This window comes from Paenibacillus sp. NEAU-GSW1 (genome assembly GCF_009737085.1).
Classification (GTDB): domain Bacteria; phylum Bacillota; class Bacilli; order Paenibacillales; family Paenibacillaceae; genus Pristimantibacillus.
The window spans coordinates 172,023-215,050 of the sequence record NZ_WOVL01000006.1; the positions used below are offsets into that span (position 1 = coordinate 172,023).

Annotated in this window: 45 protein-coding genes, 2 pseudogenes and 2 riboswitches (1 of these 49 only partly in view); of the genes and pseudogenes, 7 read left to right on the forward strand and 40 right to left on the reverse strand. The window is 48.7% G+C overall.

Annotation, left to right across the window (positions count from 1 at the left end):
- From GOM71_RS06220 to GOM71_RS06235, 4 genes are all read right to left on the reverse strand, one after another.
- Window positions 1–573 carry the 5' portion of a nucleoside recognition domain-containing protein gene (locus GOM71_RS06220; RefSeq protein ID WP_253944724.1) on the reverse strand. The gene continues 111 nt to the left of window position 1, outside the view, so 573 of the gene's 684 nt are visible here — the first part of the coding sequence; its start codon is at window positions 571–573; its stop codon lies beyond the left edge, outside the window.
- Window positions 574–592: 19 nt separating this feature from the next.
- The gene (locus GOM71_RS06225) at window positions 593–1,774 is read right to left on the reverse strand and encodes a D-alanyl-D-alanine carboxypeptidase family protein (RefSeq protein ID WP_156278886.1); all 1,182 of its coding nucleotides are present in this window, start codon (window positions 1,772–1,774) and stop codon (window positions 593–595) included.
- Between the two features lie 137 nt (window positions 1,775–1,911).
- On the reverse strand, window positions 1,912–2,361 hold the full coding sequence (gene ytfJ / locus GOM71_RS06230) for a GerW family sporulation protein (protein WP_156278887.1): 450 nt from the start codon (window positions 2,359–2,361) through the stop codon (window positions 1,912–1,914).
- Window positions 2,362–2,696: 335 nt separating this feature from the next.
- Entirely contained in the window at window positions 2,697–3,017 is a 321-nt protein-coding gene (locus GOM71_RS06235; RefSeq protein ID WP_156278888.1) for a hypothetical protein, read from the reverse strand.
- A 125-nt stretch (window positions 3,018–3,142) separates the two neighbouring features.
- On the opposite strand from GOM71_RS06235, the gene GOM71_RS06240 reads away from it, so the two are divergent.
- Window positions 3,143–3,373, forward strand: coding sequence for a helix-turn-helix domain-containing protein (locus GOM71_RS06240; protein WP_156278889.1), 231 nt, complete (start codon window positions 3,143–3,145; stop codon window positions 3,371–3,373).
- Window positions 3,374–3,492: 119 nt separating this feature from the next.
- Window positions 3,493–3,741: a hypothetical protein gene (locus GOM71_RS06245; RefSeq protein WP_156278890.1), complete on the forward strand. Its 249-nt coding sequence runs from the start codon at window positions 3,493–3,495 to the stop codon at window positions 3,739–3,741.
- Window positions 3,742–3,812: 71 nt separating this feature from the next.
- On the opposite strand, the gene GOM71_RS06250 is transcribed toward GOM71_RS06245, so the two are convergent.
- The 25 genes and pseudogenes from GOM71_RS06250 to ald all read right to left on the reverse strand — a co-directional run bounded on the left by GOM71_RS06250 (window position 3,813) and on the right by ald (window position 26,976).
- Window positions 3,813–5,240 (reverse strand): type I restriction enzyme HsdR N-terminal domain-containing protein, encoded by a 1,428-nt coding sequence (locus tag GOM71_RS06250; protein ID WP_156278891.1) that lies wholly within the window; start codon window positions 5,238–5,240, stop codon window positions 3,813–3,815.
- Between the two features lie 220 nt (window positions 5,241–5,460).
- A pseudogene (locus tag GOM71_RS06255) lies at window positions 5,461–5,577 on the reverse strand (sporulation protein YtfJ); the annotation flags it as partial.
- A 377-nt stretch (window positions 5,578–5,954) separates the two neighbouring features.
- Complete coding sequence (locus GOM71_RS06260) at window positions 5,955–6,644, reverse strand: DUF2953 domain-containing protein (RefSeq protein ID WP_156278892.1); 690 nt, start codon at window positions 6,642–6,644, stop codon at window positions 5,955–5,957.
- A 346-nt stretch (window positions 6,645–6,990) separates the two neighbouring features.
- On the reverse strand, window positions 6,991–7,647 hold the full coding sequence (scpB, locus tag GOM71_RS06265; protein WP_367649487.1) for an SMC-Scp complex subunit ScpB: 657 nt from the start codon (window positions 7,645–7,647) through the stop codon (window positions 6,991–6,993).
- The gene (locus tag GOM71_RS06270) at window positions 7,616–8,401 is read right to left on the reverse strand and encodes a segregation and condensation protein A (RefSeq protein WP_367649488.1); all 786 of its coding nucleotides are present in this window, start codon (window positions 8,399–8,401) and stop codon (window positions 7,616–7,618) included. Before GOM71_RS06270 ends, scpB begins: the two co-directional genes overlap by 32 nt.
- Window positions 8,402–8,442: 41 nt before the next feature.
- Entirely contained in the window at window positions 8,443–8,913 is a 471-nt protein-coding gene (gene ribH / locus GOM71_RS06275; protein ID WP_156278893.1) for a 6,7-dimethyl-8-ribityllumazine synthase, read from the reverse strand.
- Window positions 8,914–8,964: 51 nt separating this feature from the next.
- A complete protein-coding gene (locus GOM71_RS06280; RefSeq protein WP_156278894.1) occupies window positions 8,965–10,206 on the reverse strand; it encodes a bifunctional 3,4-dihydroxy-2-butanone-4-phosphate synthase/GTP cyclohydrolase II in 1,242 nt (413 codons plus the stop codon).
- Window positions 10,207–10,240: 34 nt separating this feature from the next.
- Window positions 10,241–10,924: a riboflavin synthase gene (gene ribE / locus GOM71_RS06285; protein WP_156278895.1), complete on the reverse strand. Its 684-nt coding sequence runs from the start codon at window positions 10,922–10,924 to the stop codon at window positions 10,241–10,243.
- 44 nt (window positions 10,925–10,968) lie between these two features.
- On the reverse strand, window positions 10,969–12,069 hold the full coding sequence (gene ribD / locus GOM71_RS06290) for a bifunctional diaminohydroxyphosphoribosylaminopyrimidine deaminase/5-amino-6-(5-phosphoribosylamino)uracil reductase RibD (protein ID WP_156278896.1): 1,101 nt from the start codon (window positions 12,067–12,069) through the stop codon (window positions 10,969–10,971).
- A gap of 264 nt (window positions 12,070–12,333) precedes the next feature.
- Window positions 12,334–12,542, reverse strand: a riboswitch (FMN riboswitch).
- A gap of 143 nt (window positions 12,543–12,685) precedes the next feature.
- A complete protein-coding gene (locus tag GOM71_RS06295; protein ID WP_156278897.1) occupies window positions 12,686–13,117 on the reverse strand; it encodes a peptidylprolyl isomerase in 432 nt (143 codons plus the stop codon).
- Between the two features lie 170 nt (window positions 13,118–13,287).
- A complete protein-coding gene (gene lysA / locus GOM71_RS06300; protein ID WP_156278898.1) occupies window positions 13,288–14,619 on the reverse strand; it encodes a diaminopimelate decarboxylase in 1,332 nt (443 codons plus the stop codon).
- Between the two features lie 131 nt (window positions 14,620–14,750).
- Complete coding sequence (locus GOM71_RS06305) at window positions 14,751–16,412, reverse strand: spore germination protein (protein ID WP_253944725.1); 1,662 nt, start codon at window positions 16,410–16,412, stop codon at window positions 14,751–14,753.
- 52 nt (window positions 16,413–16,464) lie between these two features.
- Complete coding sequence (locus GOM71_RS06310) at window positions 16,465–16,893, reverse strand: stage V sporulation protein AB (protein WP_156278981.1); 429 nt, start codon at window positions 16,891–16,893, stop codon at window positions 16,465–16,467.
- The gene (locus tag GOM71_RS06315; protein ID WP_156278899.1) at window positions 16,886–17,536 is read right to left on the reverse strand and encodes a stage V sporulation protein AA; all 651 of its coding nucleotides are present in this window, start codon (window positions 17,534–17,536) and stop codon (window positions 16,886–16,888) included. Before GOM71_RS06315 ends, GOM71_RS06310 begins: the two co-directional genes overlap by 8 nt.
- Window positions 17,537–17,642: 106 nt before the next feature.
- Window positions 17,643–18,398 (reverse strand): RNA polymerase sporulation sigma factor SigF, encoded by a 756-nt coding sequence (gene sigF / locus GOM71_RS06320; RefSeq protein ID WP_156278900.1) that lies wholly within the window; start codon window positions 18,396–18,398, stop codon window positions 17,643–17,645.
- A gap of 19 nt (window positions 18,399–18,417) precedes the next feature.
- On the reverse strand, window positions 18,418–18,846 hold the full coding sequence (gene spoIIAB, locus GOM71_RS06325) for an anti-sigma F factor (RefSeq protein WP_156278983.1): 429 nt from the start codon (window positions 18,844–18,846) through the stop codon (window positions 18,418–18,420).
- 14 nt (window positions 18,847–18,860) lie between these two features.
- Window positions 18,861–19,214, reverse strand: a complete 354-nt coding sequence (spoIIAA, locus tag GOM71_RS06330) for an anti-sigma F factor antagonist (protein ID WP_156278901.1) — start codon at window positions 19,212–19,214, stop codon at window positions 18,861–18,863.
- A 151-nt stretch (window positions 19,215–19,365) separates the two neighbouring features.
- Entirely contained in the window at window positions 19,366–20,550 is a 1,185-nt protein-coding gene (locus tag GOM71_RS06335; protein WP_156278902.1) for a D-alanyl-D-alanine carboxypeptidase family protein, read from the reverse strand.
- Between the two features lie 189 nt (window positions 20,551–20,739).
- Window positions 20,740–22,080, reverse strand: a complete 1,341-nt coding sequence (locus GOM71_RS06340; protein ID WP_156278903.1) for a pyrimidine-nucleoside phosphorylase — start codon at window positions 22,078–22,080, stop codon at window positions 20,740–20,742.
- 28 nt (window positions 22,081–22,108) lie between these two features.
- Window positions 22,109–22,279, reverse strand: a complete 171-nt coding sequence (locus GOM71_RS06345; RefSeq protein ID WP_156278904.1) for an aspartyl-phosphate phosphatase Spo0E family protein — start codon at window positions 22,277–22,279, stop codon at window positions 22,109–22,111.
- A 106-nt stretch (window positions 22,280–22,385) separates the two neighbouring features.
- Window positions 22,386–23,210 (reverse strand): purine-nucleoside phosphorylase, encoded by an 825-nt coding sequence (locus tag GOM71_RS06350; protein ID WP_156278905.1) that lies wholly within the window; start codon window positions 23,208–23,210, stop codon window positions 22,386–22,388.
- Between the two features lie 44 nt (window positions 23,211–23,254).
- Window positions 23,255–24,451 (reverse strand): phosphopentomutase, encoded by a 1,197-nt coding sequence (locus tag GOM71_RS06355; protein WP_156278906.1) that lies wholly within the window; start codon window positions 24,449–24,451, stop codon window positions 23,255–23,257.
- 59 nt (window positions 24,452–24,510) lie between these two features.
- A complete protein-coding gene (gene xerD, locus GOM71_RS06360) occupies window positions 24,511–25,404 on the reverse strand; it encodes a site-specific tyrosine recombinase XerD (protein WP_156278907.1) in 894 nt (297 codons plus the stop codon).
- Window positions 25,405–25,496: 92 nt separating this feature from the next.
- A complete protein-coding gene (locus GOM71_RS06365; RefSeq protein WP_156278909.1) occupies window positions 25,497–25,730 on the reverse strand; it encodes a DUF4227 family protein in 234 nt (77 codons plus the stop codon).
- 103 nt (window positions 25,731–25,833) lie between these two features.
- A complete protein-coding gene (gene ald / locus GOM71_RS06370) occupies window positions 25,834–26,976 on the reverse strand; it encodes an alanine dehydrogenase (protein ID WP_156278911.1) in 1,143 nt (380 codons plus the stop codon).
- A 208-nt stretch (window positions 26,977–27,184) separates the two neighbouring features.
- On the opposite strand from ald, the gene GOM71_RS06375 reads away from it, so the two are divergent.
- The gene (locus GOM71_RS06375; protein ID WP_156278913.1) at window positions 27,185–28,342 is read left to right on the forward strand and encodes a S8 family peptidase; all 1,158 of its coding nucleotides are present in this window, start codon (window positions 27,185–27,187) and stop codon (window positions 28,340–28,342) included.
- 76 nt (window positions 28,343–28,418) lie between these two features.
- Here GOM71_RS06375 and fur read toward each other — a convergent pair whose 3' ends face one another.
- From fur to GOM71_RS06390, 3 genes are all read right to left on the reverse strand, one after another.
- Entirely contained in the window at window positions 28,419–28,880 is a 462-nt protein-coding gene (gene fur, locus GOM71_RS06380; RefSeq protein ID WP_156278915.1) for a ferric iron uptake transcriptional regulator, read from the reverse strand.
- 112 nt (window positions 28,881–28,992) lie between these two features.
- Entirely contained in the window at window positions 28,993–29,640 is a 648-nt protein-coding gene (gene spoIIM / locus GOM71_RS06385; RefSeq protein ID WP_156278917.1) for a stage II sporulation protein M, read from the reverse strand.
- A gap of 117 nt (window positions 29,641–29,757) precedes the next feature.
- The gene (locus GOM71_RS06390) at window positions 29,758–30,324 is read right to left on the reverse strand and encodes an NUDIX hydrolase (RefSeq protein WP_173275290.1); all 567 of its coding nucleotides are present in this window, start codon (window positions 30,322–30,324) and stop codon (window positions 29,758–29,760) included.
- 93 nt (window positions 30,325–30,417) lie between these two features.
- Between GOM71_RS06390 and mciZ the strand changes: the two genes are divergently transcribed.
- Entirely contained in the window at window positions 30,418–30,552 is a 135-nt protein-coding gene (gene mciZ / locus GOM71_RS06395; RefSeq protein ID WP_156278919.1) for a Z-ring formation inhibitor MciZ, read from the forward strand.
- Between the two features lie 66 nt (window positions 30,553–30,618).
- Here mciZ and GOM71_RS06400 read toward each other — a convergent pair whose 3' ends face one another.
- A complete protein-coding gene (locus GOM71_RS06400; RefSeq protein ID WP_367649489.1) occupies window positions 30,619–31,755 on the reverse strand; it encodes a M20/M25/M40 family metallo-hydrolase in 1,137 nt (378 codons plus the stop codon).
- A 171-nt stretch (window positions 31,756–31,926) separates the two neighbouring features.
- Here GOM71_RS06400 and GOM71_RS25115 point away from each other — a divergent pair, with 171 nt between their 5' ends.
- Entirely contained in the window at window positions 31,927–32,025 is a 99-nt protein-coding gene (locus tag GOM71_RS25115; protein ID WP_483311025.1) for a stressosome-associated protein Prli42, read from the forward strand.
- Here the strand turns inward: GOM71_RS25115 and lipB are convergent.
- From lipB to lpdA, 5 genes are all read right to left on the reverse strand, one after another.
- Entirely contained in the window at window positions 32,014–32,706 is a 693-nt protein-coding gene (lipB, locus tag GOM71_RS06405) for a lipoyl(octanoyl) transferase LipB (protein ID WP_156278921.1), read from the reverse strand. The genes GOM71_RS25115 and lipB overlap by 12 nt on opposite strands.
- A 30-nt stretch (window positions 32,707–32,736) precedes the next feature.
- Window positions 32,737–34,020, reverse strand: coding sequence for a dihydrolipoamide acetyltransferase family protein (locus GOM71_RS06410; protein WP_156278923.1), 1,284 nt, complete (start codon window positions 34,018–34,020; stop codon window positions 32,737–32,739).
- Between the two features lie 178 nt (window positions 34,021–34,198).
- Window positions 34,199–35,182, reverse strand: coding sequence for an alpha-ketoacid dehydrogenase subunit beta (locus GOM71_RS06415; protein ID WP_156278925.1), 984 nt, complete (start codon window positions 35,180–35,182; stop codon window positions 34,199–34,201).
- Window positions 35,182–36,210 (reverse strand): thiamine pyrophosphate-dependent dehydrogenase E1 component subunit alpha, encoded by a 1,029-nt coding sequence (locus GOM71_RS06420; RefSeq protein ID WP_156278927.1) that lies wholly within the window; start codon window positions 36,208–36,210, stop codon window positions 35,182–35,184. Before GOM71_RS06420 ends, GOM71_RS06415 begins: the two co-directional genes overlap by 1 nt.
- 121 nt (window positions 36,211–36,331) lie before the next feature.
- A complete protein-coding gene (gene lpdA, locus GOM71_RS06425) occupies window positions 36,332–37,753 on the reverse strand; it encodes a dihydrolipoyl dehydrogenase (protein WP_156278929.1) in 1,422 nt (473 codons plus the stop codon).
- 159 nt (window positions 37,754–37,912) lie between these two features.
- Here lpdA and GOM71_RS06430 point away from each other — a divergent pair, with 159 nt between their 5' ends.
- The gene (locus tag GOM71_RS06430) at window positions 37,913–38,206 is read left to right on the forward strand and encodes a DUF2627 domain-containing protein (RefSeq protein ID WP_156278931.1); all 294 of its coding nucleotides are present in this window, start codon (window positions 37,913–37,915) and stop codon (window positions 38,204–38,206) included.
- A 107-nt stretch (window positions 38,207–38,313) separates the two neighbouring features.
- Here GOM71_RS06430 and GOM71_RS24335 read toward each other — a convergent pair.
- A pseudogene (locus GOM71_RS24335) lies at window positions 38,314–38,457 on the reverse strand (transposase); the annotation flags it as partial.
- A 239-nt stretch (window positions 38,458–38,696) separates the two neighbouring features.
- Window positions 38,697–40,523, reverse strand: coding sequence for an APC family permease (locus GOM71_RS06435; protein ID WP_156278933.1), 1,827 nt, complete (start codon window positions 40,521–40,523; stop codon window positions 38,697–38,699).
- Between the two features lie 120 nt (window positions 40,524–40,643).
- Window positions 40,644–40,811, reverse strand: a riboswitch (cyclic di-AMP (ydaO/yuaA leader).
- Window positions 40,812–41,943: 1,132 nt separating this feature from the next.
- Between GOM71_RS06435 and GOM71_RS06440 the strand changes: the two genes are divergently transcribed.
- A partial coding sequence (locus GOM71_RS06440) for an IS256 family transposase (protein WP_156278935.1) occupies window positions 41,944–43,028 on the forward strand: 1,085 nt, incomplete at its 3' end.

Sequence of the window (43,028 nt, forward strand, 5' to 3'; positions counted from 1 at the left end):
TTCGCGGCTTCGATACCATCGGTCGGCGATGATCGCTGCGCCTGTTGCAACAAAAGTAGCGGCAAGCGTCGTCCCGACAATTTCCGTCGGATTGGCTGAGCCGTAATTCATTCGTATTGCAATCAACGTTGTCGGAACCAAAGTGATGCTGGACGTATTGAGCGCAAGCAATGTGCACATCGCAGGCGTTGCCTTTTCCGGATTCGGATTTAGCTTTTGCAGCTCCTGCATGGCCTTTATGCCCATCGGCGTAGCTGCATTGCCTAGACCAAACAGGTTGGCGCTTAAATTGCTCATGATGTATCCAAGAGCGGGATGATTTTTCGGAACGTCCGGAAAAAGAAGACGAACGACAGGGCTGAGCAGCTTAGCCAGCTTTTTCAACAGCCCTGCGTCGTCGGCAATTCTCATCATGCCAAGCCAAAACACCATAATGCTAATAAGCCCGAAGCTGACCGTCACGCCAGACTTCGCCCCCTCGAATGCCGCTTGCGTCACAGCGTCAATGCGGCCGTTCGCTGCCGCGGCAATAATGCTGATAACGATAAAAAACAACCAGATCCAGTTAACCATCTCCAGCCGCCTCCCCCGATTAGCCGAATAATGCGTTTAAGACAGAATGCAAATTGTAGAAGAAAGAATTTTTACCCGAGCTTTCACTCTGCGCCTTCTTATAGTCAGCAAGCGCCGATTTGGACAGCGGCTGTTTTTCCGGAAGCTTAAGCCGATTGCTGCCCGTTTCGTAAATCGGGATCGATGCTACTTTTTGCTCGTTCAAATACCATTCCAATGCGCCTCGTTCCCCTAATGCAAAGCGCGTCGTTTCATTGTTTTCCACAACCAGTCTCGATTGCAGCGTTTCATCTGTAGCGAGCGGATACTTGAACGTCTGTCCAACCTGATACGGATAGCCCGCAATCTCCTGGCCTTTGCTCGCAATTTCCATCAGCGGATAATGGTTAAAGCCCCAATCCAGCATATTTCGATGATCGGCCCAATCGTCGCTGTCATTAATCGTTACCGCCGCCAATTGTTGTCCGTTTCGCGTCGCGGAGCTTACAAGGCATCGAAGAGCCAGCTTCGTATAGCCTGTTTTGACGCCATCGGCTCCCTCGTACATAGACAGCATTTTGTTTTTGTTTTTCCAAGAATACTGCCACTTGTCATGTGGATTTGGCGCATTTTTCACTTTCGTGCTCACAATCTCGGCAAATACCGGATTTTTAAGCGCATAAGCGGTCAGTTTGGCCAAATCGTTTGCGGAAGAGTAATGTCCGTCCTCATCAAGCCCGTGCGGATTTTTAAATTGGCTGTTTTTAAGCCCGATCATTTCTGCTTTCTCGTTCATTAACAGAACAAAGCCTTCCTCCGATCCCCCGACATGTTCGGCAATGGCCGTTGCCGCATCGTTGCCCGAGCGAAGCATAAGCCCGTACAACATATTTAAAAGCGTCATTTCTTCGCCCAGCTCCAAATAAATGGACGAGCCTTCCCTGTGCGCCGCCCTTTTGCTCGTTTTGACGACATCGGACAATGTGCCATGCTCAATTGCAACAATTGCCGTCATAATTTTCGTCAAGCTGGCAATGCGCATTCTTGTGTCTCCGTCCTCGCTGTAAAGCAGCCTTCCAGAGGTAACATCTATAAGAGCAGACGCCTTCGCATTCGTATGAAGCGGCTTCGGGTCGGCCATTGCCGTTTGCTGCAAGCTTGTCCCGGCAAATATAACAATGAACGGCAATACCAGCAGCCGGTATAGCCTTGTTCGCAACATGAACTGCAGCTCCTTTCGTTGATTGGCTCTCTTTTGTTGAATCTACTTCTACAGCATATGCATTTCGATGGCAAAACAGACATTGTCAATCTGTTGGAAATGAAAAACTGCCCTTGCGGGCAGTCAGTCCCTCATTATTAGATAAGGGTATCGCTTCCATCCGATATATAATCATGGGAGCTGGAAGGAGATTTGATCATCGATTGAACTTTATCAAACACTTGCGGTGCAGAATCGATAATACGTTCCAGCAAGTGAGTCTGATTGTCAAGCGGTACCACTTTCACGCCGTGTGTGCCAACGACGAGAAAAGCGATTGGCGTAATCGATACGCCGCCGCCGCTGCCGCCGCCAAATGGAAGCGAAACCGAGGAATGGTGAGCATCTGATGACGATGAACTGTCTGAGCCGTCCATTCGAATATCGCTGCCGCCTGCAACAAAACCGAATCCGACTTTGGAAATCGGCATAATAATGCTGCCGTCCGGCGTTTGGACCGGATCCCCAACTATGGTATTCACGTCCACCATCTCTTTGATGTTCTCCATTGCGGTTTGCATTAAACCCTGGATTGGGTGTTCAGCCATTGTTTTTCCTCCTCAGTTCGATATAGATAAGGACTTACCTATGCTTGTTGTATTGTGCGCACTTTGAGGCAGGAGTATGTATTGACTATCGTATCTTTTTCGCATTCACCGCCATTTGTTAAAATTGTATTATTTATGCTGGTTCGTTTACAAACTACACACGGTATGATTTCCGTTGAGTTATGATAACGACTTCTAATACCTTTGTTGTAACATCAACCATCTTCCTGAAGCGGGTGGGGAATACAATTATTGTCGACTATAATATCTGCTATGAAAGCTATAGACCTTCTCCCTATGGACTTCTGTTCCACATAACCATCTTTTCCATCCCCTCAAATTGTCAGGGCGATAACATTCCAACCATGTTCCATACTGCATTTCCTTATACCTGTTTGTCGTTCGGTATCTAATAAATATGTGTCACCCTTTGCCATATAAATCACAAATTGATTTCCTACTTCATCCGATAATTCTTTCGCTTTAGTGCGTTTATTAATTTTCATTTGCATGACATGAAGAATAAAATTTCTTGCGGCATCTGGTGTAGGACTTCCTTCAATAATTAATTGCCCTCCATCGGAACCCTTTAGAATGGTGATGTCTTTTTCAGGATCATAACTCACCAACGTGAACTTTACTTGTTCCGAATTCATCATTCATCCCCCCGAATACTATTGTCTACATAATGATAGCATTTTTCGGTTATCTGTGTAGACTATAGTCCGTGGATGGGGAGACGAAATATCATCAGTATTGGTCAAAAAGGGAGCGATTTCTTTTGACCATAGAAACTGCATTTGGTGAACTCCTCAAAGAACTAAGAACTGGCAATAATCTAACGCAAGAAGAGCTTGCATTTCGAGCTGAACTTGATCGAACATATATTTCAATGTTGGAACGTGGGAAAAGACAACCAACTCTTAGCACTATCTTCGCATTGTCACTTCCACTCGATATTTCGCCAAGTCGCTTAGTGAAACTTTTAGAAGATAGATTAAACTCAAAATGATTTATTGTTAATTCAAACCAATGGCTGTATAATCATAGTGCGACTATAGTCTACAGAATTATGTCGTAATAATTTTAATATCTACAACATCTAGGTAAAGACACCTTAGGGGGAATCACATGATTTACGTAATAGCCATAGTTGTTTTTTTTATTGTAGGAATTATTACAATGAGTTCCTCCATGTTTGGATTCATACTTGTTTTTGGAGGTCTTGCACTTTCTGTTTACATTGGAATTAAATCAGATGTATCCTCAGAAACAGCCGAATCATACGCACCTATAGTGGTAGGAGCAATAATTGGATTCATATTTGGAATGTTATCAAGAATAATGGATAAGTTAGAAAACGCTAAGGAGCGGAGGTAACCTCACGCTCCTTTTTTCAAGGGAACTAATTTCCATGGTCTTAGCACCCGCTTATCGAGCTCTTTTGCAAATTAGACACCTGTCCCCAAAATTTTTTCAAATGGATGACTTGATAAAAACTCTTCATTGGAATTATTAACTTTTATGCGAATATCGTCTTGGGAAATGAGTTTTGATATACCTATTAAATCCATCCCAGTGAGAAAGCTTATTTTTTCTATAGACATTCCATTTTCAAACAATATTTTTATCAAGTTCATTCTAACGAACTGCGGTGATAAGTCTCTCCAATCCTCATTAATTTTCATAAATCTATTGAATACGTCATTGATTGCACTCTCCGTAATTGGGTTATACTTTTTTCTGTAATAAGTATAGAATAAATGTTGCCCTTTTATATTTTTCGATTTATTTTCTTTCTCCAAAAGAATTAATTGCTTCCTCAATAGTTCAGGAATAGGAATACGTCTATGCTCAACAAAAATGTTTTGTCTCTTCTCGTCAAACATTCCCCACTCTAACTTCCGTAACAACGAACGCTCTAACCCCATGTAAATGCAAAAGAGGAAAATTACTGTGTCACGTAATGGAGTTTCGCCACTTTGTAGAAAGGTAATCGCATACTTAATATTCTCAGCACTAAAAATTCCAGTATTTCTTTGGACAGCTTCCGTATTCAAAGTTTTTACCATTTTCGCACGTTCTTCAATGAATAAATGTGAACGAATCTTATTATTTGCCTTCAGTTCGTTCAACATTGATCTTATGTGAGAATACTTATTATTAAACGTATCCTGCGATTTTATTTTTTTGTTTAAATTGTTCTTATTTTTCTGATCAGTTCTTAAATAATCTTCAAAATCATCAACTCTAATTTCATCAAGAGGACGATATCTTTTTTCTTTCATGCCATAAAACATAAAAAAGTTCACGAGCGTACTTTTATAAACACTCCAACTAGGATTGTTATTCCCAGGATATTTGAGAGCTTTAAACTGGGCTATATCTCTAAAATAATTCGTAATTCCCTTATCGAACAAGAATTCTTTAGAAATGAACTTTAAATATCCAACATCCTTATTTGAGAACAAGTTGATATTGAATACCACTTTATTTACTACTGTATGTTCATTATTAGGATGAGAGGTAATGTTATGATTAATAAGCAACAATTCTTTTCCGTTACACAATATTCCCCACTCAATACCTCTCTTATATAGATATGAGATGATTTGATCGATATGTTTCGGAAGTAACTTTTGATCTCCACGTTTTGTCTCGACATATAGTATTTGATTCTTTTCAGCAATACTTATCGAGAAATCCACACGTTGCCTTTCAAATACAGGTGGTTCGAAATCAAAATCAAAGATACTATATCCGAGATTTTTAAATAGCTCTACTATAAGCTTGTTTTTAACATTCTCTTCTTTTAGATCATCGAGCTTTTGAAAATCCTTTCGGTACTGCACTATATCGAGTTTGCTTTCCCAATCCAATTAATTCAACCAACCTCTCTAAATTAATTTAATACCATCATACAACACAAACATTATGATAATCAACAATTTTAATTTAGATGGTACAACTGAATGAAAATATATTTTTACAGTGTTTTTTAGACTGGATAAAATAAAAAGATGGTGTCCACATAAGAGACTCCATCTGTTTGATTCATATTGGGTTTAGCACCGCTTAGTTGGTGGTGGGTAGCTTACGAACTACACACCCGTCCGGCGTTTGTACAGGATCGCCGACGATCGTGTTGACGTCGACCATTTCTTTAATATTTTCCATTGCGGTTTGCATTAGACCTTGAATCGGATGGTCTGCCATACATATTCCTCCTCTGTGCGATATAAATAAGGACTTGCCTACGCTTTCTGTATTGTGCGCACCGTACAAAGGAAGTATGTATGACATCAAGCACCGTATTTAAATTTCTATTGAGCATCAAATCTTCGGAGCTTGAACGCGGAAAATGTCAGCTATTTTTAACTGCACTCTTTTCATTAGCTTGTACACTACTATTAATAATCAAAATGGTGGAAGAGAAAGTTTAGTTAAGCTGATAGGACGTAGTTTACAGCTGCAGAATTGCTTGCGTTTAAGTGACTATATGGTATAGCGGAAAAAACTTCCGTTATTTTGCTCTATATCACAAAATGAGCAATAATAACGGAAGTAAGTTCCGTCACCCCATGCCATGCCGCTTAAGCTTTCGACAGCATATTTTGCCACGCTTTTACTCCGCCGTTTGCTTTTTTAGCTCGCCTGAGCAAATGAAAGCCTGCGACCAGTATGTGGCCGAGCCTTATTTTTGCTGTGCACGACCATTCTGTCGTAAAGGACGGCTTCTGATAGTCAGGCTGCACTTGGATATGAGGCTCTGTTTTCAGCTGCAATATTTGTGACATCACGCCAAGCAACGTCGTTTTGGCCGACCACACTAAGCCGGTTGCCATTGCAGTCCACATTGCGTCGCCTGTGCCGACTGCCGTTGACCAATTCCATTCCCGCAATTGCACCTTGCCTAGCGTTTGTTTTAGCCAGCTTGGTAAATGCTGTGTTAAATGAACGATTTGTTTCACAGTGTCGATCGTCTTTGTCACTCGCTCCCAACCGATCTCGTCATTATTATTGCTCTTGCTGCTGAATCCGGCGCCCGCTCCCGTCATTTCCTCTTTCATTCGCAGCATTCTGCCATAAAACTTAACGGTCGGGATATGGACCTGATAGCTGACTAAGCCAAAAAGCGCTTTAAGATCGAGCTCGATATCATCATCTTTGCCCTTCTTGCGTATATGCGCATGGATGACGACCGGCGATGCGAGTACGATTACAACACAAAGGAAAAGTACTGCGGCTGCAACCGCAATCCATCCGTATGTATAGCCACTCAATGCAGAAATCCTCCTTATGGTATTGTTGTATTTGGTTCGTTTGCTTGTGAAGGTTAGATTCCCGACCCGAAAGAAGCCAGTTCGCTAAATAACGAAGTCAATTTCGCTATTTTCACATAAAGCTAACGAGTTCATAATCGCAGCGAATCAAATTTCGTTAAAAGAGAACGCCGATTCTCCAATAGCGAAATATGATTCGTTAATCCCCATGTTCAAGCCTTTTGATAGCCTAAACGGCCTTCTTAGCGAAGATTGATTCGTTATTTAACGAAACAGCTTCGCAAACACAAGGATATAAAATCGATCCGCCACATTCCCTGTTAGTGTAACAACAAACAAGCCCGCTTTATTCAGCGGGCTTGTCGTTATTTTCATATTCATCTTCTTGTTCGGTATGAGACACTGGAATGAACTCGTCAATCGTTGTTTGCCTCTCGCCCAACCGTTCGAAAAGCATTTGCGTTTGTTCTTCCAGCGCCTCGTCCAAATCGACTTGCTTAGGCTCAGGAAGCGCCTTAATGCTTGATAATCCAAAATAATCTAAAAATGATTTCGTCGTTCCGTAAAGGATCGGCCTGCCGATCGCCTCAGCGCGGCCTACCTCTTCAATTAAGTCTTTAGACACGAGAGATTGAATCGCGCGGTCGCTTTTCACGCCGCGAATTTCTTCAATATCGATCCGTGTAATCGGCTGCCTGTAAGCCACGATCGACAGTGTCTCAAGCGCCGCTTGTGACAGCTGCGATCGGGTTGGCGTATAGGCCATCCGTTCGAAATAGGCAGCATGCTCCGGATGCGTCGTAAGCCTGTAAGCTCCCGCCACCTCGGCTACCTGAATGCCCCTTTCCTCACGGGCAAGATCGCGATGAAGCTCATATACCAAATCGGCAGCGAGCTCTTGGTCAAGCTGCATAATATCGGCGAGTTGGCGTTTGTTCAATCCTTCGTCGCCGGCCATAAACAGCAAGCCTTCAATAATCGACTTCAATTTCGGATATTCCACTTTCCGCAGCTTCTCCTCTCCAATGGATAACGATGTCGTCAAACAGCTGATGCTGGAAGCAGCGAATATGTTTCATCTTCATCAGCTCCAGAATGGCAAGAAACGTAACGACGACTTCGTGCTTGTCCATGTTTTCGCGTATGAGCTTGGAAAAGCGCACCGTTTCGAACTGGCGAAGCACTTCGACGATGTCTCGAATTCGGTCTTTTACCGAAATCTCATCCCGTTGCACCGTTGCCACTATATTTCGACGAGCAGCCTTGCGAATCGCTCGCTGGAAAGCTGCAATAATATCCGAAACATGAAGCCCCTCAAGCGGGTTCACGTATTCTTCTTTCAAATACGGCGTCATATCGTCAGGCTCGCGGGAATATACGAGGCTTCGTTCCATCTCTTTTTCCCGAAGTTGTTCGGCAATTTGCTTGAATTTACGGTATTCGATCAGCTTTTGAATGAGCTCGTCCCGCGGATCCAAACCTTCATCGTCTTGCCAATCGTCGAAACCGTCATCTTCAAATACGGGTGGCTTCGGCAGTAACTGTTTGCTCTTGATCGACAGCAAAGTGGCGGCCATCACGAGAAACTCGCTCGTCAGCTCCAGTTCCAGCTCCTTCATCGCATGTAAGTAATCCATGTATTGATCTGTAATCTCGCTGATTGAAACTTCATGGATATCAATTTCAGCCTTGTCGATGAGATGCAACAGCAAATCGAGCGGCCCTTCGAATGATTCAAGCTTGTAAAGCACCGTCACTACTTAATTCACCTCTGACACAAGATAAAGTCAATGATGATTTAATTATGCAGCATTTTCGTTAAATTTGCCATCTCAATTGCGGAAGCAGCCGCTTCATAGCCTTTATTTCCTGCTTTTGTGCCTGCACGCTCAATCGCTTGCTCGATAGAATCGACCGTCAATACGCCAAAAATAGTCGGAACGCCCGTTTTCAGCGCGATTGCCGCTACGCCTTTAGCCGCCTCGTTGCACACGAAGTCAAAATGCGGAGTTGAACCGCGGATAACGGCGCCGAGCGTAATAACTGCGTCATATTTACCGCTCTCCGCCATTTTTTGCGCGATCACCGGAATTTCAAATGCGCCAGGAACCCATGCAATTTCCACATCGCTGTCTTGCGCGCCATGACGCTTGAATGCGTCAAGCGCTCCCGAAAGCAGCTTGCTGGAAATGAACTCGTTGAAACGGCCTACGACAACCCCGAATTTTAAACCTTCCGATACTAAATGTCCTTCATAAACATGTGGCATAATGATTTCCTCCTAAAATGTTTGTTTTGTAGTTAACAGCAAAGCTCGATGTTATATCGAATAATCTTCCAGCTCCAGCATATGGCCAAGCTTCGATTTCTTCGTGCGCAAGTAGCCTTTATTGCTTTCATTCGCTTGCATTTGAATCGGCACCCGTTCGATGACCTCGATGCCATAGCCTTCTAATCCTTTGATCTTGCGCGGATTATTTGTTAACAGACGCATCTTGCGAACGCCAAGATCTTTCAATATTTGCGCGCCGATTCCGTAATCACGCAAATCAGGAGCAAAACCGAGCTTCAAATTGGCGTCGACCGTGTCCAGTCCCTGCTCTTGAAGCGCATATGCTTTCAGCTTATTGATTAGGCCAATACCTCTGCCCTCTTGGCGCATATAAAGCAGAATACCTGAGCCCTCTTCTTCAATTTGACGAAGCGCAGCGTCTAGCTGCGGTCCGCAATCGCAGCGATGCGAGTGAAACACGTCGCCGGTCAAGCATTCGGAATGAACGCGAACCAGCACTGGCTTGCTGGAATCAATTTCTCCCTTTACGTAAGCGACATGCTCCTTGCCGTCCACTTGATTGGTAAAAGCAATTGTGCGGAATACACCGAAATCAGTCGGCATATTTACTTCAACGACCCGTTCTACAAGCTTTTCTTTCTCATTGCGGTAGTGGATCAAATCACGGATCGTAATCAGCTTGAGATTATGCTTCTTTTTGAAAGCGACAAGCTGAGGCAATCTCGCCATTGTACCGTCTTCGTTTATGATCTCACAAATTGCCGCCGCCGGCTCCGAATGGCAAAGCTTAGCGAGATCAATGCCGGCCTCTGTGTGGCCAGCACGCCGCAATACGCCGCCGTCCCGCGCAATCAAAGGAAAAATATGACCCGGCTTGCGGAAATCGCTCGCCTTCGTATTCGGATTGATAAACGATTTGACCGTCTCCGACCTTTCGTACGCGGAAATGCCGGTCGTCGTCGAAATATGATCAACGGAAACAGTGAAAGCCGTTCCGTGATAATCGGTATTGTGGGCAACCATTGGCGGCAGATCAAGTTGCTCCGCCCGCTCTTGCGTAATAGGTACGCATACGAGCCCTCTCGCTTCGGTAATCATGAAGTTGATGACTTCCGGAGTCGTTTTCTCCGCCAGCGCGATCAAATCGCCTTCGTTCTCGCGATCTTCATCGTCCACGACGATGATCGGCTTGCCTGCGATCAAATCTTGCAATGCGGCGTCAATTGAATCAAACTGAGCGTTAAATTCATCTGTATCATGCTGTCCCATAAGTCTTCCCTCCTAGCCTAACCTATTCTATATATTAGAAAAAACCGTTCTCGCTTAAAAATGCAGCGCTTAGCTTGCCTTTTCCGGATGAAGCGCTCTTCGCGGGCGATAGCGGCGACTCTCCGCTTCGGAAATGAAGCAAATGTTCAACGTATTTGCCGATGACATCGCATTCGAAGTTGACCGTTTCACCCGGCTGTTTGCTAAACAGCGCGGTCTCCTTTAACGTATGCGGTATGATGGATATCGAGAATCCGCCCTTATGAACCTCCACAACGGTAAGGCTGATGCCGTCAATCGTAATCGAGCCTTTCGGAATAATGTATCTCATCATATCGTCGTCTGAAGTCCGGATCGAAAACACAACCGCGTTCGCGTCCGACTCCCTGCTTACAATGACGCCCGTTCCATCGACATGCCCCTGTACAATATGACCGCCGAATCGTCCGCCTGCCAGCATGGCCCGCTCCAGATTGACCGGTTGTCCCGGGCGAAGCAATTGAAGATTGGACTTGCGGAACGTTTCCGGCATGACGTCAGCCGTAAATGAGCTTGCGTTGAACGAAGTGACTGTCAGACAGACGCCGTTAACTGAGATACTGTCGCCTATTGCAACACCTTGCATAACGACTGAGGCGTCAATCGTAAGCACCATCGCCTCGTGCTTTTTAGACGCTCGCTGCATCTTTCCGACTTCCTCGATAAGTCCGGTAAACATAGCTCCCCTCCTTACATTAGTGTGACATCAGAATTTCGGCCCTATTACTCGTATACCGGATAGCCAGCTATGGAAATATCGTCCCCAGCCATCTCTACAGCTACCCGCTCCAAAGCGATCGCCTGCGACATTTTCTCAAAGCCGTCGAAAGTGAACGTGCCCGGCGCCTGCAATCCTCCGATAATTTTAGTTGCCATATAAATGATAATTTTATCGATCAGACCGGCTTCCAGCATTGCGCCGTTCAGCTTGCCTCCGCCTTCGAGGAGGATCGATCCGATCTCCAACTCGCCGAGCATACGCATCGCTTCGGCAAGATCGACCTGGTCGCCCTTTCCTGCGCGAATCACTTCGACCCCCGCCGCGATCAGCTTATCCGCTTTTGCATGATCGGCCTGTTCCGTCGTGACGACGATCGTTCGTACGGTCCGATCTGTAACGACTCTAGCTTGTTCCGGCAGCTTAAGCTTGCTGTCAATGATGACCCGAACCGGATGAATGGCAGGCACATCCGCTCTAGTCGTCAATTGCGGATCGTCCGCCAGCACGGTCCCTATGCCAACCATAATCGCTTCATGCTGATGCCGCAGCGTATGCACTTGTTCTCTGGCTGCAGCGCCAGTCACCCAGCGGGAATCACCGGTGCGGGAAGCGATCTTTCCATCCAGTGTACTCGCCGTCTTCAAAGTGACGAACGGGCGTTTCGTCGTGATATACTTGTTGAATTTTTCATTCATGCTGCGAGATTGTGCTTCCATCAATCCGACTTCAACTTCGATGCCGGCCTCACGGATCCGTTCAATCCCTCTGCCCGCTACTTGCGGGTTTGGATCGGTTGTCGCTACGACAACTCTTGCCGCTTTCGCCTCGATAATTCGTTCGCAGCAAGGCGGCGTTTTGCCGTAATGGCTGCAGGGCTCCAGCGTCACATAGACCGTCGCGCCTTCCGCTTCGTCACCCGCCATTTTTAACGCATGAACCTCAGCATGGCCGGTGCCTCTTTTGAGATGCGTGCCGATGCCAATAATGCGGCCTTCCTTGACGACAACACAGCCAACCACTGGATTGATGCCGGTTTGGCCAGCCGCTTTCGCGGCCATTTCGAGCGCAAGACTCATATAATATGCATCATTCAATACTTCCATAACGCAAAAACACCCCAATCGGCGCAATTGGCCAACGGGGTGATAGAAATTGAGAGCCGCTCGAATGGAGAACAGAAAGAAGAACGATCAAACAGAAACGACTTCGCCGTTATAGCCGGGCGGAGCTTCGTTTCGCGTCGAAAAATAAGCGTAGTATATAAAAAATCGTATACCGTCTTATATTTTCAAACAAACTTGCTGCACTTGTGAAAACAAGCACAAGCAAATAAGCATGAACGCTTCAATCTCTAAAGCACGTCGAGCATTCTCCTTCTCCCATCCAGACTATACTGTCGGTCCCGGATTTACACCAGGTCCACCGTTCTGCTTCGCCGCTTGCGCTTAAGCGCTCAACGACTTGAAACAGCCCGGGTCACGGACTGACGGCAGCTAGCGCATCGAGGTTGTCCTCTTAGCCAACTAACTGACCGATCACCGCCGGTTGGGAATTGCACCCTACCCCGAAGGAAACTGCTTTATTAATGTTTGTAACTATGTTTGTATTTCGTTTGATTGATGAAATGTTACCACTAAGAAAATGAAAATGCAAGTAAAAAAGGCGGATAGGATGGAAATCCTGTCCGCCTTTCTGATCCGGGACAAGCCCGGCGCAATATTATGCTTCGTAAACTTCAACTTTCTCCATCTTGTCGCGTCCTTTGAACGCGTCAACATGCTCCATCCCTTTAGCAACTTTACCGAAGACCGTGTGTTGGCCGTCCAGGTGCGGTTGCGGCTGATAGCAGATGTAGAATTGGCTGCCGCCAGTGTTACGGCCAGCGTGCGCCATAGCGAGCGTTCCGCGCTCATGCTTGTTCGGATTGATCTCGCAGTTGATTTGGTAGCCAGGACCGCCAGTGCCAGTGCCGCTAGGGCAGCCGCCTTGAGCGACGAAGCCTGGAATGACACGATGGAATACGAGACCGTTATAGAAACCTTCGTTCGCCAGCTTTTCAAAGTTGGCTACTGTGTTGGGAGCGTCCTGATCAAACAGGTCGATTACAACCTCTGCGCCGTTTTCCAACGTCAATTTCGCTTGTTTTGCCATAATTAAACATCAACCTTTCTGCATCGAATGAGAAAAACTTCTATCGAGGTAATTCGGTGAGGAATGACCGCTAATAGATGAAGTTTTTATCGCCAAATAGAAATAGTTATTTGATTGCTTTGAAACTATTTCATTCTATTGTGGTAACCATACGTTATCAGATTTCGCCCTTACTTAGCAAGTTCTGCCTTGCTGAGGCGAGCCGGAATAACGTCATTGCATACGATGTTTTCAAGCGATTCGCGTTTAACGACAAGATCGGATTGACCGTCTTTCACGAAAACGACAGCCGGACGGCGGATACGGTTGTAGTTGCTCGCCATCGCATAGTTGTACGCTCCTGTGCAAAATACTGCAAGCGTATCGCCGATATTCGCTTTAGGAAGCTCCAGATCGATGATCAGCTTGTCGCCGCTTTCGCAAGCTTTGCCCGCAACTGTAACGACTTCCTCTTTCGGGTCATTCGCACGGTTAGCCAAAATCGCTTCGTATTGCGATTGATATAGCGCCGGACGCGGATTATCCGTCATACCGCCGTCAACAGCGATATATTTGCGTACGCCTGGAATTTCTTTTGCTGTACCGATCGTGTAAAGCGTCGTACCTGCGTCGCCGACCATACTGCGGCCCGGTTCAACCCAAATTTCAGGCAGCGGGAATTCTGCTGCAGTAAAGTTTGTGATGATCGCATCCGTAATAGCGCCGACATATTGCGCGATCGGAAGCGGAGTATCCCCTTCTACATAACGGATGCCGAAGCCGCCGCCAAGGTTGATAACTTTAAATGTCAGACCAAGCTCTTTGCGAATTTCAACGGCAAACTGCGACACTTTGTCAACAGCCATACGGAAGCCGTCTACTTCGAAAATTTGCGAGCCGATATGCGAGTGAACGCCAAGAACCTCAAGGTTTTCAAGCGTCAGCGCTTCTTGAATCGCTTTTTTCGCGGAACCGTTCGCAAGGTCAAAGCCGAACTTCGAATCTTGCTGGCCTGTCGAAATGTAATCATGCGTATGCGCTTCAACGCCCGGAGTAATCCGGAACAAGATTTTAACTTTTTGGCCTTTGTCAGCAGCAAGCGCATTCAGCAGGTGCAGCTCAACAAAGTTGTCCACGACGAAACAGCCGATTTTAGCGTCAAGCGCCATGTTGATTTCTTCCGGCGTTTTGTTGTTGCCGTGGAAATGAATGCGGTCAGCAGGGAAGCCTGCTTGCAAAGCCGTGTGCAGCTCGCCGTCGGATACGACGTCAAGCGAAAGGCCTTCTTGCTCAGCGATCGCGCACATTGCCATTACGCTGAACGCTTTGCTGGCGTAAGCAACCTGGAATTTCAGCCCGGAAGCTTTGAATGCTTCTACATATTCAGACGCGCGCTGGCGAACGAGACCTTCGTCCACGACGTACAGCGGCGTGCCATATTGTTTAACTAGATCGGTCGTGTCAACTCCGCCGATTTCCAAATGCCCTTGCGCATTGATTTTGCTCGTTCCGTGCAAATACATGTATTATTTCCTCCTCGAATACCTATCCCAAATTGATAGATTAAAAATAGTTACGATACGAACGAATATCACCAGTATATCGTAATCTATTACGGAGAGAAATGGATAATTTCACAATTGATTTGCATTTTTTATTTTTGATTGTCTCGACGGGGCATTTTATCCCGCTGCTGCGCCCTTAAAAGGTTCGGTCTCGTGCGGTTTTTCAGCACCGGCTGGCGCACGATAATATTCCACATCGCCTTAAAGTCAAATGGAATCAACGGCCACATATATGGACGGTTGAACGAGCGCTGCAGGCATAGCATCAGCATGACGGCAGTCGACGCGATCATAAAGCCAGGCACCTGGAATGCGGCCACCGAAACGATCAATATAAGCCTCACGATCCGGTTTGCCAGCCCCAGCTCATAGCTCGGCGTCGCGAACATTCCAATGGCCGCAATCGCCATATAGAGGATTACCTCATTGATAAACAAGCCCGTCTGTACCGCTATATCGCCAATCATAATGGCGGCGACTAACGACATGGCGGTAGCGAGCGATGTCGGCGTATGTACCGAAGCCATGCGAAGCAGATCGACGCCAACTTCGACGAGCAGAAACTGAATAACGAGCGGCAGCATGCCTGTTTTCTCCGGGCCGAGAAATTCGAGCGCAGGCGGCTTTAGTTCCGGATGCAGGACAAACAGCAGCCAGATCGGAAGCAGGAACAGCGAAGCTCCGATACCAAGAAACCGCACCCACCGCAGATAGGTGCCAATGAAAGGCGTCTGCCTGTTTTCTTCCGCATGCTGCACAAGATCAAAGAAGGTTGTCGGCAAAATCATGACGCTTGGCGATGTATCCACAAACACAGTTACCGCCCCCTCCAACAGGTGGGCTGCGACAACGTCGGGACGTTCGGAGTAACGGACGAGCGGATACGGATTCCAGCCGCGTTGTACCGTTGCCTCCTCCAGCTGCTTGTCCGCCAACGGCAAACCGTCGAGATGGACGAGACTGATTTTATCCTTGATCGACTTCAGCAATTCTTTATCGACCAGATCATCGATGTAGGCGATGCATACGTCCGATTGCGTCCGTTCGCCTACTTGCATCAGCTCGTAACGGAGCTGCGGATCCCGCACCCTTCTGCGGACGAGCGAAATGTTGACCATCAGCGTTTCGGTGAAACCGTCGCGAGAGCCGCGGACGACACGTTCCAAAGACGGCTCTTCCGGTCCGCGCTGCGGAAAATTTTTGGCGTCGATAATTAAAGCGCTCGATTCCTTGTCGATAAAAAATGCGGTATCGCCGGCCAGCACCCGAGTCAGCATCTTATTCCAATCCGTCTCCGGACTTACTTGCGAAGCCGGCACATACAAATCAAAAAAGGATTGGAAAGCGTGGCCGGACAGCTCATCGGGCTGCAAATACGTCAGCCGTTTAATAATATCGGTCAATAAGGCGCTTTGCGCCAAACCGTTCATAAAGAACATTGCCGTCCGCCGGTCACCGAACGTCATCTCGCGAACGACGACGTCGAAGCTTGTCCCGAACCCCACTTCATTGCGAAGACGCTCAAGAACATCGTCTAGATTGCTTGGAATGCCTGTATTCGCCGTTTTGTCCGCAGCAGCCCTCTGCTCCTGCCGGTACGGTTTCAGTTGTTCATCCCCTTCATCTTCGTGAACAGAAATCGCCGCTTTCGTTCCCGACTCCTCGTTCATTTGATCTGTCGGAACGATTCCGCCCGGCGGCATATTTCGATCCGCCGTTCCTTCATGCTGTTCCTTTTGCCAATCGGACATACTCAGCCGCCCTCTTCCTTCAATCGATTTTCGATATTTCCGTTCAGCTCGATTACCACTGATAATAGAGCCAATCAAACAAGGAGCCTACTGTCTTTCCTAGCACCATTGCCATAACAAGACCCACCATATAATCGGATAAATTCATCCGCTTGGCCAGAATTGGCAGTACATTCATCACTTCCGTCAGCGCGGCGGCCAGCATGCCGATAAAGACGCCGGAAAGCAGTCCGGTAAAGAGCAGTGCAAAGGCAGACGGCAGCGCCAGCTTCCAATTGAGAAAGTCGGCAAATGTCCAGTACATCGACCCGCAAATAATAGCCGTCTCGAACCAGACAGACATTCGATAAGCGCGCGCAATCTGGGCAAGACGCGGAATTAAATCGAATACGATCAGCAGAGCCACCATCCCGCTTCCGACTGCAAGTCCCCCGGACAAGCCGATGAGCGCAGACAACAGATTGCCGGCAATGTCAGCCATCATCGCCTTCCCGCCCTCCGCTTGCCACATATTTTTTACGCATTTCATCGGCTATAACATAAGCGTTTACGTTCTCCTGATACGTATACAGCTCCACCTCAAGCGGGTTAGGCTCCTCATTGAACCGCTTGCGGAACAAATGGTTGAAAAACAAAATCATGCCGAGCCCGATGCCAAGCGAATACGGAATTTGAAACCAAAGCGGATGCTCATTGCGGTGTCCGGTAATCAACTCCACAATGCGGATATGCACCTCCCGCATGCTCACATCGGTATGAAAATTCATAATCGCCAGCCCTGCGCCAAAAAACAGCAGCAGCCATGCGAATACGAGCACAACGATACGAGGCTTGACCGGCTTTGCGGAAATCATGATAAGCACCTGCGGATCGCCGTATGCTTCTACTGTCAGCGAAGGCTCTGCGACGCGAATCGCCTTGACGATTTGAAGCAAGTCAATAACGACGCGATTGCCGTCCGACTTGGAATGCCGGTACAGCATTAACTCGGATAGCTTCTGCTCCTGTTCCTCGTCCATGGCCAGCAGCCTTGCCGCTAGACCGAGTGTCACCGGCTGTCCGGGCCGGATATAGATTCGTTTTTTCAGACGCAGATAGAGAACCGCTTGTCGGGATGCGTCCATCTGTCATCAGCCTTTCTCGGATGGATTCACTTCCCTTTTAGTATGAGAAAAGGAGGCGGCGGATAGTCATCCCTTCATAGGTAAAAAATGCAAAAGACCAAACCGCCTATTGGGCGATTTGGTCTCGAATCGACTGCAATATTTTTTTCTCTAGCCGCGAAACTTGCACTTGAGAAATGCCGAGCCGGCTGGCTACCTCGGACTGCGTTTTATCGCGGTAATAGCGGAGAAAGACGATGAGCCTCTCCCGTTCGCTAAGACCTTCGATCGCCTCCACAAGCGCAAGCTTGTCGAACCAGCGCTCTTGCGAATCGTCGGCAATCTGATCCATCAGCGTTATCGGATCGCCATCGTTTTCGAACACCGTCTCATGTATCGACGTCGGCGGCTTGTTCGCTTCTTGCGCGAAGACGACATCCTCCGGCGTAATGCCAAGACGGTCGGCAACTTCGCTGATGGTCGGAAGACGGCCTAACGTTTTGGACAATTCATCTTTCATTTTCCGTACCCTATTGGCCGTTTCCTTCAGCGACCGGCTCACTTTCAGCGTTCCGTCGTCTCGGAGAAAGCGCTGAATTTCGCCGATAATCATCGGAACGGCGTAGGTGGAGAACTTAACGTCATACGACAAATCGAATTTATCGACGGACTTCAAAAGCCCGATACAACCGATTTGGAATAAATCTTCCGGTTCATAACCGCGATTTATAAATCGCTGAACGACCGACCATACGAGCCGGATATTGCATTGAACAAGCGTATCTCTTGCTATCGTGTCGCCAGACTGGCTTAACGCAATAAGCCGCTTTACTTCCGCGTCATCCAAATACGGCTGAGCCGTTTGCTTCAAATCCACATCCATGAGGTTCAACCCCTATGCGCTAGTTGTATAGCGCTTTTTTCGATTCGATTCGCTTAAGCATCGCAATGCGGGTGCCCCCGCCGATATCGCTGGAAACGTCGAAACGATCCATAAAATTTTCCATAATCGTAAAGCCCATGCCCGAGCGTTCCAGCTCCGGCTTTGACGTATAAAGCGGCTGGCGAGCCAATTCCAAATCTTCGATGCCGCGGCCATGATCGCTAATAATGATCGATACCGCATCGCCTTCAATTGAAGCTTCAATCGTAACTTTGCCTTCCGGATTGCTGTCGTAACCGTGAATAATCGAGTTCGTTACAGCTTCCGAAACGGCTGTTTTCAGATCGTTAAGCTCATCAAGAGTCGGATCAAGCTGAGATACGAATGATGCTATTGCCACGCGGGCAAAGGCTTCGTTCTCCGAGCGTGCGCTAAAGGTAAGCGTCATTTCGTTGCGTCCGTTCACGAGACCACCTCCAAACTTGAAATCGCCGTTCGTTCATTGTCATGAATCTCCAATATTTTGAACAGGCCTGACATTTCAAACAGCCGATATACGTTCGGATTAACGTCACAGACGACCATCTTGCCGCCTTTGCTCTTCACTTGCTTGTATCTGCCGAGAATGACGCCAAGCCCTGAGCTGTCCATAAATTGCAGCTCCTTAAGACTCAATAAAATGTGAAGGCTGGCGCCGCGCGCGATCGCTTCCTCCATTTTGTAACGTACGACATCGGCAGTGTGATGGTCCAATTCCCCCCGCAAACGCACAATGAGCACATTCCGGTAATGCTCTAATTCCGCTTGCAAACTCATAATCGCAGTTCACTCCTTCAGCTACGCATTTGGATCGATACTGCATTTCTCCACATTGGAGCATGTTTCCTGCAAGGCGACAAAACTAGAAGCATACCGCTAGAAGGCGACAATTACTGCCGCTTTGCCGTATTTATGCGGTCATTGTCGACTACGTAAACAAACCGCCGAGCGAACGCTGCATCAGCTTCCACCAACCGGCTTTATCCACCGATTGCGGAGCGTCAATCGGGAATTCCTTCAACACTTGATCGCCCTGGTACACGATCAGCTTGCCGATTGGCTGTCCGATTTTGACCGGCGCTTTCAGCGTATCCAGCTGCAGTTCGTAGCGGATATCTGCCGTAGGCGTGCCTTTCTTGAGCAGTACGCTGTACGGATGTTTGGCTACAATCGGCAATTCCGCTGCCGCGCCCTTCTCAATAGCGACATTGCCGATTGAATCGCCCTCTTTAAAGATCGAATGGGTCGTATATTGCGCAAACGCATAATCGAACATTTGCGAAACCTCTGCATTGCGCGTCTTCGTATTCGGTTCCCCCATCACAACGGCGATTACGCGCAAATTGTCGCGTCTAGCCGTTGCCGATAAGCAAAACTTCGCCTCGGTCGTAAAACCGGTTTTCAAACCGTCCGCACCGGAGTAGAACCGTACAAGCTTGTTCGTATTGACGAGCCAGAACGGCTTCTCTGACGTTTTACGCAAGTAGTCTTGATACAGACCGGTGTATTTCGTAATTTCCGAATGCTTCAGCAGCTCTCTCGACATGACCGCGATGTCATGCGCCGAAGAATAGTGATCCGACGTCGGCAGCCCGTTGCAATTGGCGAAATGAGTTTCCTTCAGCCCTAGCTGCTGCGCTTTCTCATTCATCTTCGCGACAAATTGCTGCTCGGAGCCGGCTAGCTTCTCCGCCATAGCGACGGATGCGTCATTGCCCGAAGCAAGCGCGATTCCTTTAATCATATCGTCGACCGTCATTTCTTCGCCTGGCTCCAGAAAAATCTGCGAGCCGCCCATGGAAGAGGCATACTCGCTAGCCTGTACTTTATCGGTCAGCTTGAGCGTGCCGTCGTCCAGCGCTTCCATAATGAGAAGCATCGTCATAATTTTCGTGATGCTTGCCGGGGGCAGCTTGTCATTGCTGTTTTTCTCATAGATGATCGTACCGCTGTCGGCGTCCATCAAAATCGCAGAACGGGCGGATGGCGCCAGGTCTGCGGCTGCACCAGCGTTGGATCCTGCAGGAGCCTTCTCCTCCGCATATGCTGCGACAGGCACAGCAAGCGCGATTGCGATTGTAAGAATGAACAGTTTTAAACATCTTTTTCTCATGGCGGGTCCTCCCAAAGATGATGCGGTTCGTAGACCGCAATTCGGCTATATTTTCCTTTTCATTGTTTACGGTTTTTATGGAAAATATTCCATGAGAAGCAAAAAACACAATCCCTTTCCCGATTTTCAGCAAACATAAAAAAGGCGATTCCGGAGTGTTTGCTCCAGAACCGCCATTCGGCAATCATCCTATTCACTTTCTGAATTGCGGGAAACACCGTCCGCCGTTACGATTGACAGCAATAACGGCCTTACAGACGGCGTTTCGGCCGAGATCGCATACGCCGACCGAACTTTCGCGGCGACATCATTAGCAGCTTCCCCGCTCTCACGAGCATGAAGCACAGCGAGTGTTTCTCCCTCGCTTACAGGATCGCCAACCTTTTTCCGCATGACGATGCCGACAGCATAGTCGATCTCTGCTTCCTTCGTCGCTCGGCCCGCTCCAAGCAGCATGGCTGCGGTACCGAGCTGCTCCGCATGAATCGCCTGCACATAACCGGCTTGCTCCGCTTTCACTTCGATGTGCAGCGGCGCGGATGGCAAACGGCCGGTATCGTCGGCAACGGCGCCGTCTCCACCTTGTGCTGCTACGAATTGGCGGAATTTATCCAATGCCGCGCCGCTGTCGAGCTTCTCGCGAAGCAAAGCTTTCGCTTCCTCAACAGTTTCCGCTTTGCCGCCCAGCACGGTCATATGCGCACCGAGCGTCAAACATAGCTCCGTCAGATCGTCCGGCCCTTTTCCTTGCAGCGTTTCGATCGCTTCCTTTACTTCCAGCGCATTTCCGATCGCAAAGCCAAGCGGCTGATCCATGTCGCTTATAATCGCAGCCGTGTTGCGTCCAACCTGTGTGCCGATGTCTACCATCGCCTGCGCGAGCTGCTCCGATTGCTCCAGCGTTTTCATAAAAGCGCCGCTGCCGGTCTTCACATCAAGCACGATCGCGTCCGCACCGGCCGCAATTTTCTTGCTCATCACAGAGCTCGCAATCAACGGGATCGATTCTACTGTCGCCGTGACATCGCGAAGCGCATAAAGCTTCTTGTCGGCGGGCGCCAAATTGCCGCTTTGACCGATGACAGATAGCCCCAGCTCATTGACCTGGTTAATAAACCGCTCGCGTGACAGCTCGGTTTGAAACCCTTCAATGGCTTCCAGCTTATCGACGGTGCCGCCTGTATGGCCTAGACCACGTCCGGACATCTTCGCCACCGGTACGCCGGCGGCAGCTACAAGCGGCGCAATAATTAATGTCGTTTTATCGCCGACGCCTCCGGTGCTGTGCTTGTCCACTTTTATGCCTTCGATCGGCGCTAGATCGACTTGATCGCCGGAATTAGCCATCGCCAAAGTTAGCGCTGCTGTCTCGGCAGCCGTCATCCCGCGAAAAAGAACAGCCATCGCCCATGCCGACATTTGATAATCCGGTATATCGCCCTCGCAATAGCCGTCAATTATATAGGTCAACTCCGAGGCGGTCAATTCGCCGCCGTCTCTTTTTTTATGAATCAAATCGACTGCGCGCATGTTATTCACTCCTGTCCGCCCTGGCGGATCATCTGGATTTCACCAATTCCCGACGCTCTTCTTGCGCTTGAATAATGAGTTTGTCGAGTGATTGGCTTAATTGAAGCACTTCAATGTTCAAAAAATTTTGCTTTAGCATTGCAATTTCTACCATTTCTTCGCGCAATTTCTCCATTTCGATGAGCAATTGCTTTTCCATGTCACTTCACTCCATCGTTCTGTAATCATGGACATTATACGACGGTTGCCGTGATGAAACTGTCATAATCCGTCGACAAGAATGTTACAATACTGTTACAAAAACTTTAAAATTTTGGTAATAACGCCTTCACCAGATCGAGAAATTGGGACTTGACTTTTTCGGTCGTCTCCATAACTTCAGCATGCGACAACGGCTGGTCTAAAATGCCGGCTGCCATATTGCTTATGCATGAGATGCCAAGCACTTCGATCCCGGAATGCCGAGCTGCAATAACCTCGGCCACTGTCGACATTCCGACAGCATCCGCGCCAAGAACGCGAAGCATGCGAATTTCCGCAGGCGTTTCATACGTTGGACCCAACAATCCGGCGTATACGCCTTCGCGAATCGTCAGTCCTTGGCTGGCGGCAATTTCGCGTGCTGCAGCACGGAGCCTTTTACTGTAAGCTTCCGACATATCGGGAAAACGAACGCCAAGCGCATCATCATTGGGTCCAATAAGCGGATTTTTGCCGGTCAAATTAATATGATCGGAAATGAGCATCAAATCGCCAGGCTCATATCCGGTGTTTACGCCCCCTGCCGCATTCGTGACAAGCAGCGTCTTGACGCCAAGCGCCTTCATGACACGCACCGGAAATGCGGTCAATTCCGGGCCGTACCCTTCATACATATGAAAACGGCCGCGCATGAGCACAACCGATCTGCCAGAAAGGCTGCCGATCAGCAGCTCGCCTGCATGGCCTTCGACAGTCGACAAAGGAAAATGCGGAATTTCGCGATAATCAATCGTCGTCGCATTCTCCAAATGATCGCCCAGTACGCCAAGTCCAGAACCCATAATGAGCCCGATTTCAGGTTTGATCGCCGTTTGCGCAGCGATATAAGATGCCGCCTCGTTAATTTGCGCCGCAGTCATTTGGTTCATTTGTCACACTCTCCCATACTATCTTTTATTTACGAGCCGATTGCCTACGACTTAATATTCCGAACGCTGAGCAGGTCCAGAAAGCTCGTTCCGTTCGAGGGCGATTTAACGCCGAAATTGTCAGCGATCGTAGCACCGAGATCCGAATAGGTTGCGCGAGGCTGCAGCAGTCCGGGCTCGGCAAAAGCAGGACTGTACAGCAGCAGCGGCACGTATTCCCGGGTATGGTCCGTCCCCGGATGAGTCGGATCGTTGCCGTGATCAGCCGTAACGACGAGCAAGTCGCGCGGGCCTATTTTTGACTCCAGCTCCGGAACGGCCGCGTCGAACTGCTCCAGTGCCCCCGCATAGCCTTTCGGATCGCGTCGATGACCGTACAACGAATCGAAATCAACAAGATTGGTGAATAACAGCCCTTTAAACGGCTTGTCCAACGATTCAATCGTTTTGGCGATTCCATCGGCGTTGCTTTTCGTCGGTGTAGATGCGGAAATGCCTTCGCCGTCGAATATATCGTTTATTTTGCCGATGGCAATCGTATCGAAGCCTCCCTCTTTCAAGGCGTCCAAAACCGTCGGCGCTGGCGGCTTCACCGCATAGTCATGCCGATTGGGTGTTCTTGCGAATGCTCCCGGAACGCCCAGATAAGGCCTTGCAATTACGCGTCCGACGGCATATTTGTCGTCCATCGTCAGTTCGCGGGCAATTTTGCAAGCGCGATAAAGCTCTTCAAGCGGGATCACTTCTTCATGCGCGGCTATTTGAAATACGCTGTCGGCCGATGTATATACAATCCATGCACCGGTCTCGAGCTGCTCGCGCCCCAGCTCATCGAGAATTTCCGTTCCGCTTGCTGCTTTATTGCCGATTACTTTGCGGCCTGTACGTTGTTCAAACGCGGCGATCAACTCGCCCGGAAATCCGTCAGGAAACGTGCGGAACGGCGTTTGAATGCGCAGTCCCATTAACTCCCAATGACCGGTCATTGTATCCTTGCCGACCGATGTCTCCGCCATTTTGCCATAGTAAGCAGCAGGAGCACCCTCGCCCGGTTTCCATTCTCCCAGAGAGGCGATGCGATCCAGTCCCCACCGGCGCATATTAGGCAGTGAAATGTCCGGCACGCGTTCAATAATATGACCTAACGTATGCGACCCTTTGTCGCCGAATTGCTCTGCGTCGGGCAGTTCGCCAATGCCTACGCTGTCAAGCACGATAACCGCGATGCGATCGAATTTCATAGTAAGACACTCCTTACATCAGGATCTTTGAACGGAGTTCAAAGTCACTCCTTATCCAGCTAAGCACGCGGATGCGCGTTCGTATAAGCTTCCTTCATCCGCACTTTCGTTAATCGCGTATACATTTGTGTTGTCGATATATCGGCATGTCCAAGCAGCTCTTGCACCGCCCGCAAATCGGCGCCGTTATCCAGCAAGTGAGCGGCAAACGAGTGGCGCAGCGTATGCGGAGTAATATCTCCGTCAATCCCGGCCGCTTTCGCGTACTTTTTTATCATTTTCCAGAAGCCCTGTCTCGTCATTCTCGTGCCAAGCAGGTTAAGAAACAACGCTTCCCTGTCCGAACCGGATTTCAGCAGCAGCTCGTGCCGCCCCGCTTCCATGTATTGTTCCAGAGCCGCCTTTGCCATGCGGCCAAACGGAATAATTCGTTCCTTCAAGCCTCCGCCGACGCAGCGGATAAAGCCAAGCTGCATATTAACGCTGTCGACATTAAGCGAAATCAGCTCGGATACGCGTATGCCGGTTGCGTAAAGCAGCTCCAGCATCGCTTTATCCCGCATGCCGTATGCGCTATCTGGCTGCGGCGCATCGATCAATAAGCTTGCCGTCTCCACTGACAGCACGCTTGGCGCTTTTTTCTCCTGCTTTGGAGCTTCAATATGAATAGCCGGATTTTGCATGATGACGCCTTCGAGCGCCAGATAATGAAAAAAGGCGCGAATCGAAACGATATGTCTCATCAGCGTCGATGCCTTCCGTCCTGTCTCTTTCAGCTGCAGCAAATAATGAGAGAGGTGATGCCTTTGCACATCGGCCGCTGTACACACAGCCTGCTGTCTCAAATAGTCCTGCAAGCCTGTCAAATCCCGGCTATAGGATTCAAGGGTGCTGCGCGACAGCGACTTCTCGATCGTTAAATGTCGAATAAAAGCTTGTATTTGTGCTTCCATTGAAGTTCCTTTCATAGACATTCCAATCATTTCTTCGTTCTTCTTTCCTATTCCACGTTCCGGCTGCCAAATCCTGCTTGCATTAGGCAGCGTTATTCGCCGTACCAATAAAACAAGCGAAGCCGATCCGCCACACTCCCGCTGTCCGGAGCGATCGGATCGGCTTGAAACACCTTCAAGGCGCTGCCTTTCGGCTTCTGATAAGGATTAACAGGCGATATAACGCCGGCAATCCAGTTATACCCGCCCGTAGCGACGATTAACAGCAGCATAAATATAATTGCGAACAATATTCGACTTGCCCATTTGCGCAGCGACAGAATCATAGCTGCCCGGCCTCCTCTACTCACTTAAGCGATATGGGCGGATGCCCGTCCTTATCAACTTATGAGGCTGGCAAATCGAATATGCTCCAAAGACCTTTCGCGATTATGGCGCCAATTCGTCGTACGCGATTGCGCTCAGCCAACGATCGAGAGGCCGATAGCTCATCCCTGTCGCGCTGGCAACCCCTTCATAGGTCACCCAACCGTCATGCGTGTTGACGCCCTTTTGCAACGGCTCGCTGTTTCGTACCGCGTCCCAGCCGCGATTCGCCAAATCCATCGCATACGGCATCGTCGCGTTCGTTAATGCGAAGGTCGAAGTGCGCGGTACGGCTCCGGGAATGTTTGCGACCGCATAATGAACGACGCCATGCTTCACATAGGTCGGATCCATATGCGTCGTCGGCCGATCGACCGTTGCGATCGAACCGCCTTGATCGACCGCTACGTCAACGATTACCGCCCCTTTTTTCATCATCTGCACCATATGCTCGGTTACTAGATGCGGCGCTTTTGCACCCGGAATAAGGACGGCGCCAATCAATAAATCGGCATGGCTGACAGCCTCTGCAATGTGATAGGGGCTGGACATAATCGTCTTGATTCTTCCCCCGAAAATATCGTCCAAATAGCGCATCCGATCTGCGCTCTTCTCTAAAATCGTAACATTCGCGCCCATCCCGAGCGCTATTCTGGCCGCATTAGTGCCTACAATTCCGCCGCCGATAACGACAACGTCCGCAGGTGGAACGCCCGGAACCCCGCCTAGAAGCACGCCGCGCCCGCCGTTGAACGCTTCAAGAAATTGCGACCCGATCTGTACGGAAAGCCGGCCGGCAACCTCGCTCATCGGCGTCAACAGCGGCAAGCTGCCGTTAGGGAGTTGAATGGTTTCATAGGCAATCGCAGTCACTTTATGATCGACTAACGCTTTCGTTAAATCAGGCGCTGCCGCTAAATGCAAATAGGTGAAAAGCAGCAAGCCTTCGCGAAAATAACCGAACTCCGACGCAAGCGGTTCCTTAACCTTCATAATCATATCCGCCTGCTCCCAAACCTCGGACGCCCCCGCTTGTATGACCGCGCCTTCCCGCTCGTAATCCGAATCCTCGAACCCGCTTCCGTTTCCCGCCCCTGTCTCGACAATAACTTCATGGCCTGCGGCCGTAAGCATCGTTACGCCTGCCGGCGTCAAGGCAACGCGATATTCGCTCGCTTTAATTTCTTTTGGCACTCCGACTTTCATAGCCTGACAAGCCTCCCCAGCATCGTCTTATTATATGATGTATGTTCGCCAACCATAGGCTGTCACAACAGATAATAAAATATGTAACTTTGGACACGCGCCTATGCCGCCCTTCCGACTAATCCATACACTGGACTAATGCAGTTATCGAAAATGTTGCGTTTACGGAAAAGGAAGCTCCTGCAAAAACGATAAGGAGGACCACGCGATGCCCAAACTCGAAAAGCTGCTTACCATTCACTCCAGAAAAACCGCTTCTCCCTATACCGTTCGTAAGCTCATAGCCTTTAAGACGGGTCGCTCCTATAGACGCTGCTTGAAATATATGACATCGAAAGGTATGCGACCCTTCAAACGAATACCTGGGAGCCGGTTGATCGGATGCCATATGGACAGCCGTTTTTCGATTAAAAAGCTCTTATCATACAAAACGATTAAGCTAATCGAGCGCGACAAAAAGACGAAGGTTCATGCAAGCCTGCGCCCACACTCGTCCAAAAAGAAATCAAAGCCTTTTCTTGCCGCTTCGGCATCAAACGGTAATGGTAACGGCACAAGCGATCCAGCCTGGAATTTCTTCGCCATCCAAGCGCCGCAAGTATGGAAAAGAACGTTAGGAAGCGGGATCAAGCTCGCGATTATCGATACCGGCATTGCGCCCCATCCAAACCTTCGCATCGCAGGCGGCATAAACACGATTAACGGCGGCAGCTATGCCGATGATAACGGGCATGGCACCCACGTCGCCGGCATTGCTGCGGGTACGGGAAAAAAGGGCTTTCAAGGCGTTGCGCCGAAAGTGAATCTCTATGCCGTTAAAGCGCTGGACAGCTCCGGCGCGGGTTACGTATCCGATATTATTGACGGCATTGAGTGGTGTATTCGAAACAATATGGACATTATCAATATGAGCTTTGGACTGGAGAGCGGAGATTCGAGCGAAACGCTGCGCAATTCGATTAAAAAGGCGGTGGGCAAAGGCATTGTCGTTATTGCCTCGGCGGGCAACTCCGGCCCGAACAATGGCGCGCTGGATGAACCTGCGGCATTTCCGGAAACGATCTCGGTTGCCGCGACGACCAAAACGAATCGAATTGCAAACTTTAGCAGCCGAGGGGAAGGCATCGTCATATCGGCACCTGGCGACAGCATTCGTTCGACATGGATGAACGGCGCTTTTTTTACCGTCTCAGGCACCAGTATGGCCTGCCCTCATGTCGCCGGCGGAGTAGCGCTGCTGCTCGCGCTAAAGCCGAATTTAAGCCCAAGCGAGATTAAATCGCTATTGAAAAAAAACGCCATGAATTTAAGCGATATTCCGCGGACGGCACAAGGATCCGGATTGTTGCAGTTAGGCTTCCTATAGCCGAACGTCCCTCATATATTATGCCAATTAAACGCCAAAACGGCCTGCCGTCCAGTAATCTGGGCAGCAAAGCCGTTTATTTGTCATTTGCTTTTTCATTTTTCGCATTGCAGCGGTGACAGATGCCTTGAAAATCGAGGCGGTGATCAAGTACGGTAAAACCGAACTCCTGATCCAGACGCTCTTCGAGCGGCAGCAGCCAATCCTCTTTAATCTCATCCATCGCTCCGCATTGCACGCAGATCAGGTGATGATGATGGTGCTTGCTGCTGTCCGTACGCAAATCGTACCGGGCAACGCCGTCGCCGAAATTCAGCTTCTCCACCACATGCATCTCGCTAAGCAGCTCCAATGTACGATACACTGTTGCCAATCCAATCTCAGGGGCTTTATCCCGAACAAGCATGAATACATCTTCCGCGCTCAAATGATCGTCTTCATTCTCGAGCAAAACTCGTACGGTTGCTTCACGCTGCGGGGTTAATTTGTAGCCCTGCGACTGTAACTGTTGTTTGATCTTCTCAATCCGGGCTTCCATGATTTCCCCCCTGCCACATGTCTGCTCCAACTTCCGATTAGCTTTCATTATAGGGGTTAAACGACGGTAAAGTCAAACATTTTGCCGTAATATGGCGACCGTTAAACTCGATTCAAGACGTCTGCGAAGCTGCCAGCACAGGCGCCACCCATTGCATCAGCACCGGCGATATGTAGGCTTCCAGCAATGCCGCCCCGGCCAACATAAGCAGCATGAGCAGCGCTGTCGAAGAAAATCCGGCAATTTGCGGCACTAAGCTGCCTTTCTGCTGAAACAGCCTGTTTTTTACGACATACGTAGAGAAAGAGATTGCAGCGACGCTTATTACCATAAACACGGGCACGACTATTAAATTCGGCGGCGCTACAGATACGAGAGAGAACAGAACGCCTTTCCATGCGTGCTGACTAATCAGCGTCCCGATTGCGAAGCCGACCAGCGCGCCTTTCAAGAAGTCGAGAGCAAGCACGAAGGGAACGCCGACGACGGTAATACCCAGTATCCACAGCAAAAAAAGCCATTTGCCATGAAACAGCATTCGCTCCCAGAACGAATGGGAGGCATCCGCCGCCGTGCCGTTATTGACCAAGTTAATATATTGGCTAACGTCGGAAGCAAGCTCTTGCTGCTGCTCGAGCGTAAGCGCATTAACCATAAGGCCTCCGAAAATAACGCCGACTACAAACAGTACCGCGACAAAGACGTACAGCGTAAACTGGCTTTTGTTCGTTTCTTGCAGCATAGGCATTGAGGCGCGCATGCAGATCACTCCTGTCATCAGCAACTTTAAGCATGACATCGGACTTCTATGTCATCTCTACAACGTATGACAGGTTGTCCCGTCTTATGACGGACGCGGGTCAATGTATACTGCTTCTTAAAACTTGCCGGTCGCTGTGTAAAGCTTCCATGCGTATACGGCGAGAATCGTCTTCGCGTCGCTAATCCGTCCTTCAGCAATATAAGCTTCCGCTTGTTCCAGCGAAATCGCCTCGATTTGCAAAAACTCGTCTTCGTCCGGATTTTGCGTCCCAGGAATCAGCTTGTCTGCAAAATACAAATATAGCTTCTCATCCGCAAAGCCGGGCGAAGTATAGAATGCGCTGACCAACTCCAGCTTCTCCGCTCGATAGCCCGTCTCTTCCTCCAGCTCGCGCGCTGCAGCTATTGCCGGGTCTTCGTTCGCATCCAGCTTTCCGGCTGGAATTTCGATCTGAAATTTCTCAAGCGGCTTGCGGAATTGCTCGACGACGAGCAGCTTTCCGTCCAATAACGCCATCACAGCAGCAGCTCCTGGATGCTTCACAATTTCTCTCGTTGCCGTTCTGCCGTCCGGCAGCGCAATTGTATCCACTTGAAGCGAAATAATTTTTCCTTGAAAAATCGGTTCGGTGCTTACCGTTTCCTCGCGCCATTGCATAGGCTCATTTTTCTCCAATTTCATCCGCTCCTCATTCCTTTATATGTATATCAGGTTATAACTTGTCCATAGCGGACATAGATATCATTATATCAAATCATAAGGGGCGAGATAAGAATGAAACAATACATGTCGGCAAAAGAACTGCGTTTGGTAGGCAAGGCATGGGAAATTCGTCACAAGCTGCGCAAGCTTTCTACTGTCAATCCATCTGACGCAACCTTGTCCCAATTGCTCTCCTCCTTCAAATGATCCAAATCGCACCTAAAACAAACGGCCTCTCCTCTCTCAAGGCATTGAGAAGGAGAAGCCGTTTATTTATTTTTCTTTTGACGCTTCTCCAATAATAGAAACGACAAATTCAGTAATTCGGACCAAGTTGGACACTTTGATTTGTTCTTTGGTCGTATGAATGTGCTCGTATCCGACCGCAAGATTTACAGTTGGCACTCCCAGGTCGTTAAAAATATTTGCGTCGCTGCCTCCGCCGGAAACAAAGGTTCGCGGCTCAAGTCCGATCGCTGTCGCTGCCGCTTTTGCGACTAGCACGGGACGCGCATCTTCCTCGTGCATGTACCCAGGATATACGATATGGCTATCAAGCTCGCCTCGTCCGCCGAAATCTTGCGCGGCGCTTTCCACAGCCGCACGCATCGCATCAAGCTGACGGTCAAGCTTTTCCGGCACGATGCTCCGCGCTTCCGCGTCGATTTTGACGAAGTCGCATACGATATTCGTCGCGCCTCCGCCTTCAAATCGGCCTATATTGGCGGTCGTCTCCTTATCGATGCGCCCAAGCGGCATACGGCTGATTGCTTTAGCCGCCACTTGAATAGCGCTTATGCCGTCTTCCGGATTGACCCCGGCATGAGCGGATTTGCCGTACATATTGATCGTCACCTTTGCTTGTGCAGGCGCGGCAATTGCGATATCGCCAATCGAGCCGTTCGAGTCCACCGCATAGCCGAAATCGGCTATCAGTCTGGAACGATCGATTGCCCGCGCGCCGACGAGCCCCGACTCCTCTCCGACGGTAATAACGAATTGAATCCGTCCATGCGGCAAGCTTTGCTCCTTTAACACCCGTATCGCTTCCAGCAGCGCTGCGATGCCCGCTTTGTCGTCGCTCCCGAGAATCGTTGTGCCGTCGCTCCGGATATAGCCGTCATCGTCCAGCTGCGGCTTTATGCCAACTCCAGGCGTTACGGTATCCATATGGCAAGTGAACAGAAGCGCAGGCGCGGATGCTGTATTCTCGCCGGACGGCTCCAAAACAGCGAACAAATTGTTCGCCCCGTGTCCGGTAGCCGCTGCCGCCTCATCCTCTTCAACCGAAAGTCCGAGCTCTTCGAACAAGCCGCGGAGCACTGCGCTTATTTGCCCTTCTTGCTTCGTTTCGCTGTCAACCTTAACTAGTTCTAAAAACTGCTGAACGACTCGTTGCTCATTAACCACCGGCTATGCACTCCCTTACTCAAAGTCACTCTGCCATTGCAGACAGCTATCTATCCATCATATCCAGAAAGCAATCGTTTCTTTCCTCTAAACTTACATGCCGCTCCGCTTCACAACGGAACAAAATTATCGCATACTAGAAAGGTACAAGCTTTTGAAAGGAGAATGATCATGAAATCCCAAAAACTGATCCGCCTCGTCGCCATGATCATCGCAGCATCGGTGCTGCTGTCGACGATCGTTGCCTCGCTAGGCTGGCTATTCTACTAATGAATGCCGCTCGTACCCGAATATCGAGCTGAAATGCGGCACAATTTCCCGTGCCGCTTGTTCGACGGTCATGGACAGCCCCGTTAAATCATTAAAAGACGTTACCCCATATTGCTCGATGCCGCACGGAACGATGCCGCTAAATCCGCCTTGGCCAATGCCCGATACAATGTTCAAAGCAAACCCATGGGACGTAATAAATCCTTTGCGCCCCCGGGAGCGATTGAATTTGACGCCGATCGCGGCAATTTTCTCATCTCCTACCCAAACGCCCGTATACTCCGGTTTTCTCCCTGCCGTAATGCCGTATCCGCTGAGCCAGTTTATAATAACCTGCTCCACGCTGCGCAAATACCCATGCAAATCAAGAGTGGCTGAATCGAGAAAAAGGATCGGATAGCCAACAAGCTGTCCCGGACCGTGATATGTAATATCCCCGCCCCTGTCAATCTCGAATAGGGATATGCCCTGCTCTTTCAATTGCTCCTCATCGAGCAACAAATGCTCGGGATGACGGTCAGAGCCGATTGTGTAAGTCGGCGGATGCTGAAGAAGGAGAAGCGTCTCCGGACGCTCCTCCTTGTCGATTTGCTGCACGATCGATTTTTGCAAATCCCACGCTGCGGCATATTCAAGCATCGGGATGTAACGGGCTTCCAAAGCCGTTCTTGCGTTTGTCATGCCGAAAACCCCGTTTCCTATAAAAATACATTAATACAGTTTAGTGTCGCTGTTGAAGCTTTCCAGATTATCCTTGACCCGCTGCAAAAAACGGCCGCAAATAATGCCGTCCAGAATACGGTGATCAAGCGAGAAGCACATATTAGCCATCGAACGGATGGCAATCATGTCATTAATGACGACAGGACGCTTCACAATCGATTCGAACGTAATAATCGCCGCTTGCGGATAATTAATAATTGGATTTGTAATGATCGAACCGAACGAACCGGTATTATTGACCGTAAACGTACCGCCTTGCATATCCGAAAGCGTCAGCTTGCCTTCGCGTCCGCGGCGGGCCAAGTCGTCGATTTCTTTGGCAAGTCCGGCGATCGTTTTGTGATCGGCATTTTTAATAACCGGCGTCGCAACCGATTCTTCTGTGCCGACGGCAAGCGAAATGTTAATATCGCGCTTGACGATAATTTTATCGACCGCCCACATCGAATTGATAATCGGAAAATCCTTGATCGCATTGACGACTGCTTTGAGAACAAATGCCAGGTAGGTTAAATTAACCCCTTCCCGTTTCATAAATTCATCCTTCAGCTTATTGCGAAGCGCAACGAGATTCGTCACGTCCACTTCAATCATCATCCAGCCATGCGGAATTTCCGTCACGCTTTGTTTCATATTGCGTGCAATCGCGCTGCGAATCGGCGTAACGTCGATATATTCTTCGCCTCTGCCGAGCGCCGGAGGCTGAATGGTTGGAATGCGCGGCGTTTCCGTCAGATGCAGACCGGAGGAACGAACTTCCGTCTTCGATACATCGACGCTGCTCTCCGAGCGAGCAGCAGACGAATTGGAGCTCGACGCAACATACGCAAGAATATCCTTGCGTGTAATGCGGCCGCCAATTCCGGTCCCTGGTACGTCAGCAAGCTTAATGCCATGCTCGGCTGCGAGCTGCTGCACAGCAGGCGAGTAACGGTTGCGCATCGAACCGCCTTCGTCAGAAGCGGAAGGCGTTGCGACCGTTGCAGAGACAGATGCTGCTTCACTCGCTGCCGGCGCGCCTTCCTCATTTTCCGATGCGATATAACAGACTACCGTTCCGACCGGAACGGTCTCGCCGTTCCCGACAACAATTCTCGTCAACGTCCCCGAAACCGTCGAAGGAAGCTCGGCGCTGACTTTATCCGTAATTAGCTCGCAAAGCGGCTCGTACATATCGACATGGTCCCCGGGTTGTTTCAACCATTTGTCAATGGTTGCGGACACAAGCGATTCCGCAAGCTGCGGTATGACGATTTCTTTTTCCACTTTCATTACTTCCAACTCCCAACCCTTACTAGAGGATGTTCAAAAATCCCGCTTTGATCACGAAGCTATTCAAGGAGCAGATTCGACTTCGAATCTTGAATTCAGCCAGTCGAAAGCACTTCTTATGTGCTGAAAACCGAAATTTTTGAACTTGCATTTTAGTCAAATTCCGTTCAAGTCTACACTAGTAAAGCGCAAGGCTGCGCATCGCTTCCAGCACTTTTTCTTTATTGAGCATAAAGAACTTCTCGCCCGGCGGGTTAATCGGCATTGCCGGCACGTCCGGACTGCAAAGACGGCTGATCGGAGCATCCAACTCATAGAGAATCTCTTCGGCAATAATCGCCGCTACTTCAGCGCCTACTCCGCCTGTCTTATTATCCTCATGTACAATAAGAACTTTGCCGGTTTTGCGAACCGCTTCAAGAATCGCTTCCTTGTCCAACGGCTGAATCGTGCGCAAATCGAGAATATGCGCGCTGATTCCTTCCTGCTCCAGCTCGGCTGCAGCCTGCTCGACGAACAAGAGCGGCATGCTGTATCCGATGACCGTAATATCGTCGCCTTCGCGAAGCACATTGGCTTTGCCTATCGGCACAATGTAATCTTCCTCAGGCACATCGCCGGTAATAAGCTTATAGCTCTTCTTATTCTCGAAATAAATAACCGGATCCGGGTCGCGAACGGCTGCTTTCAACAGCCCTTTCGCATCGTATGGCCGGTATGGCGCAACGATTTTCAACCCTGGCGTGCCGAAAAATACAGACTCCGGACATTGTGAATGGTACAATCCGCCAAATATGCCGCCGCCAATAGGCGCACGGATAACGACCGGACAGTTCCAATCATTGTTCGAGCGGTATCGAATTTTGGCCGCTTCGCTAATAATCTGGTTCGTTGCCGGGAACATGAAATCGGAATATTGCATTTCAGCGATCGGCTTCATGCCGTACATCGCAGCGCCAATAGCCACGCCGGCAATCGCCGATTCCGCGAGCGGCGTATCCATTGCGCGCATCTCGCCGAACTGCTCCTGCAAGCCTTTCGTCGTCGTAAACACGCCGCCTTTAACGCCAACGTCCTCGCCAAGCACGAATACGTCTTCGTCGCGTTCCATTTCTTCCTTCATGGCCAATCGAATTGCCTCTATATATTCCATCTTTGCCATCAGAGACTACCTCCTTGCTCGGCGTCATCGGCATATACATGAAGCATTACCGATTCTGGCTCAGGGAACGGCGCTTTGTCGCCGTATTCAGTCGCTTCGTCGATCTGTTTGCGAATGGATGCAAGCAGCTGCGCTTCGCGCTCCTCGTCCCAAATGCCGCAATCGATCAAATATTGCTTAAATTTAGGAATACCGTCCTTCGCGCGGTTCTCATCCACTTCTTCCTTCGTCCGGTAAGCCAAATCGTTATCGGAAGTCGAATGCGGCGAAAGGCGGTACATCATAGCTTCGATCAATGTCGGCCCTTCACCCGCTATCGCACGCTCGCGCGCCTCTTTTACAACGCGGAACACTTCAAGCGCGTCGTTGCCGTCTACGCGGATGCCTGGGAAGCCGTAGCCAATTGCGCGGTCAGCAACGCGTCCGCCAAGTTGCTTATGAACTGGCACCGAAATCGCGTATTGGTTATTCTCGCACATCAAAATAACAGGAAGCTTCTGAACGCCGGCAAAATTGCAGCCTTCATGGAAGTCGCCCTGATTGCTCGAACCTTCGCCAAACGTCACGAAGCTGACGATCGGTTTCTTCTTCATCTTCGCTGCTAAAGCGATACCGACTGCGTGCGGCACTTGTGTCGTTACCGGGCTGGAGCCCGTTACGATACGCAGCCGCTTGCTGCCGAAATGGCCCGGCATTTGCCGGCCGCCGCTGTTTGGGTCTTCCGCTTTGGCAAATACGGAAAGCATCAGTTCTTTAACCGTCATGCCGACAGCTAAAACAAATCCGTAGTCGCGATAATAAGGCAAAAAATAATCGTTCTGTCTATCGAGCGCGAAGGCCGCAGCTACTTGAGCGACTTCTTGTCCGATTCCGGATACGTGAAAGTTAATTTTACCAGCACGCTGAAGCAGCATATTGCGTTCATCAAATTTTCTCGCGAGCTGCATGGTTGCGTACATTTCAATGGCTTGATCATCGGTAAGGCCTAATTCCGTATGTGGAAAGTTTTGTTTTGTCGTCTTGGTCATATGGAAACGCCTCCTTTATAACCTGGTACTAATACTTGATGTTATTTATTATAACCCCATTGCGTTGGTATTGAAAACGTGACAAATGTAATGACTTTATCATGAACGATAAAGGCGCAAATTAGAACGAAATCGCTTTGCCGTCAACGGCAAGCATTGCTTCGCCAAGCGCTTCGGCAAGCGTCGGATGCGGATGAATCATCTGTCCGACTTCCCATGGCGTCGCGTCGAGAATGCCGGCAAGCGCGGCTTCCGATATTAAATCTGTCGCATGCGGGCCAATCATATGCACGCCTAGAATATCATTCGTTTTTCGGTCGGCAATCACTTTAACAAAGCCGTCCGTTTCGCCAAGAACGATCGCTTTGCCGATCGCTTGAAACGGTATTTTTCCGGTCTTTACGTCATGCCCTTTCATGCGCGCGCCGTCTTCCGTCAGCCCGAAGGAAGCGATCTCCGGACGGGAATAAATGCATCTCGGAATAAGATGCGCCGGTGTAGCCGGCTTTTTCACTCCCGCAATATGTTCTACTGCGTGCACGCCTTCATGGGCAGCCGCATGCGCTAGCTGAACGCCGCCTATGCAGTCGCCGATCGCATAAATATGCGGCTCAGTCGTTTGGCCGTATTCATTGACGCGAATGAAGCCGTCTTTCGTTTTCACATCGGTATTCTCAAGTCCGATTCCTTCAACATTGGCTTGACGCCCTACCGAAAGCAGCATTTTCTCGGCCGTCAGCACGACGTCGCCTTCAGAGGTCGCTGCCGGCACCGTTATGCCATCGCTGCCAACAACCATTTGCTCCGTATGTAATTGTACGCTTGTCAACACGCGAACGCCCCGGCGTCTGAGCAGACGAGTAAGCTCTGCCGATACTTCTGCATCTTCTCCAGGAAGCAATCGTACGCCTGCTTCGACAATCGTTACCTGAACGCCGAAATCCTGAAGCATTGACGCCCATTCCACCCCAATTACGCCGCCCCCGACAATCATCATCGAGCCCGGCAATTTTTCCATTCGAAGCGCATCATCGCTTGTCAAAATTGCGGTGCCGTTCGGTGTGATGCCCGGAAGCGTACGCGGACGGGAGCCGGTTGCGATAATCAAGTTCGCGGAAACGACTGATTCCATTTCGCCGTCCGGGAGCTCTACCGCAAGCGAGCCGCTGCGCGGAGAAAAAATCGAAGGGCCGATTACACGGCCTTTCCCTTGCATCACTTGAATGCCGTTCTTCTTCATTAAATGCTGCAAGCCGCGATAAAGCTGATCAACCGTTTTTTCTTTACGTACTTGCACTTTGCTGAAATCAAGCGTTGCGCCCTCTAACGAAATGCCATATGTATCTGCTTCAAGCAGTGTCGCATATACCTCAGCGCTGCGAAGCAGTGATTTGCTTGGAATGCAGCCCTTGTGCAAGCATGTGCCGCCGAGCTTGTCCGCCTCGACAATAGCAACGCTCTTGCCAAGCTGCGCCGCGCGAATTGCTGCCGTATATCCGCCAACGCCCCCGCCCAAAATTGCTATATCAACTTGTATCGCCATTGTATTTCCCTCCACCGCATGCTTTTAGTCACTTCACCTATTGTACCTTTTTTCATTCCTATTTACATCCCTATTTGCCCTGCGCCATTCCGAAATAGACAGTGTGCGTTGAAAAAGGTATCATAGAAGCATTATGTTGCACAAGGAGATTATTGTTTCATGAAATTGGTTACCGCCAGACTAATTGCCGTCATTATTCTCGTTATACCAGGGCTTCTCGCCTGCTTCGGCTTTCTTCGCATGAAAAATGAAGTGTTCCACTATTTTTCCGATTTCGGCAATGACGCCGTCGTTCCCGATTTTCAATGGCTCAGCTTTTTGCTGGGGCTTATCATGTTTGCAGCGGGAGCCGGTTTTATCGGCGGCTGGATTTTTTTCCGCGATCGCAAGCGCAACTATGTGGCGACAAGATTCCGCGAGAAAAAGCCGCGTCCGCCAAAACCGCAAGCTTAATATGCAATTGAAAAAGAGGCCGTCTCAAAAGAGGTTCGCTCGCTAGAGAAATGGCTCGCATCAGTAAATTACAAAAGTGAATTTCATAAAAATAGCGTTGCGGAGAGCTATCCCTGCAACGTTATTTTTTGATTTTTATCCTTTGCAGCTTTCTTCAGCAAATGATGGGCAAGTGAAAGCCACCCGAACTCTAGGCCGACTTTCGGCAAGCCTCGAAGCAGGAACCGGCGGAATCCTCGGTTATTCTTGATTTGGCAATTAATTGACAGGTTAATGGCAAACGAAACATTTAAATGATTCTAGGGAAGCGTCAGCGTTCGTTTTTGTGAAGGGATTCCAACTTTACCTCGTTGATTCAAAGGATTCCCTGAGCAATGGCGATAGGAAGAACATTTCAATGTGCAGTTTGCTGTTTAACCTAAATAAAACAGGGGGTATCCCATCGTCATTTTAATGACTTATGGGACACCCCCCTTTTGTCCGAGCAGCACTATTTTTTAAAGTGATAAGGCACCGTCGTAACGATAACATTTCGCGTAAATAACAAATGCGTTCGAAGCATGAGACTGGATTGATTATGCAGGATGTTATGCCATGCTTTTTTCGGAATGAACTGCGGGATAACTACCGTTACTTGATAGTTGGATTCTCTGGCTTTCCGTTCAACCGTATCGATAAATTTCATAAGCGGCTCTTTTAAATTCCGATACGGCGAATGAAGCGTAACCAATCGGACATCGGGCTGCCACTTTTTCCATTTCTGCTCGAAAGCCGCCTCTTCATCCCTTTCGAATGGAATGTGTACAGCAATAATCTGGTGAGCGTGGAGCGATTTCGCATAGTTAATCGAGTTTTCAACAACATGAGTTATGCCCGCTACAGGGACAATAATGATATTGCCTTCGATCGGAATGACCGGTTCGCAGCTCGATGTGCTTAATTGCTCGGCTACCGCCTCATAATGCTTATAAATGCGGGTTAACAGCAGCAAGATAAGCGGCATGAAGACCAGCACCGGCCACACTTGACCGAACTTGGTCAAGAAGAACATCATGCAGACGATAAAGCTGATGATCGCCCCGACTAAATTTATCGTTAGCTTGATCGGCCAGCCCTTTGGCCTCTCCCGCATCCACTTCAGCGTCATGCCGGTCTGAGAAAGCGTGAATGGAATAAATACACCGACTGCGTAGAGCGGAATCAAATGCTCGGTCTTGCCTTCAAACGCAATAATCAGCACAATGGACAGCAAGCCTAAGCTGATTATGCCGTTGGAATAGCCGAGACGGTCACCGCGAATCGAGAACATACGCGGAAAATATTTGTCTTTCGACAGGTTGACCGCCAGCAGCGGGAATGCAGAATAACCGGTATTAGCCGCCAGAATCAAAATGAGGGCAGTTGTTCCTTGAATGAAAAAGTACATGAAATTTCGTCCGAATACTTGCTCTGCAATATCGGAAACGACAGTCACTTCCGGGCGCGGGCTAATGCCGTAATAATAAGCCAGAAACACAATGCCTGAGAACAGGACCGCCAGCAAAATGCCCATCGCCATTAATGTTTTGGCGGCATTGTTCGGAGCAGGCGCTTTGAAATTCGGAATCGCATTTGAAATCGCTTCGACTCCCGTAAGCGCCGAGCTGCCGGATGCAAAAGCTTTTAATAGAAGGAAAAGGCTGATTCCGGCGACCGGCGTACCGAGCGAAGTATGCAGTTCCGGCGCAACGTCACCGGCGACAATCCGATAAATGCCGACGCCAATCAGTACGAATAATGCCAATACGAACAGATAAACAGGGTACGCGAGGACGGAAGCTGATTCCGTTACGCCTCGCAAGTTCAGTATCGTAATGAACAGTACAAAGGTTACTGCAATGATGACATTGTATGAATGCAGGCTTGGAAAAGCGGATGTAATCGCATCCGTGCCAGCCGACACGCTTACGGCTACGGTCAAAATATAATCGACGAGCAAAGAACCGCCTGCGATCAGACCGGGAAAACGCCCTAAGTTTTGCTTGGATACAACATATGCCCCCCCGCCTTGCGGATAAGCGAAAATAATTTGCTGATACGAAAGAATGAGAGCAAGCAGCAATACAAGCACGCCGATGGCAATCGGTATCGAGTACCAGAACGCAGCAGCTCCTACTGTCATAAGCACTATCAAGATTTGCTCCGGACCGTAAGCTACGGAGGATAAAGCGTCAGAAGACAGTATCGCTAATGCTTTCGTTTTATTAAGCTTTTGTTCGCCGAGCTCCGTCGATTTCAAAGGTCTTCCGATTAAAATTCTTTTAAGAATGGCTAACATAATTCCACCCCGTACTTTCTGATCTGATCATTAAGTTCTTATTTATATTCTCCCGCATACGCCTTTTTAAGCGCACGAAAAAACACAGGCAGGAGCCTGTGTTTTCAACACATGTCACAACCCTTCTCTCATTCAACGCTGACGAGGTTAGCTGACGGATTCGGACGGCGAGAGTCGCCCTACCTGACGGATCAGGATTCACCCCATTCGAAGAATGCCCGCTTTCTCGGCAAGTCTTCAAGATTGGTTCCCCCGTTTTCCATTACGGAAATTTAGCGATAAGGAATATTTAGTTTTCATTTCTTGGAGTACGGAGTAATATTACGCCTGCCGCCTAATATTGTAAAACACGCTTTAACGCTAAATTGGATGCTCTTTGCAAAAGGGCATTTAGTTATGCGCTTACATAATGAGCTATCGCTCAAAAGCTTCGATTATTGTCCATTTGCTTCGTTTTTGCCCACTTTGAACAAAAAAAACGAAACCATTCGAATACAACGCTGCGAATTTTCCGTTAATTTCCACAAAAATAACACTCGATTAACTCAACAGGCCAGACCTAACTCTGCCATATTAGTTTCAATTATTGATTATATGCATAGAGGATAGTGTCAAAATCTTTTGAAATGACTTTAAATGAAAGAAAGAGGGATTATATGAAAAAATCAGGTTCTAAGCCTAGACGTGGATCGCTACGTCCTAGTTGTCCTTTTAGAATAATTTTTTCACTGGGTATTACGATAAAACAAGCGTTAATTAAAACAGAAATCATTAGATTCAAACCAAACGGAAAAGTTTTCTTAAATCTAAACTTGTACAAAATTATACTTTCCACTTAAACAATCGATTATATCCACAATCGCTAATTAATTTTCTTATACAACGTGGAGATGTTATTAGATTCACGACAAGAGATAAGAGAATTGAAGTTGTAATTGTATAATAAAAATTCCCTTATTAAGCATTGAAGAGGGATTTATCTAAAAAAAACAGCAAAACAGTCATGTACAAACAAGTAACTTTCTCTTCAAAATCAAAAACCTCCATCTTTCTTTAAATTAGTAAAATTTGTTTCGACCCTTATCTTATTTCGGTTATTTTTCCCAAAAATGAATACTGGCTTGAAAATAATCCTAAAAGCGACAATGCAGAGCAGAGAATACTACGACGTACTAGCTTTTAATATTAAATCGTTGCGAAGTGCAAATTCCAGTATAGTAAGATCCCTCTTAAGCATAAATCTTGTAGAATACTCCTCTTCACAGTTCCTATTTAAGACTCTCAATCTAGCCATAGCATCATCGATACTCATCCAGGTGACGTAAAATAGTCTGTGTACCATGATCTGGAGTCTATCCAGAACATAAAAAAGTAGGGTATCCTCGGGATTGCGACATCACCAAGAGGAGGACCCTACTCGATGATTAATATACCCGAAAATGCATTTAATGATCTACTTGAAAATACTGTTACCAAATTACTGCAAGAGAAGCTTGAACTGCTACTTCGTGAAGAGATCAAAAACTTTTTGACAGTGGAGCATCCTAATTCGCGTAACAGTCGTAACGGTCACTACAAACGCACTTTCCAAACTCGCTACGGAACGATTAATGAACTCCACGTGCCTCGCGACCGCAAAGGGACCTTCCAAACACGTCTGTTCCAGCCGTATCAACGACGGGAAGGTTGGCTCGAAGAGGCCATCATCCACATGTACAAAGGCGGCATGAGCACACGCGAAGTGGCCAAATTTGTGGAAAGCATGTTCGGCGCGCAATACTCACCAACCACGATCAGCAACATTACGCAGACGGTCATGGAGGACATCGAGCAGTGGCAGAACCGTCCGCTTGAGAAACGCTACTCCGTGATTTATCTAGATGGCCTCTACGTTAAACTCAAACGAAACACGGTAAGCAGCGAAGCCGTTTATTTGGCCATGGGAATTGATGAGAAAGGCATTCGCCAAATCCTCGGCTTCTATGTCGGCGGGCATGAAAGCTCCAACGGCTGGCGGGAGGTGCTCAAAGACCTCAAGAAGCGTGGTGCTACTGATGTACTTCTCGGTGTGTTTGACGGTTTGCCAGGCCTTGAAGAAGCTTTTCGTGAGATCTACCCAATGGCAGATGTCCAGCACTGCGTGGTCCATAAGGTGCGCGCGACATTCCCTAAAATCCGCGTTTCGGACAAGACGGAGTTTCTCGAGGACCTGAAACAGGTGTATACCGCTATCGATGGCGATGTCGCGAAAGCCGTGTTCGATGGTTTCAAGGACAAGTGGCGCAAACAGTACCCAAAGGAGGTGAAGTCCTGGGAAGAGCAGCTCCCAACGCTTCTGACCTTCTACAAGTACCCCGAACTAACAAGGCGGGCCATCTACACAACAAATCCGATCGAGCGTATGAACAAAGAACTACGCAAACGATTAAAGCCGATGAATAGCCTTACTAATATTGAAGCGGCAGAAAAGATCATTTACCTGCAAGCACTAGATTACAACGAAAA

Coding starts and splice junctions, on each gene's coding strand:
- GOM71_RS06225 (WP_156278886.1), bottom strand. CDS start 1,774: ATGTTGCGAACAAGGCTATACCGGCTGCTGGTATTGCCGTTCATTGTT.
- ytfJ (WP_156278887.1), bottom strand. CDS start 2,361: ATGGCTGAACACCCAATCCAGGGTTTAATGCAAACCGCAATGGAGAAC.
- GOM71_RS06235 (WP_156278888.1), bottom strand. CDS start 3,017: ATGAATTCGGAACAAGTAAAGTTCACGTTGGTGAGTTATGATCCTGAA.
- GOM71_RS06245 (WP_156278890.1), top strand. CDS start 3,493: ATGATTTACGTAATAGCCATAGTTGTTTTTTTTATTGTAGGAATTATT.
- ribH (WP_156278893.1), bottom strand. CDS start 8,913: ATGCCACATGTTTATGAAGGACATTTAGTATCGGAAGGTTTAAAATTC.
- GOM71_RS06280 (WP_156278894.1), bottom strand. CDS start 10,206: ATGGGACAGCATGATACAGATGAATTTAACGCTCAGTTTGATTCAATT.
- ribE (WP_156278895.1), bottom strand. CDS start 10,924: ATGTTTACCGGACTTATCGAGGAAGTCGGAAAGATGCAGCGAGCGTCT.
- ribD (WP_156278896.1), bottom strand. CDS start 12,069: ATGGAAGTATTGAATGATGCATATTATATGAGTCTTGCGCTCGAAATG.
- GOM71_RS06295 (WP_156278897.1), bottom strand. CDS start 13,117: ATGGCAAAACAAGCGAAATTGACGTTGGAAAACGGCGCAGAGGTTGTA.
- lysA (WP_156278898.1), bottom strand. CDS start 14,619: ATGTATTTGCACGGAACGAGCAAAATCAATGCGCAAGGGCATTTGGAA.
- GOM71_RS06305 (WP_253944725.1), bottom strand. CDS start 16,412: ATGTCCGATTGGCAAAAGGAACAGCATGAAGGAACGGCGGATCGAAAT.
- GOM71_RS06310 (WP_156278981.1), bottom strand. CDS start 16,893: ATGGCTGACATTGCCGGCAATCTGTTGTCTGCGCTCATCGGCTTGTCC.
- GOM71_RS06315 (WP_156278899.1), bottom strand. CDS start 17,536: ATGGACGCATCCCGACAAGCGGTTCTCTATCTGCGTCTGAAAAAACGA.
- sigF (WP_156278900.1), bottom strand. CDS start 18,398: ATGGATGTGGATTTGAAGCAAACGGCTCAGCCGTATTTGGATGACGCG.
- spoIIAB (WP_156278983.1), bottom strand. CDS start 18,846: ATGACGCTTACCTTTAGCGCACGCTCGGAGAACGAAGCCTTTGCCCGC.
- spoIIAA (WP_156278901.1), bottom strand. CDS start 19,214: ATGAGTTTGCAAGCGGAATTAGAGCATTACCGGAATGTGCTCATTGTG.
- GOM71_RS06335 (WP_156278902.1), bottom strand. CDS start 20,550: ATGAGAAAAAGATGTTTAAAACTGTTCATTCTTACAATCGCAATCGCG.
- GOM71_RS06340 (WP_156278903.1), bottom strand. CDS start 22,080: ATGCGCGCAGTCGATTTGATTCATAAAAAAAGAGACGGCGGCGAATTG.
- GOM71_RS06345 (WP_156278904.1), bottom strand. CDS start 22,279: ATGGAAAAGCAATTGCTCATCGAAATGGAGAAATTGCGCGAAGAAATG.
- GOM71_RS06350 (WP_156278905.1), bottom strand. CDS start 23,210: ATGAACCAAATGACTGCGGCGCAAATTAACGAGGCGGCATCTTATATC.
- GOM71_RS06355 (WP_156278906.1), bottom strand. CDS start 24,451: ATGAAATTCGATCGCATCGCGGTTATCGTGCTTGACAGCGTAGGCATT.
- xerD (WP_156278907.1), bottom strand. CDS start 25,404: ATGGAAGCACAAATACAAGCTTTTATTCGACATTTAACGATCGAGAAG.
- GOM71_RS06365 (WP_156278909.1), bottom strand. CDS start 25,730: ATGATTCTGTCGCTGCGCAAATGGGCAAGTCGAATATTGTTCGCAATT.
- ald (WP_156278911.1), bottom strand. CDS start 26,976: ATGAAAGTCGGAGTGCCAAAAGAAATTAAAGCGAGCGAATATCGCGTT.
- GOM71_RS06375 (WP_156278913.1), top strand. CDS start 27,185: ATGCCCAAACTCGAAAAGCTGCTTACCATTCACTCCAGAAAAACCGCT.
- fur (WP_156278915.1), bottom strand. CDS start 28,880: ATGGAAGCCCGGATTGAGAAGATCAAACAACAGTTACAGTCGCAGGGC.
- spoIIM (WP_156278917.1), bottom strand. CDS start 29,640: ATGCGCGCCTCAATGCCTATGCTGCAAGAAACGAACAAAAGCCAGTTT.
- GOM71_RS06390 (WP_173275290.1), bottom strand. CDS start 30,324: ATGAAATTGGAGAAAAATGAGCCTATGCAATGGCGCGAGGAAACGGTA.
- mciZ (WP_156278919.1), top strand. CDS start 30,418: ATGAAACAATACATGTCGGCAAAAGAACTGCGTTTGGTAGGCAAGGCA.
- GOM71_RS25115 (WP_483311025.1), top strand. CDS start 31,927: ATGAAATCCCAAAAACTGATCCGCCTCGTCGCCATGATCATCGCAGCA.
- lipB (WP_156278921.1), bottom strand. CDS start 32,706: ATGACAAACGCAAGAACGGCTTTGGAAGCCCGTTACATCCCGATGCTT.
- GOM71_RS06410 (WP_156278923.1), bottom strand. CDS start 34,020: ATGAAAGTGGAAAAAGAAATCGTCATACCGCAGCTTGCGGAATCGCTT.
- GOM71_RS06415 (WP_156278925.1), bottom strand. CDS start 35,182: ATGGCAAAGATGGAATATATAGAGGCAATTCGATTGGCCATGAAGGAA.
- GOM71_RS06420 (WP_156278927.1), bottom strand. CDS start 36,210: ATGACCAAGACGACAAAACAAAACTTTCCACATACGGAATTAGGCCTT.
- lpdA (WP_156278929.1), bottom strand. CDS start 37,753: ATGGCGATACAAGTTGATATAGCAATTTTGGGCGGGGGCGTTGGCGGA.
- GOM71_RS06430 (WP_156278931.1), top strand. CDS start 37,913: ATGAAATTGGTTACCGCCAGACTAATTGCCGTCATTATTCTCGTTATA.
- GOM71_RS06435 (WP_156278933.1), bottom strand. CDS start 40,523: ATGTTAGCCATTCTTAAAAGAATTTTAATCGGAAGACCTTTGAAATCG.